The following is a 56,108-nucleotide window of genomic DNA, read 5'->3' as shown; positions in this document are numbered from 1 at the left end:
CGGTAAACAGAAAGAGTTTACGAAAGAAGGCAGTGCGCATCGCTTCAACCAGCGTTTTGGTCATTTCTTCAAAAAATAAGGAGGCAGTATGCAGGTATTGAGTTCGCTGGCTTCAGCCAAAAAACGTCATCAGGATTGCAAAGTTGTGCGTCGCCACGGCCGCGTTTTTGTTATCTGTAAAAGCAATCCGCGCTTTAAGGCCGTACAGGGCAGGAAGAAAAAGCGCTAAACAACAAGGGCCGCATTATGCGGCCCTTTTTGTTTTCCCCACGGTTAATGCTCAGTGTTATTTCATGCTGGTCAGCATCACGTTGACGTTATGCTTAAACGCTGCCTGGTAGGTATCCGCTTCGCCGCCCTTTTTCGTTAATGCTTCAGGATACAGTTCGCCGCCGGGCCGGGCACCCGTTGCATTAGCAATTTGTTTCACCAGCCGTGGGTCGGTCTGATTCTCAATAAAGTAGCGGCCAATATGCTCTTTTCTCAGCTGAGTAATTAAACCGGCCACATTTGCAGCGCTCGCTTCCGACTCGGTTGAAAAACCAACCGGCGACATAAAACTAACGCTATAGCGTTGGCCAAAATAGCCAAAAGCATCATGACTGGTCAGGACTTTACGTTTTGTCGCAGGGATTGCGGCGAAGCTGGCTGCTGCCCAGCCGTCCAGCTTTTGCAACTGATTAATGTATTCAGTACCACGCTGACGGAAGTCGCTGGCATCCTGCGGATCGGCCGCAATCAGCGCGTTCATAACGTTAGTCGCGTAAATCACCCCATTTTTCATGCTGTTCCAGGCGTGTGGATCGGTAATGGTTTTTCCTTCCTCTTCCAGAGTGCGGGTTGCAACGCCTTGAGAAGCGACAATCACCTTGCCCTTATAGTCTGAAGCGGAAATCAGACGATCCATCCATCCTTCCAGCCCCAGTCCGCTGACAAATACCACATCAGCCTTCGCCAGCGCCTGGCTATCCTGTGGCGTCGGCTCAAAGCTGTGAGGATCGCCATTCGGCCCTACCAGGCTTTTAACCTGCACATGTTCCCCCCCCACCTGAGTCACGATATCCGCTAAAACTGAAAAACTGGCGACTGCGTCCACCGTTTTTGCCATCGCCAGCGGCGCAATAAACATCGCAGCGACGGCCAGCGCAACAGGTAACTTCTTCATACTTTCTCCTTACCAATAATAAAAAGGCGCATGCGTAAAATGCCCCCGCATGGCCCGAGCAAAATCGAAATAAAAAAGAGTATTGCGGCGCTGAGTACCACGGCAGGGCCGGCGGGCAGCGCAAGATAAAATGAAGCGGTCAGGCCGATAAAGCTGGCAAGTAAAGCGAGGATCATCGCACAAACCATCATGCCCGGAAGTTCCTGCCGCCAGAATCGCGCGGCGGCGGCAGGCAACATCATTAGCCCCACACACATCAGCGTACCGAGCACCTGAAAACCCGCTACCAAATTAGTCACCACCAGAATCAGGAAAATACCGTGAACCCGTGGTGCGGCCCAACGGCTTTGCGCACGTAAAAAAGTAGGATCGAAAGCATCGATTACCAGCGGACGATAAATCAGGGCCAGCGTCAGTAACGAAACAGCGGCAATCGTACTGACCAACAGGATTGAGGGATTATCTACCGCGAGCAGTGAACCAAATAGCACATGCAGCAGATCTACGCTGGAACCGCGCAGTGATACCAGCGTCACGCCTAGCGCCAGCGAGCCGAGATAAAATCCCGCGAAACTGGCATCTTCACGTAAGGGCGTATAGCGGCTGACTGCACCTGAGAGCAGCGCAACCGACAGCCCGGCAATGACGCCGCCAACGCCCATGGCAACCAGCGACAAACCAGATATCAGATAGCCGATAGCCGCTCCCGGCAATACCGCATGAGAAAGCGCATCCCCGACCAGGCTCATTCTGCGTAACAGCAAAAAGAGACCTAACGGCGTGGCGCTAAGCGAAAGCGCAACACAAGCAACCAGCGCACGGCGCATAAAGCCAAACTCAATAAAAGGATGGATAAGCGAGAGGATCATCATGCCTGCTTCTCATAGCCGAAACTGGCGGACATTACCTCAGCAGGCGCGCTGCTCCATTCGGCCCGATCTGTCAGCAATTGCAATGTTTGTGGAAAGTATTTTCCAACCAGGGCCCTGTCATGCAGCACCACAATCAGGGTACAGCCTGCCCGGTGTCTTTCTGCCAGTAATGCCAGCAGCAGCTCAATTGTCTGGCTGTCGATTCCGGTAAAAGGCTCATCAAGCAGCAGCAACCGTGCCTCCTGGACCAGGAGTCGGGCAAAGAGTACCCGTTGCAGCTGGCCGCCGGAGAGTGTCGCAGGTTGAGCGGTCGCAAAATCACGCATGCCCACTTTTTCCAGAGCCGTCATGATTTTTTGCCGCATGCTGCGATCGATTGCCCCAAACCAGCCACACTGTTTCCAACATCCCATCGCCACCAGGTCAACGACGCTGATGGGGAAACTTTTCTCGATTTCTGATTGCTGAGGCAGCCATGCCATGTTGCATCTCTGAGGTAACTCGAAATGTCCGCTAACGGCGGGAAGCAATCCCGCCAGCGTTTTCAGCAGGGTTGATTTACCTGCCCCATTCGCTCCGGTCAGTGCAGTCATTGTGCCAGGCAGAAAGGTGCCGTTGATGTTGGGCGTGACACGCTTTCCCTGATACCCCACCACAAGATTGGTCATGTTAATCATCAGAAGATTGCCCAGCAGGTGATGGCTACCAATGAGCCTGCAAGAAAGGCAGCGAGCGCGAATCGCACCCATGCCGGTTGAGTTAAAAGCGTGCCGCACAGAACAAATGGCCTTGATAAATACATAACCGCCATACCTGTATGTTATAACATAACAATACCATACACTGAGAGCATCTTGTTTTGCTGGCGCAAAGTGTATCTAATTATTTCCAGAAAATTATTGAATACCCGTCAGGGTTATATAAAAAAATCTATAACTTCTTTCGTTTTTCTATCGCAGAAAGCCGTTTTACCGACTAAAATAATTAACAGTCAAATCATCATGATAGTTAATATTTTTTTATACGACCTTGATTATTCCGCCATTGAGAACAATTATCTGTATTAGCATTTATTAACTCTGTGGAGAAAAAATGCGCAAACGTATTCCTTTCAGCGACGGGTTCCGTGAAGTAAATGCGGCTGAACTACAACAATTTATTCAGCGGATTATTCCCAAAATAGAAGATGAGCTGACCGGATCATTGCAGTGGTATTCACAAAATGCGCAATATGTTCCCGACAGCACAAAAATTATTTCTATAGAATATGTAGAACATTCGCGTTATAAGATGAATTACAGCTTTTGCTGGCGGGTGTTTAACCCTTGTCTTGATATTGATAGTGAACAGTTAACAATCCAAACGGTAAATTTTGAATGGCAGCCCGATGCACTTGTTTTTGATTTTATCGATACGGAACCCGCTTCCGTTGCCGATGAATTGTAATTTTGGGTAATAGCCTCCAAAATAGAGTTAACCAGGTTATATTTATTTAGATTACGAGTAAGATATCCAAAATCGCTTCCTGGCAAATCGCTCGCTAAAGCCTGCGTTAACGGCATTTTTCACTCGCTATGGAGGGGAAAAAGATGGACGAATACTCACCAAAAAGGCATGATATCGCCCAGCTTAAATTTTTGTGTGAAAACCTGTATGATGAAAGTCTTGCCACCTTGGGTGACAGCCATCACGGTTGGGTTAACGATCCTACTTCAGCAATAAATTTGCAGCTTAACGACTTGATTGAGCATATTGCTGCTTTTACCATGAATTACAAAATCAAGCATATCGAAGATAGCGATCTGATTAGCCAGATAGATGAATATCTTGACGATACGTTTATGCTTTTCAGTAATTACGGCATTAATGTTCAAGATCTCAAACGATGGCAAAAATCAGCGAAGCGGCTGTTCAACATTTTTGTAGAGGAATGCGCTTTCGTCACTGCTCAGGCGAGCCATTCGTTTTAGTAACCCTTTATATTTTCAACGGCTTAACAATGACAGATAAACTCCTGACTAAAACTGATTATCTGATGCGTTTAAGACGGTGTCGGTCTATCGACACCCTCGAACGTGTAATCGAGAAAAATAAATACGAATTATCCGATAATGAACTGGCAGTGTTCTATTCCGCTGCTGACCATCGTCTTGCTGAACTGACGATGAATAAGCTTTACGACAAAGTACCGGTTGCCGTTTGGAAATTTGTTCGCTAATCGGGAAATAAGGCAGAGTAAGCAGTACAGTAATAAGGATGAGAAAGGTAGGGTTTTCCGAAGGGAAATTGGGTGGGGGCCCTGCCAGCTACATCCCGGCACACGCGTCACCTGCTGCGGCTGCTTCCTTCCGGATCTGACCGAGTTCACAAGTTAGCGTTGCGGGAGAACCAACCGGGCCCCCATTGACGGCTCCATGTTATGGAGCGAGGGCATTATCAATGAAGCCCCCGGCAATTGCAACCCCACCTCTGGCAACCGTTGATTTCTTGTTCGATCCCGTCGATTTCAGCGCACTCCGCCCACATTTTATGCTTTTTACCGGTCTGAAAATTACCTGTCAGCCCTTCCGCTCTGGACAGTATTTTCTGTTGCCGGAAGTAGTGAAGGAGAATTGATAATGGAAAATGATACTTTTCAGCAGCGTATTTATCACATTGTTGCAGCAATCCCCTTTGGTAAAGTCACCACTTATGGCGAAATCGCCCGGCTGGCAGGTTCGCCTCGTGCCGCACGCCAGGTAGGAGGGGTATTAAAACGCCTGCCTGAAGGGAGCAGGCTTCCATGGTATCGCGTCATCAACCGTCTGGGCGAAATTTCGTTAACGGGCACCGATCTCGATCGTCAGCGCCAGGCCTTGCTGGCTGAGGGAATTGAAGTCAGTCCTGAGGGGAAAATTGCTTTAGCCCGTTATCGCTGGGTGCAATAAACCGCCCCAACCGGGGCGGCTATCTTTACCGAAGCAGTTTTTACAGAGACGTTGGCGCAGGCACAGAGGATGAAGGGCTTACCTGAGTCGGTGACGTTGACGGCAGCGTGGTTGCCGGCTTAGCCTGCGTTGGCAGCGCTCTGGAGGGAACGGGTACCAGGGTCAGATCCTGTTTGGTCCCGCCGCTGTTGATGACCGTTTTAACATTGTCAGTAATAAGGACAACTTTATGGTCTACGATAACTGCCGCGCTAAGCAGAATTCTGGCATTCGGCTGAATATCCGCCGGATTGAAAGGCAGAATAAATTTAAATGGCGCCTGTTTACCATCGGTCAGCACCACCCGTTGTGAAAGCACTTTCGATGGCGCATCTGAAACTGAAGCATCAGACAGGGTCACGGTCAGAGATGAATCCGGCGGCAAAGAGACATTCTGTCGAATATAAATCGAACCACTGACGTTAGGCTGTCGGATTGTCGACTGTTGTCCCGCCACCTGCGAAGCCAGCGTTGCCGTTGGCACATACCCTCCCTTGTCAGCACATCCAGAGAGTGTCACCGCCAGAGCGGCACCGGTCAGTACAGGCCAGAGTTTCATTGATTTATTCTCCTTATGATCAATGCAAAAAGTCATTTTTACCAAACCATAAGAGACAGAGTTTCCCTGTCCCACAGGCCTTAATTCTGGCACAGGTTACTGATATTTGCCTGGAAGCTGGGCAATCCTTTAAAGAAACCCGCTTCGCCCGTTGACGGCAACCGGTTGTATTCGCAAACTGAATGTGAACCGACTATTGAGGATGCCGTAATGAGCCAGGCACTGCATGACCTGTTAACGCTGTTGAATCTGGAAAAGCTGGAAGAAGGCCTGTTTCGCGGCCAAAGTGAAGATTTGGGCCTGCGTCAGGTTTTTGGTGGTCAGGTAGTAGGACAGGCGCTCTATGCTGCGAAGCAGATGGTACCGGCTGAACGCATTATCCACTCATTCCACAGCTACTTTTTGCGCCCTGGCGATAGCCAGAAAGCGATTATTTATGATGTGGAAACGCTACGTGATGGACAAAGCTTCAGCGCCCGTCGCGTCAGTGCCATCCAGAACGGACAGCCTATTTTTTATATGACCGCCTCTTTTCAGGCACCGGAAACGGGCTTCGAACATCAAAAACCGATGCCGCAGGTCGCCGGGCCGGACAATCTCCCCGCAGAAGGCGAAATCGCCAAACAGCTTTCCCATTTCATTCCTGAAAAAGCGCGGGAAAAGTTTTTGTCGGAAAAGCCTTTCGATATTCGTCCGGTGAAATTTCATAATCCTCTGAAAGGACATGTTGATGAGCCTGTACGTCATGTCTGGCTGCGGGCGAATGGCCCGCTGCCTGACGATAAAAGGATCCATCAATATCTGCTGGGCTACGCTTCCGATTTCAATTTTCTGCCTGTTGCGCTGCAACCTCATGGCAAAGGTTTTCTTGAGCCGGGTATGCAGGTGGCCACTATCGATCATTCAATGTGGTTCCATCGCGCTTTTAATCTGAATGACTGGCTATTGTATAGCGTTGAGAGCACCTCAGCCTCGGGTGCCAGAGGGTTTGTCCGCGGAGAATTTTATACGCAGGATGGGATCCTGGTTGCGTCTACAGTGCAGGAAGGCGTAATGCGCGTGCGGTAAAATTGGCTGTGTAACGAAAAACGGCTCCCGAGGGAGCCGTTTTTATCCGTTAATTTAGTGACGGATTACTGGTTGTAAGCATTTTCGCCATGGCTGTTAACATCAAGACCTTCACGCTCCTGGTCTTCAGGAACACGCAGTCCGACAGTCATATCCGCTACCTTGAAGGCGATAAAGGCTACCACGCCGGTCCAGACAATGGTCACGCCGACGCTCAGCAACTGAACCCATACCTGATGTCCCATAGAGACACCCTCGGCATAACCCACCCCGCCCAGGGAAGGCGAGGCAAAAACGCCAGTCAGGATACAGCCAACGATACCGCATACGCCGTGCACGCCGAATACGTCACAAGGATCGTCAACACGCAGCCATTTTTTCAGCGTCGTTACGCCCCAAAGACCGGCCAAACCACCAACGATACCGATGATTAATGCCCCACCCACGCCAACATAACCACAGGCTGGGGTGATAGCGACCAGACCGGCAATCACGCCGGAACAGACGCCCAGCAGAGACGGTTTACCGCGCAGTGCCCATTCACCGAAGGTCCAGCTGAGCATGGCTCCTGCGGTAGCCATAACGGTGTTAATAAAGGCCAGGCCTGCAATTTCATTTGCCGCGCTGGCAGAACCCGCATTAAAGCCGAACCAGCCAACGTAAAGGATTGCGGTGCCGGTAAAGACCATCGGCAGGTTATGAGGTTTAAAGGCTTCTTTACCAAAACCGGCACGTTTGCCAACCAGGTAAGCACCAACCAGCCCCGCGACGGCCGCATTGATATGAACTACCGTGCCACCCGCAAAGTCCAGTGCACCGTCCTGAGCAAGCAGGCCGCCTGACCACACCATATGAGCAATAGGCAGATAAGAGAACGTCAGCCAGATTGCGACAAAGATCAGCACCGCAGAAAAACGGATACGTTCAGCGATCGCACCAACAATCAGGCCAACGGTAATACAGGCAAAAGAGGCCTGGAACGCGACGTGAATATACTGATAGAACGAGCCGACCAGCGCCGTAAGCTGAATATTTTTTAGCATCACCATGCTAAAGCCGCCAAAGAAAGCGTTACCTTCGCTAAACGCCAGTGAATAGCCGTACACCATCCATAATACGCAAACCAGCGCGAAGGTGACGGAAACCTGAGTCATCAGAGAAAGCACGTTTTTAGCGCGGATTAATCCGCCGTAGAATAAGGCAATGCCGGGTAGTGTCATAAACAGCACCAGCGCGGTGCAAATCATCATAAAAGCGTTGTCCGCTTTATCTGCCACTGCTGGCGCTGCCGCCATCGCCAGTGAAGGTAACAGTGCCAGGCCCGCGAGACCGAACGTAGCTAATTTTTTATTCATTTTATTCCATCCCATCACAGTTCTTAGCCCTGAGATTACAGCGCTGCTTCGTCAGTTTCGCCGGTGCGAATACGGATAACCCGTTGCAGTTCTGCAACAAAAATTTTCCCGTCACCAATTTTGCCGGTGTAGGCGGCTTTACTGATCACATCGACCACTTCATCCAGCTGGTCGTCTGCAATCGCAATGTCTATTTTTACCTTCGGCAGGAAGTTCACGCTGTATTCAGCCCCGCGATAAAGTTCTGCATGCCCTTTCTGGCGACCAAAACCTTTAACTTCGGTTACGGTCAATCCCTGAATGCCGATTGAAGACAGTGCTTCACGCACGTCTTCTAATTTGAACGGTTTGATTACCACAGTAACCAGCTTCATACGATCCCCTCCAGGTAACGAAAACGGTTGTTTCACCCCACACGGACTGATCAAAGCAAAGGCTGTGCCACAAATAAAAAAAGAAGATATTCAGAAGATGAGAGGGGTGGATATTGCGTACGCACGGGCCGGGCTGTGTTTAGCGTAACGAAGCCGCTAAAGCCAATCTGAGGAAAGTGCACCATTCAGGTGCACTCTGCGTCAGAAGTGTGCATTTCGCCACGTAAGGTGAATTTATCGCCTGATCGTGGTGCAGCGAAACGGCTACATTGTTACGCTTTCAGGCGCTTCAAGCTCCTCTCCAGCCAGCTGTAACTGGTACATTTGCCAGTAGCGGCCTTGTTTTTCCAGCAGCTCGCGATGATGCCCTTGCTCAACGGCCTGCCCCCGATGCAGCACCAGAATGGTGTCGGCCTCGGTAATTGTAGACAGTCTGTGTGCGATCACCACCAGCGTGGTTTTTTTGCGAACGGCCTGTAGCGCTTTCTGAATCGCCTGTTCCGTACCGGAATCGATGTTCGCCGTTGCTTCATCCAGGATGAGGATCTGAGGTGAGGCAACCAGTACCCTGGCCATTGCCAGAAGCTGCTTCTGTCCGACCGAAAGGTTATTCCCCTGCTCGCCCAGCCGGGTATAGATCCCATCGGATAAACTGCGCGCCAGCCCGGCAAGCTGTACCGTTTCCAGAGCCTGCCATACCGCCTCTTCGCTGATATCGCGGCCTAAGGTAATGTTGGCAAAAAAGGTATCGGCCAGTACCACCGGATCCTGCTGCACCATCGCCACACCCTGCCTTAACACGCCGTGACTGAGCGAAGAGAGCGGCCGGCCATCCAGACGAATTTCGCCTTGATTGATCGGATAGTAACCCATCATCAGATTGGCCAGCGTACTTTTCCCGCTGCCGGTATGTCCAACCAGCGCCACGAAGCTGCGGGAAGGCACGTGCAGATTGATATCGCTAAGCACATTGCGATCGTCGCGATAGGCAAAGCTCAAATTTTCAATCTCAATCTGCCCGGACGCCAGCGGCTTATTGTCGCGACCGTAGTGCTGACGAGGCGCATCCATGAGCTCAAAAATACGCTCACCTGCTACAACGGCCTGCTGTAACATCGACTGCTGCGTGGTTAATTCGATCAGCGGCTCATTCAGGCGGCCAAGATAATTAATAAATGCGTAGAGCACGCCAACTTCAAAGCTTCCGTTCGCGGAAAAGCCAAACAGCATCATTAATCCACAAAGGATCATTGCCGAAAACAGGCTGAGCAGCGGCCGCAATAAAAAGCCATCCAGCCGCAGCGTTTCCATTCGCGCCAGGTAGTGCGAACGGCTCGCCTCCCCCATTCGCTCCCCAAAGCGCGCCTGCTGGCGGAACTGTTGGATCACGCTCATGCCGTTAATCACTTCATTAAAACCGTTGTTGATGTCGGCCAGGTAGCCCCGGACGCGACGCACAATCGGCGTGCTGTAACGCTGATAGATCAGCATTACGGTTAAGACGGCAGGGAAAATAGTGATTGCGACCAGCGCCATACGCCAGTCCAGGCTAAACATGGCCACCAGCATGGCCCCAACAAGTGCGGCGCTGCGTAAAACCGTCGCCACGACGGTCACATAGAGATCGCGAACAACTTCCGTATCGTTAGTCACGCGCGAGATGATTTGGCCTACCGGCTGAGTATCGAAGGCGCTAAGAGGCTGGCGTAACGCGGCATCCATCACATCCGTACGCAAGCGCTGGACGACGCCTACCGCGGCCTCGTTAAACAGGAGTGCCTGCCAGTAGTGCAACCCGGCAGCCAGAATCTGTAACAGGATAAAGCTCACGGCCAGACCGGTAACCAGCCCAATCGGCATCGTGTGTTTCGCGACCATGTTATCAATAAAATAGCTGACCAACACCGGCCCCAGAACTTCAGCGGCCGCCGCAATCCACAGCAGCAATACCGCCAGACCCAGCGATTTCCGCCAGGGTGAGCCATAGCTCAGCAAACGTTTCAGCGTTGGCCAGAGTTGATTAAGATTCGCCATGAGGGACACCTTTCTCGATTTCGTCCTCGTCCAGCGCGGCTTCAAGCTGCTGATAACGATACATATCCTGATACCAGCCGCTTTGCCCGGCCAGGAGAGTATGTTGCCCACGCTGGGCGACGGTGCCGCTTTGCATCACAAGGATTTCACTGGCTTCCGTCAACGCCGACAGCCGGTGAGCGCTAATAATAATCGTTCTGCCCGCTCCCCATTTGCGTAAGTTATGCAGGATTTGATGTTCGGTGCGCCCATCGACCGCAGAAAGCGCATCATCAAGGATCAGAATTTCAGCATTGAGCAACAGCGCCCGGGCAATAGAGATACGCTGTTTTTGCCCACCAGAAAGCATGACGCCGCGTTCTCCCACTTCGGTGTCATAGCCTTGCGGCAGGCGCAAAATATCGTCATGGACGTTCGCCAGTTTGGCCGCCTGCTCAATATCCTGTTGCGAGGCCGTCGGTCTTCCAAGCGCGATATTATTGGCGATGGTGTCAGAGAATAAAAACGGTGTCTGGCTGACCACGGCCAGTCGGCTACGCCAGCTGTCAAGCCGCAGCTGAGGAAGAGGAATGCCGTGATAGCGTATATCCCCCTGCGCGATATCAAAATGACGCTGGATCAGACTGAGCAAGGTACTTTTCCCCGAGCCTGTCGGACCACACAGTCCCAGCATCTGCCCGGGCTTAAGGTTAACATTGACATGGTGAAGCGAAGGCTGCTGCGCGCCTGGATAGCAAAACTCACGGATCGCGATTTGTAACTGCCCACGATCTTCCGGCAGCGTTTTCGTGCCGTCTGCCACAGCGGGTGACTCCGACAGCAGCGAGCGGATACGACTCCATGCCGCGCTGCCTCGTTCGACAATATTAAACATCCATGCCAGCGCAAGCATTGGCCAAATCATCAGTCCTAAATACATGACGAAGCTGGTCAACTGACCCAGCGTCATCTCATTGTGCCAGACCAGCCAGCTTCCACCGCCAATCGCCAGCAGATTCGACATGCCGATAGCGATATAAATCGTGGGGTCGAAGCGCGCGTCCACCCGCGCGACGCGGAGATTTTTCTGGCCGGTTTCACGAGCGATACCCGCAAACTGACTGGACTGATGATCCTCTAATCCAAAAGCCTTAATCATCCTGATGCTGGTCAGGCTTTCCTGAGTTTGATCGTTCAGGGAGGAAAAAGCCGCCTGAGCATGCTTGAAGCGATCGTGCAGCTGATCGCCATAGCGTTTAATCACTATGGCCATTACCGGCATCGGCACCAGCGCCAGCAGCGTGAGTTGCCAGCTTATTTGTGTACTCATCACAATCAGAACAGCCAGCCCCATTACCAGCGAATCGACCAGGGTCAGTACGCCTTCCCCCGCGGCAAAAACGACGCGATCCACGTCATTGGTGGCACGGGCGATCAGATCCCCCGTCCGGTGACGCAAATAAAATTCCGGATGCTGGCGGCTTAGCTGACGGTAAAAATCCTGACGAAGCTCAACGGCCAGCTGGTAAGATGCGCCAAAAAGCAGCACTCGCCAGACGTAGCGCAGCAGATAGACCACCACCGCAGTGATCAGCATAACGCCAACCCACATCAGCAGCCGCGAGGCACTCATATGCTGGTGAGAAATCCCATCGACAATAGTGCCGACGATTTTGGGCGGTAACAGCTGCAAAAGCGCGATGACCACCAGCAGGAAAACGGCCCCAAGATAGCGCCGCCATTCACGCAGAAAAAACCAGCTTAATTGACTAAACAGTCGCACAGTAAAACGTCCTGGTTAAGATTGAGCGAGGTTGACACAAACAGGCTCTATAACGGCAGCGCCGTTGTGTATTTTATCTCTTCCATAGCAAAGCTCGACGTAACGTCCAGTAAACCTGGAATGGCATTCACTAAACGCTTAGAGAAGGCGTCGTAGCTTTTCATATCGGCAACCCCGATCCGCAGAAGATAATCATATTCTCCGACCATGCGATAACATCCCATAACTTCTGGCATTGCATGAACGATCGCAACAAACAGCTGATACCCGCTGCTGTTATGTTGCTGGGCCTTGATTAGCATAAACGCAGTTAGCGGCAACGCCAGTTTTTCCGCGTCCAGTAACGCATCACGGGCGCGAATATAGCCTTCCTCTTCCCGTCTTTTCAAGCGTTTCCAGCACGGCGTGGTGGTTAAATGAACGGCATCCGCCAGTGCCTGAAGAGACAACGTACAGTCCAGTTGCAAAAGAGCCAGCAGCTTAGGTCAGTTTTATCTGTCACAGGGCTCTTCAGGAGAATGATTCTCTCTTAAGGTGCGATTTTACAGGTAAATGAGCAAACCTTTTTTCCTGTTTATGCCTTACCATTTTCAAATATTTAATGGAAGGAAACATGAGCCGCTGCTGGGATTGCCGTTTATTGCTGTTATGCCTTTTCGACTGCCAGACGAAAGAGCGAGCAGCTCGCTTTTCAGGGTGGCCTCGGTCATTTTGTTGAGGATGGCTCTCTGGCAAAGTGGGTGTCTCAACCGGTAGCGCTATCCCGACACTTATTATCATCGCGCCTGAGTTACAGAAAATATTGACGATCTGGCGTGCTGGCAGAAAATATTGGTCTAACCTCTGTCAGGGTTTATATCCGCCGTTCCAACAGCTGGGCTACCCTTCTTGCCCGGCAGGCAGTACCATACGGCGCAACAGTCAAATAAGGTATAAAGAATGAAACGTGCAGTAGTCGTTTTCAGCGGCGGCCAGGATTCAACAACCTGCCTGATTCAGGCATTAAAGCAGTATGACGAGGTGCATTGCATCACGTTTGATTACGGCCAGCGTCACCGCGCGGAAATTGATATTGCCGAACAGCTGTCGCGCTCTTTGGGTGCCCGTGCGCATAAAGTTCTGGATGTTACGTTGCTCAACGAGCTGGCCGTTAGCAGCCTGACGCGCGACAGCATCCCCGTTCCGGCTTACGATCCTGAAGCCAGCGGCCTCCCAAGTACTTTTGTGCCGGGACGCAATATTTTATTTCTAACCCTCGCTTCAATTTATGCCTACCAGGTCGACGCTGAAGCAGTGATTACCGGTGTTTGCGAAACCGACTTTTCGGGCTACCCGGACTGCCGCGACGAATTCGTAAAGGCACTCAATCATGCCATCGAACTGGGCACTGCTCGTCCGGTACGCTTTGAAACACCGCTGATGTGGCTGAACAAGGCCGAAACCTGGGCGCTCGCCGACTACTGGCAGCAGCTATCATTAGTACGTAACGACACGCTGACCTGCTACAACGGCATCAAGGGCGACGGCTGTGGCGAGTGCGCCGCCTGTCATCTGCGAGCGAATGGCCTGCGTGATTACCAGATAAATAGCGCTGCCGTTATGCAAGAAATGCAGCGTAAAACCGGCTTACGCTGACAGCATCTCCTCCATTCGCTGTTTTAGCTCTCCTGTCATCGGCTGCGCTTTTTGCGTGCGCAGATCGATGCAGACAAAGGTTAGCGTGGCGTCGGCAACCGCATCTCCGCCGGGAGCCAGCGTCACCGTTTGTCCAATCACCCCGCTCTTCTCTCCCAGTTCAAGCAGCTGACTGTGAATTTGCAGCAGATCGCCCATCCGTGCCGCGCGACGATAGTTGATGTTGATGTTGACCACCACAAAAGCGAGCTGATTCTCATTCAGCCACTGAAAGGACTCCAGCCTTTCAAGCCATGCCCAGCGGGCTTCTTCAAGAAATTCCAGATAGCGTGCATTGTTGACATGCTGATAGACATCAAGATGATAGCCGCGGACTTTGATCATGGTTTGCATCACGCACTCCTCTGAAAAAAAGAGGCCACACCAACTGGTATGACCTCTATCACCTTAGCAGCCGTCCCGCCTATCCGGCAGCGTGCAGCGTGTTAGTCGCGAGAAAGATCACAATTTAAGCCGTGAGACATTACGCTCTACCAACGCATTTCCCATGCCGGGAACCTCTTTCAGCTGATCCAACTGGGTAAAAGGCCCGTACTGTTCACGGTAGTTGATAATAGCCTGCGCTTTTTTCAGCCCAACGCCGTTCATCACTGCACTCAGTTGTTCCGCCGTTGCCTGATTGATACTGACAAGTTCATCCGCTGATGTCGGCTGTTCAGTGGCCTTTTGTCCGGTCACGCTGGTTGCTGGCTCGGTAGCCGTAACGGATTGCGCAGTAACTGACGGCACCATTGCCCCGGTGAGTAGCGTAAAGCATAGCGCGGTGAGTAACCTGTTTTGCATGCTGCTTTCCTCCATGTGTTTGACAGCACGGTCAGCCTACCCCCACCGCGGCATCGGGACAAACAGCAGAAACCAGAAATGGAAAAGGCCGCATAAGCGGCCTTTGTTATTGCAAAACGTTGCAGTTTTTTTGCGAGGCTTATTGGGCCTGTGCCGCTGCACCGTATTTGATTTTGCCTTCTTTACGCAGATTACTGAGCAAGGCTTCAAAGGCAATCTGCGCATTATTCTGCGTGATACCCTGAATCATGGCTTTCTTCTGCGCTTCCGGCATGGTGCCGCTACGAACCTGCTCAAGCGCCAGCACGACCACATTGCCCTGACCGTCTTCACTGACACCGTAAGACGGTTTGTCTTTCGCTGGCAGCGCCATGGTGAAGGCAGACTGCGTCAGTGCGTCCTGGCCATTGCGGGTCAGCGTTTTAGCATCGCTGAAGCTCAGCCCCGCCGCTTTCATCGCCTCTGCACCTTTGCCTGCTTTCAAATCGACCAGCAGTTTTTCTGCCTGAGCTTTTGCGGCGCTCTGCGCTTTTTCGGTCTTCAGCGACGCTTCGATCTGCGCTTTGACTTCAGCCAGTGGTTTCACCGCTTCAGGTTTATGACCGCTAATGCGCAGCACAAAGGCACGATCGCCATCTACGGTAATAATGTCTGAGTTACTGCCCGGCGCGCCGTCTTCACCGACCAGACCGCCATTGAAGATCGCCTGTTCAACCGGCTTGTAATTCAGCTCGGCTGGGGGCGTATCATGGCTGAACCAGCCTGTCTCCACGGCTTTGACGCCAGCCACTTCTTCGGCCGTAGCGAGTGACTCATTGTCATTGCTTGCCGCATCACTGACTTTTTGCTGCAGCTTATAATAAGCATCCAGCGCCTGCTCCTGCTTAACCTTCGCGGCAATGTCGTCATGCACCGCAGACAGCGGCTTAACCTGCTGAGCCTGAACGTCATCAAGTCGGGCAACAATGAAGCCAACGGAAGAAGGGATCACGCCAGAAAGTTCGCCTTTCTGTTTCAGGTTGGCGTTTTTCAGCTCATCCGGCGTGGTCGCCGGCTCAAGCCAGCCCATATCACCCCCGTTACGGGCAGAGATTGGATCGGTTGATTTCTCTTTTGCCAGCGCGGCAAAGTCACCGCCTTTTTTCAGCGCATCCAGTACCGACTGCGCATCGGCTTCGGTTTTCGTTTGAATGATGCTGAAGCGGCTACGCTGTGGCTGAGTGTAATCAGCCTGATGCTGATCGTACCAACTTTGAATATCGCTCTCGCTGGCGCTTTTTTGCATTGCCGCCGCATCCAGCTTGATATAGCTGACGCGGAACTGCTCCGGTGCCATAAAGTTGTTTTTATTCTGCTCGTAGTAGTTTTTAACGTCTTCGTCGCTAACGGTCTGTTTTGCTGCCAACGCCGCAACGTTGATCGTCGCTTCACGTACCAGACGTTCCTGCGACACCAGCGCGGCCAGCGACTCTGTCTCACCCGGCAGCATATAATCGGTGCCGGTAACGGCAGCAATTAGCTGTTGCGTGGTCAGCTGTTTACGCAGCGCCTGCGCATACTGCTCGGCAGAAAGGCCCATGTTATTGATAATGGCCAGATATCTGGCGTTATCAAACTTGCCGTTAGTCTGGAATGCAGGCTGGTTAAAAATTGCCTGTTTGATCTGGTCATCACTGATAGCCAGCTTCAACTCTTTTGCATACTGATCCAGAAGCTGCTCATCAACCAGCTGAGACAGCGCCTGCTGACGGATCTGCTGCATATAAGCAGGATTGCTGGCTAATTGAGAAAACTGTTCGCCCAGCATCTGCTGCTGGCGTGAACGTTCATTACTGAAAGCTCTTTCAAGCTGTGCGCGACTGATTTCCTGCCCGTTTACTTTAGCGGCGTAATCACCGTTGCCGCCGATCAGGTAGTTGCCCACCCCGGTCAAAATAAAGGACAGGATGATCAGACCCAGTATAATTTTGAGCACGACATGGTTCGACGCCGCGCGTAAATTGTCCATCATGGTGTGACAACACTCCGCTGTAGTATGAATGTAAACCCTTGCGCGTTCGTCCCAACTTCCTGGGGACGCTCCACGCTGCTGCGTATCAGGCCGCTCGTGTTAATTGGTGCATAAAAAAAGGCACATCGTAATTCAGATGTGCCCGTATGGTACATGAGAACGTCAGGACAGTCCTCACTCCACCGAAGAAAATGCTGTGATCGCCCTTAATTAACGGCGTCTTTCAGCGCTTTACCGGCACGGAAGCCTGGTACTTTCCCCGCTGGAATCGTAATTTCTTTCCCGGTTTGTGGATTACGACCGGTACGCTCAGAACGTTCACGTACTGAGAAGGTGCCAAAACCAACCAGTGCTACTTCATCACCTGCTTTCAGTGAGTCAGAAACGGAGTCCATGAAAGCGTCTAACACACGTCCCGCTGCTGCTTTAGAAATATCAGCGTTAGCAGCGATTTTGTCGATCAACTGTGACTTATTCACTCAATCATCCCCTCATTATTATTTACTTCGCATCCGGGCTGGTGGCCCCTCTACGAGCACGCATCCGCTAGTTTAGCTTCTGCTGGTTAAGCCGAAGTCTCATTCAGCTTGTTCTGACCATCACTGGCTTAACAGCACCCTAAATTAGCGGGACAAAAAAAAGCTGGCAAGTGCGAATTTGCCTGCCAGCTCTGGATTTAGGGTGTTTTTGTCTTACATCACTATTTTGCGGTGGCAACCTGCATGCCGTATGGGGCATTTTGCAGAGCCAGCGTCAGCACTTCCTCGATGCGTTTCACCGGATGAATATCCAGATCGGCGATCACGTTGTCCGGAATTTCCTCCAGATCGCGCTTGTTTTCATCCGGGATCAGTACCGTTTTGATGCCACCACGGTGTGCCGCCAGCAGTTTTTCTTTCAGGCCACCGATTGGCAGAACCTGACCGCGCAGCGTAATTTCACCCGTCATCGCTACATCTGCACGAACCGGATTGCCCGTCAGGCACGAAACCAGCGCGGTACACATCGCAATACCTGCACTCGGGCCATCCTTCGGCGTAGCGCCTTCCGGCACGTGAACGTGGATGTCGCGTTTTTCGTAGAAGTCGCCGTTAATACCCAGCTTCTCTGCACGTGCGCGCACCACGGTCAACGCGGCCTGGATAGATTCCTGCATCACCTCACCGAGTGAGCCGGTGTAGGTTAGTTTACCTTTACCCGGCACGCAGGCGGTTTCGATAGTCAGCAGGTCACCGCCAACTTCGGTCCATGCCAGACCCGTTACCTGGCCTACACGGTTTTCACTTTCAGCACGGCCGTAGTCATAACGCTGTACGCCCAGGAAATCTTTCAGGTTGTCTGCGTTAATTTCAATGTGCTTAATGCTCTTGTCCATCAGCAGCATTTTAACCGCTTTACGGCAGAGTTTTGACAGTTCACGTTCAAGGCTACGTACACCGGCTTCGCGGGTGTAGTAACGAATGATGCTAACAATAGCGCTGTCATCAACCGTCAACTCGCTTTCTTTCAGGGCATTACGCTCAATTTGTTTAGACAGCAGATGCTGTTTAGCAATATTGAGTTTTTCATCTTCGGTATAGCCTGACAGACGAATCACTTCCATACGGTCCAGTAACGGTGCCGGGATGTTCATCGAGTTAGACGTTGCCACGAACATCACGTCGGAAAGATCGTAATCCACTTCCAGATAGTGATCGTTAAAGGCAATGTTCTGTTCCGGATCCAGCACTTCAAGCAGCGCCGAGGCCGGATCGCCGCGCATATCCGAAGACATTTTGTCGATTTCATCCAGCAGGAACAGCGGGTTTTTGACCCCCACCTTTGCCATTTTCTGAATCAACTTGCCCGGCATGGAACCGATGTAAGTACGACGGTGACCGCGGATTTCCGCTTCATCACGTACGCCACCCAGCGCCATACGGACATATTTGCGTCCGGTAGCTTTAGCAATAGACTGGCCCAGCGAGGTTTTACCTACGCCTGGAGGCCCGACCAGGCACAGGATCGGCCCCTTGATTTTGCTCACGCGGCTCTGTACGGCTAAATATTCCAGAATGCGATCTTTGACGCGCTCAAGCCCGAAGTGATCGGTATCCAGCGTTTCCTGCGCCTTCACCAGGTCTTTCTTCACTTTGCTGCGGGCATTCCACGGAACCTGCACCATCCAGTCGATGTAGCCACGCACCACGGTTGCTTCCGCTGACATCGGCGACATCATTTTCAGTTTTTGCAGTTCGGCTTCGGTTTTTTCGCGCGCTTCTTTCGGCATTTTTGCCGCGTCGATTTTACGCTTCAGCGCTTCGTTTTCATCAGGCGCATCGTCCATTTCGCCCAATTCTTTCTGAATCGCCTTCATCTGCTCGTTCAGATAATATTCGCGCTGGCTTTTTTCCATCTGTTTTTTAACGCGATTGCGAATGCGTTTCTCAACCTGCAACAGGTCAATTTCCGATTCCATCATCGCCATCAGATATTCCAGACGCTCGTTAACGTCTGACATTTCCAACACGGACTGCTTATCTGCCAGTTTCAACGGCATATGCGCAGCCACGGTATCCGCCAGGCGCGCCGCATCCTCAATGCTGTTAAGTGACGTCAGCACCTCAGGCGGGATTTTTTTGTTCAGTTTGATATAGCCTTCAAACTGATTAATCGCCGTACGCACCAGCACTTCCTGCTCGCGCTCGTCAATTTCCGGCGAAGCCAGATATTCGGCCTGGGCGGTAAAATGATCGCCATTATCCGCAAGCGTAGTGATATGTGCACGTTGCAGACCTTCTACCAGCACTTTTACCGTGCCGTCAGGCAGTTTAAGCATTTGCAGAATCGAGGCTACGGTCCCTACAGAGAAGAGATCGTTAATGCCAGGTTCATCCGTTGAAGCTTCTTTCTGAGCGACCAACATGATTTTTTTATCATGATCCATGGCGGCTTCAAGGCAGCGAATCGATTTCTCACGACCTACAAACAACGGAATTACCATGTGCGGATAAACCACTACGTCACGCAACGGCAACACAGGGATTTCAATGCGTTCAGAACGCTCAGGATTCATAGAGCTCTCTCTTAGTTTAATTTCCGCCAGGGTGATGGGAACCACAACAGTCAACTAAAGTGCAGTTTTACCCACAGGTAGTTGAGTATATGGGGATGAATACGGGACATTCAACGCTATGTGAGCGAGAAATGCAAAAGGGGGAAAAATTTCCCCCTTCAGGCGCTAAACAGTTGGAATGGTATGGTTATTTATTCACCAGACGCCTGCTGAGCCTCAGGCCTGAGAAAGACCAGCTCGGGTTCGGAATGCCCAGCAATAACCGCATCATTAACGATCACTTTTTCCACTTCGTCCATGGAAGGCAGATCGTACATGGTGTTCAGCAGGGCGGCCTCCACGATTGAGCGCAGACCGCGCGCGCCGGTGTTGCGGGACATCGCTTTTTTGGCGATCGCCTTCAGCGCTTCTTCGCGGAACTCCAGCTCCACGCCTTCGAGGTTAAACAGCGCCTGATACTGTTTGGTCAGCGCGTTTTTCGGCTCTCTCAGGATCTGGATCAGCGCGTCTTCGCTCAGCTCGGTCAGCGTGGCAACCACCGGCAGACGGCCGATAAATTCCGGGATCAGACCAAACTTGATCAGATCGAACGGCTCAACCTGCGCCAGCAGCTCGCCTTCAGTCGCTTTTTCCGCTTTGCCTTTTACCGTGGCGCCAAAGCCAATCCCGCTGCCGGAATCAACGCGCTGCGAAATGACCTTATCCAGACCGGCAAACGCACCGCCGCAGATAAAGAGAATTTTTGAGGTATCAACCTGCAAAAACTCCTGCTGCGGATGCTTACGCCCGCCCTGCGGCGGAACGGCGGCAACCGTGCCCTCAATCAGCTTCAGCAGCGCCTGCTGCACGCCCTCGCCCGACACGTCACGGGTGATAGACGGGTTATCTGACTTGCGGGAAATCTTGTCGATTTCATCAATATAGACAATGCCGCGCTGCGCTTTCTGCACGTCATAATCACATTTTTGCAGCAGCTTCTGAATGATGTTTTCGACATCTTCACCCACGTAACCGGCTTCGGTCAGCGTGGTGGCATCGGCCATGGTAAACGGCACATCCAGCAGGCGGGCCAGCGTTTCTGCCAGCAGGGTCTTACCGCTACCGGTCGGACCGATCAGCAGGATGTTACTTTTGCCCAGCTCCACGCCGTTGCTGTTATCGCCGTTACGCAGGCGTTTGTAGTGGTTATAAACCGCCACCGAGAGCACTTTTTTGGCTCTTTCCTGCCCGATAACATAATCGTCAAGATGCTCGCGGATTTCATGCGGCGTCGGCAGCGAACTGCGCTCACGATGCGGCATCACTTCTTTGATCTCTTCGCGGATGATGTCGTTACATAAATCAACGCACTCATCGCAGATGTACACTGACGGGCCGGCAATCAGCTTACGCACTTCATGCTGGCTTTTGCCGCAAAAAGAGCAGTACAGCAGCTTCCCTGAACCGTCTTTGCGCTTGTCTGTCATCAGTTAACCTCATGCCTTTTCTACGGCCTTTACAGGCTGACTTAATTTAAGTGAACAGATTCTAATATAGCCCATTTTGACACTATTTTGTCAGTCGGAAAGGACAGTGTTCTGACCGCCAGCGCACGGTGGCCGGGCATCCTCAGCCAAAAGCGATAAAACGGCAGCGGAGCGATTGCGGCCTCTTGTTTGACTAACACGCTGTTTTGGATGCAAAACCGCTTTCCGAATCGGTGTTGATTTAGCTGTTGAATGGATTATGCTAAACTTCATTACTTATACAGCCCGTATCCGATGGAGTCTAAAGATGTCTCAGGAGCCAAAGAAAGAAAACGGCCAGGATGAGAAAAGCTCACTAGCCCTTAATAAACTGCTGCAAGCCCGCTCAGTCATTATCTCAGGTGAGATCGACCAGGCGCTGGCGGAAAAAGTCACGGCTCAGCTGCTGATTTTGCAGGAGATGGGTGACGAGCCGATCAAGCTGTTTATCAACAGTCAGGGCGGTCACGTCGAAGCAGGCGATACCATCCACGACATGATTAAATTCGTGAAGCCAAGAGTGCAGGTTATCGGTACTGGTTGGGTCGCAAGCGCCGGTATTACTATCTTCCTCGCGGCTGACAAAGAAGATCGTTACGCGCTGCCAAATACACGCTTTATGATCCACCAGCCGCTGGGCGGCGTCCGCGGTAAAGTTTCAGATATTGAAATTGAAGCGAACGAGCTGCTTCGTGCTCGCGACCGCATCAATAAGCTGATCAGCAAAGCAACCGGCCAGCCGCTGGAAAAGGTTGAGCAGGATACCGACAGCAACTACTGGATGAGCCCGCAGCAGGCTATTGAGTATGGCATCGCCAGCCACCTGATTACTCACTGGGATGAGCTGAAAGGCTAAGCAGCCCTTTCACTGCTTCCTTAAAAGGTCCGCTTATGCGGGCCTTTTTTATTGTCGGTCTACTTTACGCCGGGCAAAAAAAAGAGAGCCATTTGGCTCTCTTTTCGTTCAACGATAAATTTATTCGCCGGAGGCCTGCTGCGCTTCACCTTTGCCATAAATCATCATCGGCTCAGATTCGCCCGCGATAACAGAATCATCAATAACGACTTTTTCCACATCATCCATGGAAGGCAGATCGTACATGGTGTTCAACAGGGCAGCCTCCACAATTGAGCGCAGACCGCGCGCGCCGGTGTTGCGGGACATCGCTTTTTTGGCGATCGCCTTCAGCGCTTCCTCACGGAACTCCAGCTCCACGCCTTCGAGGTTAAACAGCGCCTGATACTGTTTGGTCAGCGCGTTTTTCGGCTCTCTCAGGATCTGGATCAGCGCGTCTTCGCTCAGCTCGGTCAGCGTGGCAACTACCGGCAGACGGCCGATAAATTCCGGGATCAGACCAAACTTGATCAAATCTTCCGGCTCAACCTGCGCCAGCAGCTCGCCTTCAGTCGCTTTTTCCGCCTTGCCTTTTACCGTTGCGCCAAAGCCAATCCCGCTGCCGGAATCAACGCGCTGCGAAATGACCTTATCCAGGCCGGCAAACGCCCCGCCGCAGATAAAGAGGATTTTTGAGGTATCAACCTGCAAAAACTCCTGCTGCGGATGCTTACGCCCGCCCTGCGGCGGAACGGCGGCAACCGTGCCCTCAATCAGCTTCAGCAGCGCCTGCTGCACGCCCTCGCCCGACACGTCACGGGTGATAGACGGGTTGTCTGACTTGCGGGAAATCTTGTCGATTTCATCAATATAGACAATGCCGCGCTGCGCTTTCTGCACGTCATAATCACATTTTTGCAGCAGCTTCTGAATGATGTTTTCGACATCTTCACCCACGTAACCGGCTTCGGTCAGCGTGGTGGCATCGGCCATGGTAAACGGCACGTCCAGCAGGCGGGCCAGCGTTTCTGCCAGCAGGGTCTTACCGCTACCGGTCGGACCGATCAACAGGATGTTACTTTTGCCCAGCTCCACGCCGTTGCTGGTATCGCCGTTACGCAGGCGCTTGTAGTGGTTATAAACCGCTACAGCCAGCACTTTTTTGGCTCTTTCCTGCCCGATAACGTAATCGTCAAGGTGCTCGCGGATTTCATGTGGCGTCGGCAGCGCGCTGCGCTCACGGTGTGGCGCAACTTCTTTGATCTCTTCGCGAATGATGTCGTTACATAAATCGACACACTCATCGCAGACATATACTGACGGGCCGGCAATCAGCTTACGAACTTCATGCTGGCTTTTGCCGCAAAAAGAACAGTACAGCAGTTTTCCTGAACCGTCTTTGCGCTTATCTGTCATTAACTTGCCCCTCTTATGCACTAACGCGCGTGCGGCGCGTCTGCCTGAATCTTATCGGCAGCAGTATTCGTCATTACGGCCTGTCAGCCGCGCTGGCTCAGCACGGAATCGACTAAACCATATTCCACTGCTTCACTGGCAGACATGAAACGATCTCGCTGAGTATCACGCTCAATGGTTTCAACGGTCTGACCGGTGTGTTTAGCCATCAGGTCGTTCATCAAATGTTTGGTTTTGATAATTTCACGCGCGTGAATATCAATGTCAGATGCCTGGCCCTGGAAACCGCCCAGCGGCTGGTGGATCATCACGCGTGAATGCGGCAAGCAGTAACGCTTACCTTTGGCGCCCGCGGTCAACAGGAATGAGCCCATTGAACAAGCCTGGCCCATACAAATGGTGCTGACATCGGGTTTGATAAATTGCATGGTATCGTAAATCGACATACCAGCGGTAATCACGCCACCAGGAGAGTTGATATACAGGTGAATATCTTTTTCCGGGTTCTCGGCTTCCAGAAACAGCATCTGCGCGACGATCAGGTTCGCCATGTGGTCCTCAACCTGGCCGGTCAGGAAGATGATGCGTTCCTTCAGCAGGCGGGAAAAAATGTCGTAAGAACGCTCTCCGCGAGAGGTTTGTTCGACCACCATCGGCACTAAAGCCATGTGAGGTGCTGTTTGTTCACGTTCGCCACTGTATGACATTACCGTCTCCTGGATAAATTTCATTTGGCAACACTCTGTACCAATTCTACTTGAGAGCGTCCCGGAACACTATGTTCCCCACATTGTTCCCCCGAAATCCTTCGGGAGTCATCAAGTCTCACTATTACAATCATGTCTATCTGGGGATTCAGCCCCGCTAATTCAAGCATAACAACGTTTTTCGGCCGCTGCTAACCAGGAAAAACAGCTTAGTCGATAATTTGCCGTTTTAATGAGCGAATAAGCGCCATATTGCTGTTCAGGACGACAGATAAAATAAAAAAGCCCGCAGTCATGACGACCGCGGGCTTTTATTTATCCAGTAAAATCAGACGATCAGGCCGTTTGGGTCTGGTTCATCAGTTCCTGGAAGTTCGTTTCTTTTTCGGTAACTTTGGCTTTTTCCAGAACGGCTTCAACAGCCTGTTCTTCCAGAGCAACGTTACGCATGTTGTTCATCAGCTCGTTGTTCTTGCTGTAGAACTCGATCACTTCAGACGGATCTTCGTAGGCAGAAGCCATTTCTTCGATCAGTGCTTTAACGCGATCTTCATCTGCTTTCAGTTCGTGAGTGCGGATAACTTCACCCAGCAGCAGACCAACAACAACGCGGCGCTTAGCCTGCTCTTCGAACAGCTCACGTGGCAGTTCCAGAGCCTGCTGCTCATTGCCGCCAAAACGCTGTGCTGCCTGACGCTTCAGCACATCGATTTCGCCGTCAATCAGCGCAGCGGGCACGTCGATTTCATTCGCGCTCACCAGACCGTCGATAGCCTGAGTCTTCACACGGTTACGCACGGCGCCTTTCAGCTCGCGCTCCATGTTTTTACGCACTTCGGTACGCAGACCCGCTACAGAGCCATCTTCCACGCCGAAACGCTTGATGAACTCTTCAGTGAACTCTGGCAGCTCGCGCTCTTCAACTTTCTTCAGCACGATTTCAAACTTCGCCGCTTTCCCTTTCAGGTTTTCAGCGTGGTAATCTTCCGGGAAGTTGACGTCAATAGTGAAGGTTTCGCCCGCTTTGTGGCCAACAACGCCTTCTTCAAAGCCTGGGATCATACGACCCTGGCCCATCGCCAGTACGAAGTCAGAAGCTTTGCCGCCTTCAAACTCTTCACCGTCTACAGAACCGTTGAAGTCGATAGTTGCGCGGTCTTCCGCTTCCGCTGCACGATCGGTTTCTTTCCAGGTGGCCTGCTGCTTACGCAGCGTGTCCAGCATGGCGTCAACGTCTTCGTCAGTCACGGTTACAACCGGTTTTTCAACTTCGATTGCGTCCAGACCTTTCAGCTCAACTTCCGGGTACACTTCAAACTCAACGGAGTAAGTGAAGTCTTCACCGGTTTTGTATTCGCCTGGCACGTAGTCTGGTGCGCCAGCCGGATTGATTTTCTCTTTGATGATCGCGTCAACAAAGTTGCGCTGCATCAGTTCGCCCAGCACGTCCTGGCGAACAGACGCACCGTAACGCTGTGCAACGACAGTCATCGGCACTTTCCCTTTGCGGAAACCGTCGATACGCACCTTTTTAGATACGTTGACCAGCTCTTTCTTCACCGCGTTTTCGATCACATCTTTATCAACGGTAATCGTAACGCGACGGCCCAGGCCCTGAGTTGTTTCTACTGAAACTTGCATCTTATTACCTCAAAAAATCACGTGCTCGGTCAACTTCAGCCCCAGCCTGCTTTATAAAAAAACAGGGCTGGGACTAAGAACCGGGACGGCTTCTGATGTCAGAACCGCGATCCCTGTTGCCAGAAGCGTCCCGAAGACATTCCGGAAAAAATAGACGCAGCATTATAGCGGCAACGGCAAAGCGAGTCGAGGCTACACCGCCCCACCATTTCGTTAACTTTGTTCAATTTGTGGCCTGAGCGAGGTAAAAATTGCAGGCAGTGCGTTTTTTTCAATCAAAAACAACAAAGCGGCCCGCGGGCCGCCTTGTACTAAATTGTCAATTCAGGCTAGCGTACCGGCACCGCGACAGTTTGGTGAGGCTGGCACCGTGTCCTGCAACCCCGCCCATTCTTTTTCGGTGTAAGTATGCAATGCCAGCGCGTGGACACTTCCAGCCAGTTCGTCGGTCAGTTCGCTATAAATAGCGCGATGACGCTGCAAAAAACGCTGATTAAGGAAGCTGTCGCTGACGATCACCACTTTAAAGTGGCTTTCCGCCCCCGCAGGAACATTATGACGGTAACTTTCGTCATGAACCTCCAGATGCATGGGTGTAAACGCCGTTCTTAACTTTTCTTCTATTTGTTCGCGGATCATCACTCCACTCCTCTACGATCGAGAGCTGCGCCCCATCCCTTTAAATATTAGCCGGATTTTTCTCCTTTCCGACCAGCCTGACTAAAAATATCTGCCGTTCAGGCGCGCTACTGTGCATTTTCCTGAACACCCCTGCAACCTGGGGGCAATAAAAAGGTCAAATCACGGGGAAACGAAACGCGTTAAGAAATCGCAAGGCGATGAATTTACGCGCTATCAGGGCTTCCTCCCGGCACTGACGATGTTATGATGACGGCAGTCATGTCTGCGCTACTTCCTTTGTTATCGAGAAACTAAGCATGTTAAAAAAAATAATTTTTCCTCTGCTGGCCATTTTCATGCTGGCTGGCTGTGCAAGTAACAGCAATACACTTAACGTCTCACCTGCCATCAAGTTACCGCAGCAGGATCCGGGACTCACCGGTATTACCATCAGCATTAATGGTGCCGATCAGCGTACCGATCAGGCTCTGGCAAAAGTAAACCGCGATGGACAACTGGTCACGCTAACCCCTTCCCGTGATTTACGTTTTCTGTTGCAGGAAGTGCTTGAGAAGCAGATGGGTGCTCGTGGCTACATGATTGGGCCTAACGGTGCTGTTGATTTGCAGATCGTCGTGAATAATCTTTACGCTGATGTGACTCAGGGCAACGTGCGTTACAGCATCACGACGAAAGCCGATATCTCGATCATCGCGACGGCCAAAAACGGCAGCAAGCAGGTTAAGAACTATCGCCAGACTTACAGTGTTGAAGGTGCATTCAATGCCACCAACGCCAAAATCACCAATGCCGTTAACTCAACGCTTAGCGACGTGATTTCGGATATGGCGCAGGACACCAGCGTGCACGAGTTTATCAAGCAAAACGCCCGTTAATCTGACTTTGCCCGCTGCTGGCGGGCAATGTTTTAAGGTTTGTATGCCCAGTCACTATCTGCAAATTTTCACCCAACGTAATGCCGCCCTCCTGCTCGTTCTCGGCTTTGCTTCCGGCCTGCCTCTTGCTCTGACGTCCGGTACGTTACAAGCCTGGATGGCCGTTGAGAACGTCGATATCAAGACCATTGGTTTTTTCTCGCTGGTTGGCCAGGCCTACGTCTTTAAATTTCTCTGGTCGCCGCTGATGGACCGCTATACGCCGCCTTTTTTAGGACGTCGCCGCGGCTGGCTGCTGGTGACTCAACTGCTGTTGATCGTTGGCATCGCGCTAATGGGGTTTATGCAGCCCTCACGCGATTTAACGCTGCTCGCTTCCCTGGCGGTGCTGATCGCCTTCTGTTCCGCTTCACAGGATATCGTTTTTGATGCGTGGAAGACCGACATTCTTGCGCCTGAAGAACGCGGCAGCGGCGCGGCAATCAGCGTGCTGGGCTATCGACTGGCAATGCTGGTGTCCGGTGGACTCGCGCTGTGGCTGGCCGATCGCTACGTCGGCTGGCAGGCGATCTGGTGGGTAATGGCGGCGATGATGGTGCCTGCTGTTCTGGCAACGCTGATGGCAAAAGAACCCGTCGATGCGGTAGTGCAGCCGCGAACGCTGGAAGAAGCGGTGATTGCGCCCTTAAAAGACTTTTTTACCCGCAACAACGCCTGGCTAATCCTTTCTCTTATCGTTCTTTATAAACTCGGTGATGCCTTTGCCGCCAGCCTGACGACGATCTTTTTGATTCGTGGCGTAGGTTTTGATGCCGGCGATGTCGGTCTGGTGAATAAAACGCTGGGCTTGCTGGCAACGATTGTCGGTGCGCTTTATGGCGGCATACTGATGCAGCGCCTGAGCCTGTACCGGGCGCTGATGCTGTTTGGTATTTTGCAGGGCGCATCGAATATCGCCTACTGGCTGCTGTCGGTGACCGATAAGCATTTATACAGCATGGCAGCTGCCGTCTTCGTCGAAAACCTGTGTGGTGGCATGGGCACGGCAGCGTTTGTTGCGTTACTGATGACGCTATGCAACAAATCGTTCTCGGCCACGCAGTTTGCTCTCCTCTCTGCGTTGTCGGCGGTAGGCCGTGTTTATGTCGGGCCGGTAGCCGGATGGTTTGTGGAGAGCTGGGGCTGGCCGACCTTTTACGCCTTTTCAGTCGTGGCGGCGCTGCCGGGGCTGGTTTTGCTGGCAGGATGCAAAACAACGCTGGAGCGAGCGCAAAGTGGCGCAGAGTTTTCTGTACGCAGTCGTTTTACCTCGGGCTACCGGTGGGCCTTGAGAACATTGAAAACAGGTGCGCTACTTGTCGCCATCGGCCTAATCCTGTTGGCGGTAAGAGCAACCGGCCTGCTTGATACGGGAAGCGCTATTACGCTGTTGCTACAAAGCGGCACGATGCTGGCCGTAGCAGGCATTGTTTGCGGCAGTCTGCTGGACTTCATGGCGATGCGTAAACCTCATTTGTCGTAACTTTCATGCTGGCATCCTTTAACCTGTGCGATGCCAGCATCCCCTCCTCAAGCGTTGCAGCCTAATCATTAGCATGCCAACTATAACTGAATGAATAGTGTGACAAAGCTCACATAAAAGCCCTTTTGCGTACATTAAATATGCAAAGATGGGGGGTGATAACTTTTACGTTGCAGCGGCAAATCACAGGGTGGCATTGCGTAAAAATTCAGCGCTAATCATTAGCAATGTTGCTAACCAGGAGCGAAATCACACTGTCCGAACAGTCCTGCCAGAAAAAACCACTAACAGTAACGCAACAATAACGCTTCTTTTTCGACTTAAAACGGCCCGCGGGCGCGCGTTAAATCGCCGTTTCTTAACAATTCCATTTGCCAGTTATTTGCCTTAATCCGTTATTTCTTAAAAGAGCGCCGTCTTTACATTTACAATTTGGGCATGATAAATAAATCATCACTCATGTAATTTGTCTGTTTTACATATCTCAAATGATGCAAATATGTTAAATATTTGAGTACCAATCTGGCTGTTTATAGCGCCCACGATTTTTACAGGGGTTTTACCATCTGTTTTTGTTATATTGCCACCAAAGCCTTGCTACCATTCATATTTTGTCACCCCCTGCAACATACGGCGCAATGTTTGCAAAAGGTGTCAACAGCCCGCTGACACAAGCTGTTGCTGGTTTACAGTACTGAAACCTTCCCGTAAAATGCCGCCACACTTAAACGACAATAGAGCCCTTGTCATTGAGGTCGTTAAATGAGACTCAGGAAATACAATAAAAGTTTGGGGATTTTGTCATTAATCGCAGGCACTGTATTGTTAAGTGGCTGTGATAGTGCATTGTTAAATCCCAAAGGACAGATTGCACTGGAGCAACGTTCGCTGATACTGACAGCCTTTGGCTTGATGATGATCGTCGTTATCCCGGCAGTCTTGATGGCAGTGATATTCGCCTGGAAATATCGGGCATCGAATACCAATGCAAAATACAGCCCTAACTGGTCACACTCGAACAAAGTGGAAGCCGTTGTCTGGACTGTACCCATCTTGATTATCATCTTCCTTGGCGTACTGACGTGGAAATCAACCCACGCGCTGGAACCAAGTAAACCGATCGCGTCTACCGAGAAACCGGTAGTTATCGATGTGGTTGCACTGGACTGGAAATGGCTGTTTATCTACCCGGAACAGGGTATTGCAACGGTTAACCAGATCGCGTTCCCTGCGAACCGACCTGTCAGTTTCCATATCACCTCTAATTCCGTTATGAACTCCTTCTTCATTCCTACCCTCGGTAGCCAGATTTACGCTATGGCGGGCATGCAGACCAAACTGCATCTGATTGCGAATGAACCAGGCACCTTTGACGGTATCTCCTCTAACTTCAGTGGTCGCGGCTTCTCCGGTATGAAGTTCAAAGCGATTGCCACCCCCGATCAGGCATCATTCGATCAGTGGGTAGCAAAAGCGAAAGAGTCTTCTAATACGCTGATGACGATGGATGATTTCGATAAACTGGCTGCGCCAAGCGAAAACCATCCCGTTGAGTTCTTCTCAACCGCTAATCCTGATTTGTTCAAGCAAGTTATTGGCAAATTCAAGATGAACCACGGGAACATGAACATGCCTGAACACGAAGGTATGGACATGAGCGAAGCCTCTCACGCGGGAGCCGAGGAATAATACGATGTTGGGAAAATTAACCCTTGATGCTGTTCCGTACCACGAGCCGATTATCGTGGTTACGGTTGCCGCCATCATTCTTGGTGGTCTGGCTGTTGCTGGAGCAATCACTTACTTCGGTAAGTGGCAATATCTGTGGTCTGAATGGCTGACGTCAGTCGATCACAAAAAACTGGGTATCATGTATATCATCGTGGCTTTCGTCATGTTACTGCGCGGCTTTGCTGATGCGGTGATGATGCGTAGCCAACAGGTGCTGGCTTCGGCCGGTGAAGCCGGGTTCCTGCCGCCCCATCACTACGACCAGATCTTCACCGCTCACGGCGTGATCATGATCTTCTTCGTAGCGATGCCGTTTGTTATCGGTCTGATGAACATTGCTGTTCCGTTGCAGATCGGTGCACGCGACGTGGCCTTCCCGTTCCTGAACAACCTGAGCTTCTGGTTCACGGCTGTCGGTGTGGTACTGGTTAACCTGTCACTGGGTGTGGGCGAATTCGCACAGACCGGCTGGCTGGCTTACCCACCACTTTCCGGCGCGGAATACAGTCCGGGGGTCGGCGTTGACTACTGGATATGGAGTCTGCAGCTGTCGGGGATTGGTACGACATTAACAGGTATTAACTTCTTCGTTACTATCCTGAGAATGCGTGCGCCAGGCATGACCATGTTCAAAATGCCGGTGTTCACCTGGGCTTCTCTCTGTACTAACGTACTGATTATTGTCTCATTCCCGGTTCTTACCGTTACGCTTGCGTTGCTGACCCTCGATCGTTATCTGGGCTTCCATTTCTTTACTAACGATATGGGCGGCAACATGATGATGTACGTGAACCTGATTTGGGTTTGGGGACATCCGGAAGTGTACATTCTGGTTCTGCCGGTCTTCGGGGTCTTCTCCGAAGTGGTCGCGACCTTCTCGAAAAAACGCCTGTTCGGTTATACCTCACTGGTTTGGGCAACGGTGGTCATTACCATCCTGTCCTTTATCGTGTGGCTGCACCACTTCTTCACCATGGGCGCAGGTGCGAACGTTAACGCCTTCTTCGGTATCATGACGATGATTATCGCCATCCCGACCGGTGTTAAGATCTTCAACTGGCTGTTCACCATGTATCAGGGTCGCATTCAGATGCACTCTGCCATGCTGTGGACCGTAGGCTTCCTGGTCACCTTCTCTGTGGGTGGTATGACCGGTGTTCTGCTGGCGGTGCCGGGTGCGGACTTCGTTCTGCACAACAGTCTGTTCCTGATCGCTCACTTCCATAACGTTATTATCGGTGGTGTGGTGTTCGGTTGCTTTGCTGGCGTGACCTACTGGTTCCCGAAAGCGTTCGGCTTCTGCCTGAACGAAAAATGGGGTATCCGTGCATTCTGGTTCTGGATTATTGGCTTCTTCGTTGCCTTTATGCCGCTGTATGCGCTGGGCTTCATGGGAATGACCCGTCGTCTGAGCCAGAACATCGATCCACAGTTCCACCCTCTGCTGGTTGTTGCGGCATTCGGTGCTGCGCTGATCGCTTGTGGCGTACTGTGCCAGCTTACTCAGTTCTGGGTATCTGTCCGTGACCGTGAGCAGCTGCGCGACGTAACTGGCGATCCATGGGGCGGCCGTACGCTGGAGTGGGCAACTTCTTCACCACCACCGTTCTACAACTTTGCTGAAGTGCCTGTTATCCACGAGCGTGATGCGTTCTGGGAAATGAAGGAAAAAGGCGAAGCGTATAAGCGCCCTGCTCGCTATGAAGAGATCCACATGCCGAAAAACAGCGGCGCGGGTCTGATCATCGGTGCATTCAGCATGGTGTTTGGTTTCGCAGCTATCTGGCACATCTGGTGGCTGGCTGGTCTGTCGTTCCTCGGTATGATCCTTACCTGGATCATCAAGAGCTTTGACGAAGACGTTGATTATTACGTTCCCGTTGCCGAGATCGAAAAAATCGAGAATCAGCACTTTGACGAAATTAGCAAAGCAGGTCTGAAAAATGTCAACTGAAACTCTGACTAAACACCACGACGACGCCCATGCGGAGCATGGGCATCACGATGCAGGAGCCAATAAACTCTTTGGCTTCTGGATCTACCTGATGAGCGACTGCATTATCTTCGCAACGCTGTTTGCGACCTATGCAGTAATGGTCAACAGCACCGCTGGTGGCCCGGCAGGGAAAGACATCTTTGAGTTACCGTTTGTTCTGGTTGAGACAGCGCTGCTGTTATTCAGCTCTATCACTTACGGTTTCGCTGTTATCAGCATGGAAAAAGGCAGCAAGTCCGCAGTACTGGGCTGGCTGGCACTGACTTTCCTGTTCGGTCTCGGCTTTATCGGGATGGAAATCTATGAATTCCACCATCTGATTACAGAAGGCTTCGGTCCTCAGCGCAGCGGTTTCCTGTCAGCATTCTTCACGCTGGTTGGTACCCACGGCCTGCACGTAACTTCTGGTTTGATCTGGATGCTGGTGCTGATGTATCAGGTTGCTACTAAAGGCCTGACCGCGACCAACCATACTCGCGTACTGTGCCTGAGCATGTTCTGGCACTTCCTGGACGTGGTTTGGATCTGCGTGTTCACTATCGTTTACCTGCTGGGGGCCATGTAATGAGTAAGACATTAAGCGATCATGGTACCTCTCACGGTAACGTGAAGACTTATATGACCGGCTTTATTCTGTCGATCATACTGACTGCGATTCCTTTCTGGATGGTCATGAGCGGCAGTGCGTCTAAGTCGACCATTCTGGGTGTGGTTGTGGTGACGGCGGTCATTCAGGTGCTGGTGCATCTGTATTACTTCCTGCACCTCAGCACCTCTACCGATCAACGTTGGAACCTGGTGGCAATTGTGTTCTCTGCAGTTGTCATACTGATTGTTGTTGTAGGCTCTATATGGATTATGTGGAATCTCAATTACAACATGATGGTCCATTAAAGAGTCGCCTGTGATGATTAAGCAATACCTGCAAGTAACGAAACCAGGAATTATTTTCGGGAATTTAATTTCTGTCATCGGGGGATTTCTGCTGGCTTCGAAAGGCAGCATCGACTATTCCCTGTTTCTCACCACCTTAGTCGGTGTTTCACTGGTGGTCGCATCGGGTTGTGTTTATAACAACTTTATCGACCGCGACATCGACGTGAAAATGGAGAGAACCAGAAATCGGGTGCTGGTTAAAGGCCTCATTTCTCCGACAGTCTCTCTGGTTTATGCAACCGTTCTGGGTATTGCTGGATTCGCGTTGCTGTATCTCGGAGCAAACCCGCTGGCCATGTGGCTGGCGGTAATGGGCTTTGTGGTTTATGTCGGCATTTACAGCCTGTACATGAAGCGCAAGTCCGTTTACGGCACGCTGATTGGTAGCCTGTCTGGCGCTGCACCGCCGGTGATTGGCTACTGTGCAGTAAGCAACCAGTTTGATGCTGGCGCCTTAATCCTGCTGGCTATCTTTAGCCTGTGGCAGATGCCGCACTCCTATGCGATTGCGATCTTCCGCTTTAAAGATTACCAGGCAGCGAATATCCCGGTTCTGCCGGTGGTAAAAGGCATCTCGGTGGCGAAGAATCATATTACGCTCTACATTCTGGCGTTTATGATTGCCACGTTGATGCTGACGCTGGTGGGTTATGCCGGCTACAAATATCTGGTTGTGGCGGCTGCGGTTAGCGTCTGGTGGCTGGGAATGGCGCTTTCAGGGTATAAGACGCAGAACGATCGCGTCTGGGCCCGTAAGCTGTTTGTTTTCTCCATCGTGGCGATTACGGCTCTGAGCGTCATGATGTCGGTTGATTTTATGACCCCGGCGTCAAAGGACCTGCTCACCCTGGTCCGGTAACTCGAACCTCATCCCAAGGGCGCGATTTTCGCGCCCTTTCTTTTTGTTACCACTTCTTATTAAGAATTATTTTACCCGCCCTCCCCTGCCCCTTAAAATACGTGCACCAGATAAACTGAGGTAGTAATGAACGATAATAAAATGACTCCGGTCGAGCTGCGTGCGACATGGGGTTTGGGTACCGTATTCTCCCTGCGCATGTTGGGGATGTTTATGGTGTTGCCCGTCCTGACAACGTATGGCATGGCATTACAGGGAGCGAGTGAAGCATTAATCGGACTTGCCATTGGTATTTACGGTTTAGCGCAGGCCGTATTTCAAATCCCCTTCGGATTGCTCTCTGACCGTATTGGTCGCAAACCGCTAATCGTAGGTGGGTTGCTCATCTTTGTTCTTGGCAGCGTAATCGCCGCCTGTACCACCTCCATTTGGGGCGTGATACTGGGCCGCGCGCTACAAGGCTCGGGCGCAATTGCCGCTGCGGTGATGGCCCTGCTGTCCGATCTGACCCGCGAACAGAACCGTACGAAGGCGATGGCATTTATTGGTATCAGCTTTGGTATCACCTTCGCTATCGCCATGGTGCTGGGGCCGATTATTACTCACGCTTTCGGGCTTCATGCGCTGTTCTGGATGATTGCGGTACTGGCGGCCAGCGGGATTGTCATTACGCTGCTGGTAGTGCCGAACGCCCCGAATCACGTGCTTAACCGTGAGTCGGGCATGGTGAAAGGCAGCATTAAAAAGGTGCTGGCCAACAGCCGCCTGGTTAAGCTTAATGTCGGCATTATGTGTCTGCATATTCTGCTGATGTCGAGCTTTGTCGCCCTGCCTGGTGAATTTGAAAATGCCGGTTTTCCGGCGGAACAGCACTGGAAGATTTATCTGATCACCATGCTGATCGCTTTCTGTGGCGTGATCCCTTTTATCATCTATGCCGAAGTAAAACGCCAGATGAAACGCGTGTTCGTCTGCTGCGTGGCGCTGATGCTGATTGCAGAAATTGTCTTGTGGGGCGCGGGAAACCATTTCTGGACGCTGGTGATTGGCGTACAGCTATTCTTTATCGGCTTCAATCTGATGGAGGCGATTCTGCCTTCGCTGGTCAGTAAAGAGTCGCCGCCGGGTTATAAAGGCACGGCAATGGGCCTTTACTCCACCAGCCAGTTTATCGGCGTGGCGATTGGCGGCAGCATGGGCGGCTGGGTGTATGGCCATTTTGACGCATCGACGGTATTTGTCGTTGGCGCGGTAATCGCCGCTGTCTGGCTGCTGGTGAGCTGCACAATGCAGGAACCCCCTTACGTCAGCAGCCTGCGTATTCTTCTGAAAGATGAAACTGTTGATTATCCCGCGCTGGAAAAACGCCTGAAAGCTCAACCTGGCGTTGCCGCGGTCTTTATCGTACCGGAAGAAAAAAGCGCTTACGTCAAAATCGACAGCAAAGTGACTAACCGTCTTGAGCTGGAAGCGCTGGTCGGCAGCGGCTGAATACGAGGTTGATAAAATAAAAGGGCGAAATATTTCGCCCTTTTACCTAGTCGCGGAAGTTTTTGAACTGGAACGGCTGCTCCAGCTTACCGCCACGAACCAGCGCCATTGCGCTCTGCAAGTCGTCGCGAGACTTGCCGGTTACACGCACTTCTTCACCCTGAATTTGCGTCTGCACCTTCAGCTTGCTGTCTTTAATCAGCTTAACCAGTTTCTTAGCCACGTCTGAAGAAATGCCTTTTTTCAGTTTGGCTTCAACAGTCCAGGATTTTCCACTGTGTTCGATCTCTTCCGGGATCTCCAGCGCACCGCCTTCAATGCTGCGCTTCAACAGCTTCTCACGCAGAATATCAACCAGCTGTTTGACCTGGAAATCTGATTCGCTCAATACCTTGATAGATTCGTTTTTCTCATTCAGCTCATAGCTGGCCGTGACGTTACGGAAATCAAAACGGGTTGAAACTTCGCGGTTGGCATTTTCAACGGCGTTACGTACTTCCTGCATGTCAATTTCTGAAACGATATCGAAAGATGGCATGATCTCTTCTCCTGATTCTAAAGTGACATGCATAATACCCACTTAGCAGGCTTAAAAAAACTGTCGGTACGGAAAGCTATAATAAGAAAGTCTCAGTCGGCGCGGCCCAGCACGGGAAAAGCCGTAAGCAAGACTTAATACAACCCGCAGGCGGGGAGGATGAATGAAAATTACCGTATTGGGATGCGGTGCATTAGGGCAGATCTGGCTTGCTGCTCTCGATGCCCGGGGCAATGAGGTCCAGGGCTGGCTGCGGGTGCCGCAACCTTACTGCTCCGTTAACGTTACGGGTCTGGATGGCGCAACGGTCAATAAAACCTATATTGCCAACGATCCCCACTTTTTAGCGCAGAGCGATTTACTGCTGGTGACGCTGAAAGCCTGGCAGGTCTCCGAAGCCGTAAAAAACCTGCAGTTTATTTTGCGTGAGGACTGCCCCATTTTATTGCTGCATAACGGTATGGGGACGCTGGATGAGCTGAAATCGCTTCAACAGCCTCTGCTGCGCGGAATTACCACGCACGCAGCGAAACGTGACGGCACGGTGATTGTGCACGTCGCCGCCGGGATCACGCATATAGGCCCCACCTCGCCCGCCAGTGCCGAACTGAGTGAACTGGCCGAGGTGCTACAGCAGGCGTTACCGGACGTTGCCTGGCACAATAACGTGGCCTCTGCGGCCTGGCAAAAGCTGGCGGTTAACTGCGTCATCAACCCGCTGACGGTGCAGTATGACTGTACGAACGGCGAGCTGCTCAATCATGACGATGAGGTCGCCGTGCTTTGTGATGAAGTGGCGATGGTGATGGAGCGTGAAGGTCAGCATACTTCCCGCGACGCACTGTTAGACTACGTGCATGAAGTGATTAGCGCGACCGCAGCCAACACCTCGTCGATGCTACAGGATATTCGCGCCCAACGGCGTACGGAAATTGATTACATTACAGGCTATGTCATCCGGCGCGCGCGGGCACAAGGGTTGTCCACGCCGGAAAACAGCCGACTTTATGAAATGATTAAGCGTAAGGAACAAGATTATGAGCGTGAACCCATCGGTACTGGTTTGCCTGGCACATGGCAGTGAGGAAACGGAAGCCGTTACCACAATCGATCTGTTGGTGCGCGGTGGCCTGAGCGTCACAACAGCCAGCGTCACCGATGACGGCAGCAAAGAGATTGTCTGCTCGCGAGGCGTCAGGCTGCTGGCAGATGCGCCGCTGGTCGATGTCGCGGACAATGACTTTGCCGCCATCGTTCTGCCGGGAGGGCTGAAAGGCGCAGAAGCGTTTCGTGACAGCCCGCTGCTGGTAGAAACGGTACGTCAGTTCCATCTTTCCGGCCGCATTGTCGCTGCGATTTGCGCGGCGGCGGGTACGGTTCTCGTACCACATAATCTGTTTCCGGTAGGCAATATGACAGGCTTCCCGGGTCTGAAAGAAACCATTCCCGAAAACAAGTGGATGGATAAACGTGTGGTATGGGATCCGCGCGTTAACCTGCTAACCAGCCAGGCACCGGGGACGGCTATCGATTTTGCCCTGAAGCTGATCGACCTGCTGGTCGGTAAAGAAAAGGCGCATGAAGTGGCGAAGCAGCTGGTGCTGGCTGCCGGCATCTTTGACTATCGCGAATGGGTTGAGTAACACGAAAAAACGGGGGCGATCGTTCGCCCCCGTTTAATTACGGACGGTAAATCTTCACGTTCGAAAAGCCCTGTTCGTGCAGATAGAGCGCCTGTAAACGGCTCATCACGCCGCGATCGCAGTACAGGAGCCAGGTTTTGCTCTGGTCGAGATCGCCGAAGTGGGTGCTGAGCTTGTAGAACGGCATACCTTTCACTTCCACACCATTCAGCTCAAGAGGACGATCGTCCTGTTCGTCCGGCGAGCGGATATCCAGCACCACATCGTTTTCGCTAAAGGAAACAACGGTTTCCACTTCCACCACTTCCTGTTCGGTTTCTTCCGCAATCTGACGGATATCAACGTTCGTGGCTTCTTCCACCGCGTTATCCAGAATCGCAAAATCGAAGTTCTGCTCTTCCGCTTCAATCTTCGCCTTCACCGCTTTGACCGTTGGGCTTTTTGAAATGACGCCGCAGTATTCCGGCATGGTGCGGGCGAAATCTTCCGTACCAATCTCGCGGGCAATATTGATGATGTGCTCTTTATCATGAGAAATCAGTGGACGCAGGATCAGCGTATCTGACGCATTATCAATCAGACGCAGGTTGGTCAGCGTCTGGCTGGAAACCTGGCCCAGCGCTTCACCGGTCACCAGCGCCTGGACGCCGTAACGTTCGGCAATTTTCGATGCCGCGCGAACCATCATTCGCTTCAGCACGACGCCCATCTGGCCGTCTTCCACTTTCTCAAGGATTTCGCCCACTACCGGCTCAAAGTTAATCGTGACAAAACGCACTTTGTGCGAGCGACCAAAACGGTGCCAAAGGTAATGCGCCACCTGACGGACGCCGATTTCATGAGCGGCACCGCCAAGGTTAAAGAAGCAGTAATGCACGCGGCTGCCGCGACGCATCAGCATATAGCTGGAAACGCCCGAGTCAAAGCCGCCGGAAATCAGGGAAAGCACTTCCTCCTGGCTGCCGACAGGGAAACCGCCAATCCCGGCGTAACGGCCGGTAATAAGCAGCAGACGATCGTTTTCAATCTCCAGATTGACCGTAACCTGCGGATGATTAAGCTTCACCTGCGCAGTTTCAACGTGCTGGTTCAGCCCGCCGCCGACATAGCGCTCAACGTCCTGAGAGCTGAACTCATGCTTACCACGGCGCTTAACGCGTACAGCAAAGGTCTTTCCTTCAATTCGCTCGCGATTCAGCTCCAGCGTCTGCTCAAAAATGTTATGCATATCCGTGTATGGGCGATCTTCGACTTCCAGCACGTGGTGAATACCGGGAATGCGCGACAGCTCGTCGATGATCATCGCTCGCTCGGCTTCGTTTTTCGAGCGAACTTCAATATGGTCCCAGTGACGTACAATGGCCAGCGTGTCATCGCAAAGCTTCAGCACGTTACGGATATTGGTGGTCAGCATTTTAATAAAACGCAGGCGTACAGACTGGCTCTTAATCGTAATTTCAGGAAACAGCTTAATGATAAACTTCATGGCGACACGGGCTCAACGGGCAAGATAAGTGCTGAAAACAGAGGGCACTTAGCGGGTAAAATCATAGTATTGCAAAGTAGCTTGCGCCCTTTACATCCGGGGGGCGTGATTGTATCACATCCGTACGACGACTGCTTCTTCATCTGTTATGGGCATCATTATTTTGCTAATCATTTCGAGTCGGCTACCATGGACAACTTCACAGAAAAAAAACATAACTGAGCCGATAACGATTATGCCGAAAAAAGCCGAACAGCCAGCCAGCTTTGAAACCTCACTGGCCCAGCTGGAGCAGATTGTTTCCCGTCTTGAGAGCGGTGAACTGCCGCTGGAAGAGGCGCTCAATGAATTTGAACGCGGCGTACAGCTGGCGCGTCAGGGCCAACAAAAATTGCAGCAGGCGGAACAACGCGTGCAGATTTTGTTGAGTGATGATAAAAATGCCGACCTGCAGCCTTTTACGCCGGAAAATGACTGATGGATTTTACTGCCCTCCTTACCGCGCACTACGCACGCGTTAATCAGGCTTTACAACGTTTTATCGCACCCTTGCCGTTTCAGAGTTCTCCTCTGGTCCAGGCAATGGAATATGGTGCATTATTAGGCGGCAAGCGTCTGCGTCCGTTCCTGGTGTATGCTACCGGTGAAATGCTGCATGCCGACAGCGCCGCGCTTGACGCACCTGCCGCCGCGGTGGAATGTATTCATGCCTATTCCCTGATTCATGACGATCTGCCAGCAATGGATGACGACAGCCTGCGCCGTGGTCAGCCTACCTGCCATATTAAATTTGGCGAAGATACGGCTATATTAGCGGGGGATGCGTTGCAAACCCTGGCTTTCACTATACTTGCCGATACGCCGATGCCCGGCGTGACTGCCGAAGATCGTATTGCTATGATTTCTGAACTGGCCCAGGCCAGCGGCGTAGCAGGCATGTGCGGCGGTCAGGCGCTGGATCTGGCGGCGGAAGGCCAACAAATCGATCTGAGTGCGCTCGAACAAATTCATCGACATAAAACCGGCGCGCTAATCCGCTCTGCGGTTCGTTTGGGGGCGCTGGCCGCCGGTGAACGCGGCCGTAGCGCATTACCGGAACTGAATCGATACGCCAACGCAATAGGCCTGGCGTTCCAGGTGCAGGACGATATTCTTGATGTAGTGGGTGATACCGCCATCATCGGCAAACGGCAGGGAGCCGATCAGCACCTTGGAAAAAGTACTTACCCGGCCTTGATGGGACTCGAAAGCGCCCGGGAAAAAGCGTGGGACCTCTACCAGGAGTCACTCAGCGCACTGAAATCCCTTGCCGCGCAAGGCTTTGATACAACATCATTACAGCTGCTTTCAAGTTACATCATTGAACGCAATAAATAACTTCCACAATGAGTCTCTGATGAGTTTTGATACTGCAAAATATCCGACGCTGGCGCTGGCCAGTTCGGTTCAGGAATTACGTTCGCTGCCTAAAGAGAGCCTGCCAAAACTCTGTGATGAGCTTCGCCAGTATTTACTCGACAGCGTCAGCCGCTCCAGCGGACATTTTGCTTCGGGTCTGGGCGTAGTGGAACTGACCGTTGCGCTGCATTATGTCTACAACACGCCGTTTGATCATCTGATCTGGGACGTCGGTCATCAGGCTTATCCGCATAAAATTTTGACCGGACGCCGCGATCGCATCGGTACTATCCGTCAGAAAAACGGCCTGCATCCTTTCCCGTGGCGTGATGAAAGTGAGTTCGATGTACTGAACGTTGGGCACTCCTCCACCTCAATCAGCGCGGGCCTGGGGATGGCCGTAGCCGCTGAAAAAGAGGGTAAAGGCCGTCGGACAGCTTGTGTGATTGGCGATGGTGCCATCACGGCGGGTATGGCATTTGAAGCCATGAACCACGCGGGTGATATCAAATCTGATTTGCTGGTGGTGCTGAACGACAATGAAATGTCAATTTCAGAAAACGTTGGCGCGCTGAATAATCGTCTGGCGCAGATCCTCTCGGGCAAAACCTATTCACGCCTGCGTGAAGGCGGAAAGAAAGTCCTGACCGGACTGCCGCCGATCAAAGAGCTGGTCAAACGCACCGAAGAGCACCTGAAAGGCATGGTTGTTCCCGGCACGCTGTTCGAAGAACTGGGCTTTAACTACATTGGCCCGGTCGACGGTCACGACGTACTGACGCTGGTGCAAACCCTGAAAAATATGCGCGATCTGAAAGGCCCGCAGTTTTTGCACATAATGACCAAAAAAGGCAAAGGCTACGCACCGGCAGAGAAAGATCCGATTAGCTGGCATGCGGTGCCTAAGTTCGATCCGGCCAGCGGTCTGCTGCCCAAAGCAGCGGAAGGTTTGCCGAGCTATTCCAAAATCTTCGGCCAGTGGCTGAGCGAAACCGCGGCTGACGATAACAAGCTGATGGCCGTGACGCCTGCAATGCGCGAAGGCTCGGGCATGGTGAGCTTCTCACGGGAATATCCGGCACAGTATTTTGACGTGGCCATTGCCGAGCAGCATGCGGTGACGTTCGCCGCTGGCCTGGCGATTGGCGGCTATAAGCCGGTTGTGGCGATTTACTCCACTTTCTTACAACGTGCCTATGACCAGCTGATCCACGATGTGGCCATTCAGAAACTGCCGGTGCTGTTTGCCATCGACCGCGGCGGTATTGTCGGCGCAGACGGTCAGACGCATCAGGGTGCTTTCGATATCTCTTTCCTGCGCTGCATTCCGAATATGGTGATCATGACGCCAAGTGATGAGAACGAATGTCGCCAGATGCTATATACCGGCTATCACTATTTTCAGGGGCCAAGCGCCGTACGCTATCCTCGAGGCACCGGCACGGGGGCAGAGTTACAGCCTCTCGCTTCGCTGCCGTTAGGTAAAGGCGTGACGAAACGCGAAGGCGAAAAGCTGGCGATCCTCAACTTCGGTACGCTGCTACCGGAAGCCGAAGCCGTTGCTGAATCCCTGAACGCCACGCTGGTCGATATGCGCTTTGTGAAGCCGCTGGATGAGTCGCTGATTCTGGAACTGGCCGCCAGTCATGAAGCGCTAATCACGCTGGAAGAAGGCGCAATTAAAGGCGGTGCAGGCAGCGGCGTGATTGAGCTGCTGATGGCGAAACGCGTGCTGGTTCCCGTGCTGAATATCGGTCTGCCTGATGAGTTTATTCCTCAGGGGACGCAGGACGAAATCCGCCATGATTATCAGTTAGATGCTGAGGGTATTGAACAGCAGATTACCGGCTGGCTCGCACTTTAAGCCGAAAGCGGCGCGTTCGCATTCGGGCGCGCCGTTCCTGCTATGCTTACTGAGCTCGGGCTGGTAAGCCCTTCATCAATAGCAGGAGCAAGCATGAAAACCCTTCAGTTTGGCAACACCGACCTCATCGTTTCCCGTTTATGCCTGGGTTGTATGACCTGGGGCGAACCTGACCGTGGCCGCCATTCGTGGACGTTACCCGAAGAGAGCAGCAGGCCGCTCATTAAGCAGGCGCTGGAGGCCGGGATCAATTTTTTTGATACCGCTAACAGCTACTCTGACGGCAGCAGCGAAGAGATTGTCGGACGCGCGCTGAAAGACTATGCACGTCGCGATGAGATCGTCCTTGCTACCAAAGTTTACTTCCCAATGAGCAATCTGTCCGGTGGGCTTTCGCGGGCCAATATTATGCAGTCCATTGATGACAGCTTACGGCGCCTCGGCACCGATTATGTCGACCTGTTTCAGATCCATCGCTGGGACTACAACACCCCGCTCGAAGAGACGCTCGAAGCGCTGCACGACGTGGTGAAAGCCGGTAAGGCTCGCTATATCGGGGCTTCGTCAATGTACGCGTGGCAATTTGCCAGGGCGCTTTACACTGCCGATCGCTATAACTGGACACGATTTGTCAGCATGCAGGACCAGTACAACCTGATCCAGCGTGAAGAAGAGCGGGAAATGTATCCGCTGTGCCAGGCCGAAAATATTGCTGTTCTGCCATGGAGTCCGCTGGCGCGTGGTCGTCTGACCCGCCCGTGGGGAGAAACGACCGCGCGTTCCGTATCCGATGAATACGGCAGCACGCTGTATCAAAATAGCGAAGCCAATGACGCCGCTATAGCTCAATGCGTGGCGGCTATTGCAGAAGATAAGGGCGTCAGTCGGGCGCAGATTGCGCTGGCGTGGCTGTTGGCAAAACCGGTTGTCACTGCACCCATTATCGGTGCATCCCGTCAGGAGCAACTGGCTGATTTGGTCAAAGCGGTCGATGTTGAGTTAACGAAAGAAGAGATAATTGAGCTGGAAAGCGTTTATCAGCCACACCCTGTGGTGGGTTTTGAATAAGGGCTGACGTCGCTGAGGAGGAAACTATGTCAGAAAAAAGATCCGCTCAGTGTCATTGCGGTGCGGTCGCTTTTACGGTCGAACTGGTTGATGGCTTTAATACTGTCCGGCGCTGCAATTGTTCATTCTGCCGTATGCGTGGTGCCGTGGTTGCTTTTGCGTCCAGCGTTGCCATCAGTAAGGGAGAAGAGACGCTCACGGAATATCGCTTTCACTCAAAGGAAGTTGGCCACTATTTCTGTTCCGTTTGCGGCATCTATACCTTTCATCAGAGCCGATCTCATCCTGAACAGTATGGCGTCAACGTGGCTTGCATCGACGGGGTGTCACCCTTTGATTTTCCTGCCGTAAAAGTCACCGATGGCAATAACCACCCGAAAGATGGCGGCCCGGGCGGTGTAGCGGGCTGGATCTTGTATCAGCCTGAATAGTGTCGACCAACAGCGTAACGCCTTCAGGTAAACGCCTGGAGGCGTTACGCTCAACGCTTACAGCGCCAGATGGTGCCCGGCATAGTAAAGTATGCCCGCAGAGATAATACCGGCGATGATATCGTCAACCATAATCCCCGTCCCGCCGTGCACGTTGCGGTCGAACCAGCGGATTGGCCATGGCTTCCACATATCCAGAATGCGGAAAATCACAAAACCCGCCAGTACCCACCGCCAGTTATTAACCGGGATTGCCATCAGCGTGATCCACATCCCGATAAATTCATCCCAGACAATACTGCCGTGATCGTGCACGCCCATGTCCTTCGCGGTGCGATGACAGAGATACACGCCGATGCAGATGCCGAACATCACCACCAGCGAGTAAATATCTGACGGTAGCAAGGTCATAAGGCACCAGAAAGGAATGGCCGCCAGCGACCCCATCGTTCCGGGCACATACGGACTTAAGCCGCTACCAAAACCGGTTGCCAGCAAATGCCAGGGATTACTCATCCTCAGGCGGCTTTTCGCTACGTCTTTATCTCGCGTCAAAATGGTCAAATCCTTTCAGGTTAATCTCTACCGGTTTGCCATCCTGCAACAGCACTATCCCCTCAGACTGAGGCGCCAACTGGCCCACGCAGGTAAAAGGCACGCCATAATGGCCCAAAGCAACATCCAGCGCACCGCGATTAATTTCCGGGACGGTAAAGCACAGCTCGTAATCTTCTCCGCCGCTTAGTGCCCAGCGAATTGCCTGCTCAGGGTCGAAATGCTTTTTCATCACTTCTGAGAGCGGTAACGCTTCAAGGTTGAGCCGCGCGCCACAGCCGCTGGCTTTCAAAATATGGCCTAAGTCAGAAATCAGCCCGTCTGAGATATCGATAGCGGCACTGGCTAAATCACGCAGCGCCTGTCCCTGGAGAATTCGCGGCATAGGTCGGAGGTGACGCTTGATCAGCGCTTCATGCACCGCAGGATCGTTAATCCTGATCCGATGCTGGAGCAAGGCCAGACCTGCGGCACTGTCACCCAGCGTCCCGGTAACGTAAACCCAGTCGCCCGGACGCGCGCCGGAACGTTTCAGCGCCCTACCCTGCGGCACCAGGCCATGAATACCCAGCGTCAGGCTTAACGGCCCGCGCGTGGTATCACCGCCGATCAGCTGCATATTGTAGTAGTCCAGCAGCTCAAACAGGCTGTCGCTGAAATCTTTCAGCCAGGCTTCATTGACTTCCGGGAGCGTCAGCGCCAGCGTCAGCCAGGCCGGATCGGCTCCCATAGCGGCCAAATCACTCAGGTTCACCGCCAGCGCTTTGTAGCCCAGATCCGCAGGATGAATATCGCGCAGAAAATGGACGCCTTCTACCAGTGTATCGGTGCTGATCGCCAGAGTCTGTTTGTCAGGGAGATTGAGGAGTGCGCAGTCGTCGCCGATGCCTTTCTCTACGTCGCGACGGGAGCTTGTTACGCGATCAAAATAGCGCGTGATCAGTTCAAATTCGCCACATGCCATGGTGCGTTCCAGATATAAAATGAGAAGGCCGGATAAAACCGGCCTGGGAGGATTACTTCTTGTTGGGGCGGATATGCGGAGCGGCTTTATCCAGCACGCCGTTGACGAATTTATGACTGTCTTCGGCGCCAAATACTTTGGCCAGCTCGATGCCCTCATTGATTGCCACTTTGTAGGGAACATCGGCACGCTTGCTCAGCTCGTACAGCGAGATGCGCAGAATCGCCTTCTCGACCTGGCCCAGCTCTTCGAGCTGGCGCGACAGGTAAGGCTTCATCAGGCCGTCAAGGTACGCGCTGTTGGTTGCAACGCCGCCCAGCAGCTCGCGGAAATAGCTGATATCAACGTCTTTGACGTCTTGCTCCGCCAGAAACTGGTATTCGACATCAGCGATGTCGTTTTTGGACAACTGCCAGGAGTAAAGCGCCTGGACAGCACATTCACGGGCGCGGCGACGAGCAGCAGGTTTCACGAAATTCCCCTTAAAATCAGGCTTTGATGGCTTTCAATACGTTAATCATTTCAAGTGCGGTCAGCGCAGCTTCTGCACCTTTGTTACCCGCTTTGGTCCCGGCGCGCTCAATGGCCTGCTCGATGTTTTCCGTCGTCAGGACCCCAAAGGCAACCGGAATGTCGCTGTTCATAGCGACGCTAGCCAGGCCAGAGCTGGCTTCACCAGCGACATATTCGAAGTGGGCAGTGCCACCACGAATCACGGTACCCAGCGCAACGACAGCATCATGTTTACCGGCATTCGCCAGCGCACGTGCGGTCATTGGCATTTCATAGGCGCCGGGAACCCACACAACGGTGATGTTTTCATCTTTTACCTGGCCGATACGTTTCAACGCATCAAGGGCACCGCTCAGCAGGCTGTCGTTGATAAAGTTATTGAAACGCGCAATGACAATGGCAACGCGCGCATCAGGAGTAGCAACAGCAGCTTCAATAACGTTCATAATCTTCCTTTCAGGGTTTTGTTATGGCCCCGCAGGGGGGCGGATTCTATCACACTCTTTTCGGGTCTGCTTCCGCTTTTGTACAGTCTTGCCTGCCATCCTGCAAGATGAAGGCTTTACGCCGGCTTCATCGAACGGCATGTTCAGGGAGCAGCGTGAGTCTTAAATCGGGTCCTACCTGACGAATATCGCTGAAGGTGAACGCGGGCGCGTCAGCAAGTTGTGCTATTTCAGGTAAATGGCACAGACCGCGTGCATCATCGCCAAGCAGTTTAGGGGCCAGATAGACAATCAGTTCATCGACCACACCCGCTGTTAGTAAAGCGCCAGCCAGTTTCGCGCCGGCTTCAACCCAAACGCTGTTAATCTGACGACGCCCCAGCAGCATCATCAGGGAAACTAAGTCCAGCTGCTGATTATGCAGCGGAACGGTAAATTGCTCGACATTCTCCGGCCAGCTAAGCGTATCGACCTGCTGACGGGCCAGCCAGGTTTGGCCTGGTTGGCTAATCAAACGATGCGCTGGCGTCACCCGATTATGACTGTCGATGACCACCCTCACCGGCTGACGAAGATCTTCCTCAGCATACAGCGCTTTATCCATGCCTAATTCATTCCAGCGTACGGTCATTGCCGGATCGTCAGCAAGCACGGTCGCGCTGGTGGTAAGAATGGCGGAACTTTGCGCGCGTAAGCGCTGTACGTCTCGTCGCGCTTCAGGAGAGGTGATCCACTGGCTTTCGCCACTCGCCATTGCCGTACGGCCGTCCAGTGAGGCACCCATTTTCAGCTGCACCCACGGGAAACCGGTGCGCATGCGTTTAAGAAAACCGCGGTTCAGCGCTTCCGCTTCCTGCATCATCAGCCCGTGGCTGACGTCAATCCCAGCCTGCTTCAGGCGATATAAGCCCCGGCCCGCCACTTCTGGGTTGGGATCCTGCATTGCGGCGACAACGCGGCTTACGCCGGCAGCAATCAGTGCATCACAACAAGGCGGCGTACGTCCGTGATGGCTGCACGGTTCGAGCGTAACGTAGGCCGTCGCGCCCTGCGCTTTTTCGCCAGCCATCCGCAGTGCATGCACTTCTGCATGCGGTTCACCTGCACGAAAATGGTAGCCTTCACCGACGATGTCGCCATCGCGAACGATGACGCAACCGACGTTAGGATTTGGCGTCGTGGTAAATCGACCACGCCTGGCCAGCTCAAGCGCCCTCGCCATCCAGATTTCATCTTGCATGGTTTAGTCCTGTAAACGGGCGATCTCTTCGCCGAACTCACGGATGTCCTCAAAACTGCGGTACACCGACGCAAAGCGTATATAGGCAACTTTATCCAGCTTCTTCAGCTCGTCCATCACCAACGCGCCGATCATTTTACTCGGCACTTCACGCTCACCGGTGGAACGCAGCTTGCTTTTGATATGACTGACGGCGTTTTCCACATCGTCAGAATTGACCGGGCGTTTCTCCAGCGCCTTCATCATGCCGCTGCACAGCTTGTCTTCATTGAAAGGCTCGCGGATATCGTTACTTTTCACTACCCGCGGCATAACCAACTCGGCCACTTCAAAGGTGGTGAAACGTTCATGACACACCAGACACTGACGACGACGGCGCACCGAGGTGCCTTCCCCCACCAGGCGGGAATCGATCACTTTGGTATCCACAGCAGAACAGAACGGGCAATGCATGATGCTTCCTGATAATTCTGGAAATTGAGTCACAGTGTAGCGCGAAGTGACGATCAACTAAATAACGCACTGGTCTTTTGCCTTGCTTTCAGTGCCTTTCCATCCCTTCCTGGCGCTCCGCCAGGAAAGAGTTGGTTTTGTCCGCTATAATAGCCAAACGCTTAAGCGTAACTTTTGTCTTAAAAACAGGGATTAGCCGGAGGATATATGGGTTTATTAAACTTTGTAAAAGAAGCTGGCGAGAAATTGTGGGATTCGGTCAGTGGAGCTGGCGAAGATCAAAGTAAAAAGCTGCAGGATTATATTCACAAGCTTGGCCTGCCGGGCAGCGATAAGGTTGATGTGAAAGTCGATGGTGATAAAGCCAGCATGAGCGGTGACAGCATCTCGCAGGAGCTGAAAGAAAAAATCCTGGTGGCGGTCGGGAACGTGGCGGGTATCACCTCCGTGGAGGATAACGTAAACGTTGCTGAGAACGCGACCGCAGCGAAATTCTATACGGTAAAAAGCGGCGATACGTTAAGCGGTATTTCTAAAGCAGTGTACGGTGACGCTAACCAGTACAACAAAATTTTTGAGGCGAATAAGCCAATGCTGACGCATCCGGATAAAATTTATCCGGGACAAACACTGCGTATTCCTCAGTAAACCGGACGAAGCGATGGCTGCAATAATGAAAAAGTCGGTTCTGTTAGGGTTAAGCGTATTGCTGGCAAGCTGTGCTTCCCCGCAACAACAGCCTGAAATTAACAAGCTTAATAATCAGGTGGGCAAGCTCAACACGGAAATGCAACAGCTGACCCAGCAGGCGACTGCACTGACTCAGCAAAATATGCTGAACAGTAATTCAACTCAGGGCGCATGGTTATTACCTGGCGCGAATACGGCTGTTGTGCTGAAAAGCCAGGCGGGTGATGTCCGTTTATCGCTAAGCCATATTGAAAGTGAAGCAAACGGTACCCGTGCAATCCTGCATATCCGTGCCGCGGCAGAAAACTCATTGCCAGCCTTTAACGCTACGGTTGAATGGGGCGAGGCCGACCCGGTGACGGGAAAACCGCTACAGCCCGGCAGTCAAAGCCAGTCGTTTAGCGTGGCTGAGTCTCTGCTGCCACGTAGCGAAGTGACGGTTCCGCTGCGGTTGAGTAATTTACAGCCGGAACAGCTGGGCTATGTTCGCGTGCATGATATTGTGGTCGCCCCTGTGCCGCAGGCGGCACCATAGACGCTGAACCGGTGTGACCGGAACGGTAGATAAAAAAAGGGCCGCATTAGCGGCCCTTCGTTTTATCAGGCAACCCTGAAATTAAGGCAGAATAGAAGGCTGATCTGCGCCCTCTTTTTCCACTTTTTGCTGTAGCAGATGCTCACGTTTCATCCCTAACTTCAGCGCCAGCGCGGACGCGACGTAGATAGAAGAGATGGTCCCGATTGAAACACCAATCAGCATGGTCAGGGAGAAGCCTTCCAGCAGCGCGCCGCCGAAGATAAACAGCATCAGCACCACCACCAGCGTTGTGGCGGAAGTCATGATGGTACGGCTCAGCGTCTGCGTCAGCGAGACGTTGAAGATTTCGTAAGGCGTGCCGCGACGGATCTTGCGGAAGTTCTCACGAATACGGTCCGATACCACGATACTGTCGTTCAGCGAGTAGCCGATAACCGACATCAGTGACGCGATAATGGTCAGATCAATCTCAATATGGAACAGTGAGAGAACGCCCATCGTGATGATCACGTCGTGCGCCAGTGCCAGTACGGCTCCCAGCGCCAGTCGCCACTCAAAGCGGAAACCCACATAGATCAGGATAGCAATCAGCGCTGCCAGCAGCGCCATGCCGCCCGTTTGCGCCAGATCGCTGCCCACGCTCGGCCCCACGAACTCAATACGCTTCACGGTGGCATTCTGCTGGCTTGCCTGGTTGATGGTGCTTACCACCTTGTTGCCCAGCTCCTGACCCGCATTGCCCTCATGAGGGGACAAGCGTACCAGCACGTCACGGCTGCTGCCGAAGTTCTGCACCTGTGGATCGGTAAAGCCAGATTTTTGCAGCGCACCGCGCAGCGTATCCAGTTCCGCCGGTTTCTCCAGGGTAATTTCAATAACCGTACCGCCGGTAAAATCCAGACCCCAGTTAAAGCCTTTCACGCCCATGATCACAAACGAGGCGATCAGCAGCAGGCCGGAAAGGGTAAAGGCCAGTTTATCCCAGCGCATAAAGTCATGAACTTTACGCCCGTAGTTTAGTTGTTCAACGCTATAGTCCTGTGCCACAACGCACTCCTCAGATAGACAGCTTGTTGATGCGTTTGCCGCCGTACAACAGGTTGACGATGGCACGGGTACCGACAATGGCGGTAAACATTGAAGTCACCACACCAATTGCCGTGGTAATGGCAAAGCCTTTAATCGAACCGGTGCCCACCGCGTACAGGATGATGGCGGTAATCAGCGTGGTTACGTTAGCGTCGATGATACTGGAGAATGCGCCGCTGTAGCCTTCGTGAATCGCCTGCTGAACGGAACGTCCGTTTTTCAGCTCTTCCTTGATACGCTCGTTAATCAGTACGTTGGCATCCACCGCCACCGCCAGCGTCAACACGATCCCGGCAATACCCGGCATGGTTAAGGTTGCGCCTGGCAGCAGGGACATAATCCCTACAATCAGCACCAGGTTGGCAACCAGCGCGGTGGTCGCGATCACGCCGAACTTACGGTAGTAAACCACCATAAAGACGATTGAGGCGATCAGGCCCCACAGGCAGGCTTCCAGACCCTGAGTGATATTCTGCGCACCCATGGTTGGACCGATAGTCCGTTCTTCAACAATCTGGATTGGCGCAATCAACGCACCAGCACGCAGCAGCAGCGACAGCTGACGCGCTTCGTTCGGGTTATTGATGCCGGTAATACGGAAGCTGTTACCCAGACGGGACTGGATATTAGCGACGTTAATCACCTCTTCCTGCTTCGCCAGAATCGCACGGCCGTTGGCATCTTTCTTACCGCTGTCTTTGTATTCAACAAACAGCGTAGCCATTGGCTTACCGATATTATCCTTGGTGAAGTTGGACATGATATTGCCGCCCGCGCTGTCCAGCGAGATGTTCACCTGTGCCTGGTTGTACTCATCCTGGCTCGACGTGGAGTCAGTGATGTGGTCACCGGTCAGGATCACACGCTTGTACAGCGTGACGGGCTGGCCTTCACGGCTGTTTTTCACTTCGGAATCGCCCGGTACACGGCCGCTGGCGGCAGCGCTCGGATCGACAGAAGTATTAACCAGACGGAATTCCAGCGTGGCGGTCGCGCCCAGAATCTCTTTCGCGCGCGCCGTATCCTGAATACCCGGCAGCTCAACTACGATGCGGTCAGCGCCCTGACGTTGTACCAGTGGTTCGGCCACGCCCAGTTGGTTAACACGGTTACGCAGGATAGTGATGTTCTGCTGCACCGCGTATTCACGGGCTTCACGCAGACGATCGTCGGACATCACCGCGCGCAGAGCATTGCTGCCGCTGGTGCCGATCACCAGGTCACGATGGCGGCCGGTCAGATAGCTGACAGCGTCGTCACGAGCCTGACCGTCACGGAAACGAATTTCCAGACCGTAGTTATCCGTTTTGCGAACGTTGGTATAAGGAATGCTTTTATCGCGCAGATCGCTTCTGAGGTTGTCGATATTCTGTTCCTGGAGTTTACCCAGAGCAGTATCCATATCGACTTCCATCAGGAAGTGTACGCCGCCACGCAGGTCAAGACCCAGTTTCATCGGCTCTGCGGCCAGCATGCTTAGCCAGGTTGGCGTTGCTGGAGCAAGGTTAAGCGCCACGACATAGTCATCGCCAAGCACTTTAATGATGGCGTCACGGGCGCGCAGCTGCACGTCACCGTTAGCAAAACGCGCCATAATGGCGCCGTTTTCCAGCGCGATAGATTTGCTCTGGATATTCTCTTGTTTTAAAGCGGTCTGGATCTGACCCAGCGTTTGCTCACTGGCGGCGCTTCCGCGCGCACCAGTGATCTGAACGGCCGGATCCTCACCATAAAGGTTGGGAAGCGCATACAGCAAACCGACGATTAATACGACGATAAGCATGATGTACTTCCACAAAGGATAACGGTTTAACACGGCAGTTCCCTTAGGGAAAACAAAAAATTAAAGCGCCTTCATCGTACCTTTCGGCAGAACGGCAGCCACGAAATCACGTTTGACCACAACTTCCGTCGTATCATTCAGTGCGATAGCCACATAGCCAGTTTCCGCTACTTTTGTTACGCGTCCAACCAGACCGCCGGTAGTCAGCACTTCGTCACCTTTGGAAATGGAATCCATCAGCTTCTTATGCTCTTTCGCACGCTTTTGCTGCGGGCGCAGGATCATGAAGAAGAAGATCAGACCGAACACCACCAGCATGATAATCAGTGAATACGGGCTACTCTGAGATGGCGCGGCAGCAGCTACTGCGTCAGACATGAACAAGCTCATTAATTTTCCCTCATTGTTTAAATATCAGACGTTTAACGGCGGAACCGCCTTGCCCGTCCGTGCATAGAATTCGGTAACAAAGTGCTCCAAATTACCCTCTTCAATGGCCTTGCGTAAACCCGCCATCAGGCGCTGGTAATAACGCAGGTTATGAATGGTATTCAGACGCGCACCCAGTATTTCGTTACAACGATCAAGATGATGCAAGTAGGCACGGCTATAATTGCGACACGTATAGCAATCACATTCCGCATCCAGTGTAGTCGTATCATCTTTATACTTCGCGTTACGGATTTTCACCACGCCGTCGGTGACGAACAGATGGCCGTTACGTGCATTTCGGGTCGGCATTACGCAGTCGAACATATCGATGCCGCGACGTACGCCTTCCACCAGATCTTCCGGTTTGCCCACGCCCATTAAATAGCGAGGTTTATCCTCGGGGATCTGAGGGCAAACATGCTCAAGAATACGATGCATGTCCTCTTTTGGCTCGCCGACCGCCAGGCCGCCCACAGCGTAACCATCAAAGCCGATCTCTACCAGCCCTTTTACCGACACATCTCGTAAATCTTCGTAAACACCGCCCTGAATAATACCAAACAGCGCATTTTTATTTTCAAGGGAATCAAAGCGATCGCGGCTACGCTGCGCCCAGCGGAGCGACATCTCCATCGAACGTTTCGCATAGTCCCAGTCGGCAGGATAAGGCGTACACTCATCGAAAATCATCACGATATCGGAGCCGAGATCGTACTGAATTTCCATCGATTTTTCCGGGTCGAGGAAGATTGCGTCACCGTTGATCGGGTTACGGAAATGCACGCCCGCTTCGGTAATCTTACGAATATCGCCCAGGCTGAAGACCTGGAAGCCGCCGGAATCGGTCAGGATTGGGCCTTTCCACTGCATAAAGTCGTGCAGATCGCCATGCAGCTTCATCACTTCCTGGCCCGGACGCAGCCATAAATGGAAGGTATTACCCAGGATGATCTGGGCGCCGGTGTCCTGCACTTCTTCCGGCGTCATACCTTTTACGGTGCCGTAAGTGCCGACTGGCATAAAGGCTGGGGTTTCCACCACGCCACGGTCAAAGACCAGGCGGCCACGGCGCGCACGCCCATCGGTAGTATCTAATTCGAACTTCACATTGCCTCCACCAGAGAAACAGTCTGATGTTTGAGAGTTAAAAAACCGTACACCAGGTACGATCGGGAGTGGCGTTGGGAGAGCGTCCCAACGCGTAATTATTTTCCAACCTGCTCGTCAACAGCCTGCGGATTGCGGGTGATAAACATCGCGTCGCCATAGCTGAAGAAGCGGTACTGCTCCGCCACGGCTTGCTGGTAGGCATGCATGGTATTGCGATAGCCGGCAAATGCTGAGACCAGCATAATCAGCGTAGATTCCGGCAGATGGAAGTTGGTGACCAGCGCATCAATAACCTGGTAGTGGTAGCCAGGGTAGATAAAGATTTTGGTGTCATCAAAGAAAGGCGCAATCAGGGCATCTTTTGCGGCCTGCGCCGCGCTTTCCAGTGAGCGAACCGAAGTAGTGCCAACAGCAACAACACGATTCCCGCGCGCCTTACAGGCCAGCACCGCGTCAACCACTTCCTGCGGCACTTCAGCGTATTCAGCGTGCATGATGTGATCTTCGATGCTGTCTACACGCACCGGCTGGAAAGTTCCTGCGCCGACATGCAGGGTGACAAACGCCGTTTCAATGCCCTTTTCACGCAGCGCTTCCAGCATCGGTTCATCAAAGTGCAGGCCCGCCGTCGGTGCCGCAACGGCTCCCGGACGCTGGCTGTAAACGGTCTGATACAGCTCGCGATCGGCTTCTTCGTCCGGGCGATCGATGTAAGGCGGTAATGGCATGTGGCCAACGGCGTTAAGAATATCCAGTACCGCACGCTCATCGTCAAAACGCAGTTCAAACAGCGCATCGTGGCGGGCAACCATGGTGGCTTTTACGCTCTCGTCATCGCCAAGCAGCAGTTCCGCGCCAGGCTTAGGGGCTTTAGAAGAGCGGACGTGCGCCAGCACGCGATGGTCATCCAGCATACGTTCGACCAGCACTTCAATTTTTCCGCCGCTGGCCTTGCGGCCAAAGACGCGCGCCGGGATCACACGTGTGTTGTTGAACACCAACAGGTCGCCGGGGTTAAGTTTATCCAGCAAATCGGTGAACACACCATGATTCAGCTCGCCATCAGGCCCGTTAAGGGAAAGCAGACGGCATCCGCTGCGCTGGGCTTGCGGGTAATGGGCAATCAAAGATTCGGGTAACTCAAAAGAAAAATCGGCAACGCGCATGATCATTTACAGTCCGGGAAATCAGGGCGCACATTCTAGCTGAAAACCAGCCATTTCTAAACTGCCGCCTTGCGCTCCCGGCAGATTTAGTTGTGGAACATCAATTTCGGACGCGCTAAACAATCCCGATGAGCTTACTCAGGTAAGTGATTCGGGTGAGCGAACGCCGCTAACGCCGCTGTGAAGTCAAGAGCGAAGGAGGTCCTCCAAAGCTATTGGCTTCAGAGCAAGGCAGCAAGAGAGAGAATCCCGATGAGCTTACTCAGGTAAGTGATTCGGGTGAGCGAACGCCGCTAACGCCGCTGTGAAGTCAAGAGCGAAGGAGGTATAGTGGGGCAATGAACTACCTTGCCCACCTCCACCTTGCTTCACTCGCTGACAGCTCCCTGCTCGGTAATCTGATGGCAGATTACATACGCGGCAACCCGCGTGGTATCTGGCCTGAAGAAGTTGCTGAGGGGATTTTGCTGCATCGCCGTATTGACGTAATGACCGATGCTTTACCTGAGGTCCGTACCGCACGCGAGTTCTTTCGTGCCGAGACCCGCCGCGTTTCGCCGATTACGCTGGACGTTATCTGGGATCATTTTCTGTCACGAAACTGGGATAAAATCGTTCCCGATCTGGCCCTGGCGAATTTTTTGCAGCAGGCGCGCCTGACAATTCGGCCTGCGCTGTCCACCACGCCGGAACGGTTTCAGAACCTGAACCGCTACTTGTGGACCGAACGCTGGATGGAGAAGTATGCGCAGGCACCTTATCTGCAAAATGTGCTGAGGGGGATGGCAAGCCAACGTCCTCGCCTGGCCGCACTGGCTGATTCCTATCACGATTTTGTGACGCACT

At 52.5% G+C, this 56,108-nt stretch carries 58 protein-coding genes, 1 other RNA gene and 1 pseudogene (2 of these 60 cut by a window edge); 27 read left to right on the top strand and 33 right to left on the bottom strand.

The genetic code is table 11. From position 1 onward, the window contains the following. On the top strand, window positions 1–79 hold the final stretch of the coding sequence (locus EHV07_RS05490; protein WP_147195841.1) for a type B 50S ribosomal protein L31. 173 nt of this gene lie to the left of the window's left edge; only the last 79 of its 252 coding nucleotides appear in the window; its start codon lies beyond the left edge, outside the window; its stop codon occupies window positions 77–79. 9 nt (window positions 80–88) lie between these two features. Continuing rightward, the gene (gene ykgO, locus EHV07_RS05485; RefSeq protein ID WP_147195839.1) at window positions 89–229 is read left to right on the top strand and encodes a type B 50S ribosomal protein L36; all 141 of its coding nucleotides are present in this window, start codon (window positions 89–91) and stop codon (window positions 227–229) included. A 57-nt stretch (window positions 230–286) separates the two neighbouring features. Here ykgO and EHV07_RS05480 read toward each other — a convergent pair whose 3' ends face one another. Genes EHV07_RS05480 through EHV07_RS05470 form a run of 3 tightly spaced genes read right to left on the bottom strand, consistent with a single transcriptional unit; the run spans window position 287 to window position 2,714 of the window. Beyond that, window positions 287–1,165 carry a metal ABC transporter solute-binding protein, Zn/Mn family gene (locus tag EHV07_RS05480; RefSeq protein WP_147195837.1) on the bottom strand — a complete coding sequence of 293 codons (879 nt, stop codon included), beginning with the start codon at window positions 1,163–1,165 and terminating at the stop codon, window positions 287–289. Then, window positions 1,162–2,037, bottom strand: coding sequence for a metal ABC transporter permease (locus tag EHV07_RS05475; protein WP_147195836.1), 876 nt, complete (start codon window positions 2,035–2,037; stop codon window positions 1,162–1,164). Before EHV07_RS05475 ends, EHV07_RS05480 begins: the two co-directional genes overlap by 4 nt. Further along, on the bottom strand, window positions 2,034–2,714 hold the full coding sequence (locus EHV07_RS05470; protein ID WP_147195835.1) for a metal ABC transporter ATP-binding protein: 681 nt from the start codon (window positions 2,712–2,714) through the stop codon (window positions 2,034–2,036). Before EHV07_RS05470 ends, EHV07_RS05475 begins: the two co-directional genes overlap by 4 nt. A 415-nt stretch (window positions 2,715–3,129) precedes the next feature. Here EHV07_RS05470 and EHV07_RS05465 point away from each other — a divergent pair, with 415 nt between their 5' ends. From EHV07_RS05465 to EHV07_RS05455, 3 genes are all read left to right on the top strand, one after another. Further along, complete coding sequence (locus EHV07_RS05465) at window positions 3,130–3,483, top strand: hypothetical protein (protein ID WP_147195834.1); 354 nt, start codon at window positions 3,130–3,132, stop codon at window positions 3,481–3,483. 143 nt (window positions 3,484–3,626) lie between these two features. Further along, entirely contained in the window at window positions 3,627–4,007 is a 381-nt protein-coding gene (tomB, locus tag EHV07_RS05460; protein ID WP_147195832.1) for an Hha toxicity modulator TomB, read from the top strand. A gap of 29 nt (window positions 4,008–4,036) precedes the next feature. Next, window positions 4,037–4,255, top strand: coding sequence for an HHA domain-containing protein (locus tag EHV07_RS05455; RefSeq protein WP_147195830.1), 219 nt, complete (start codon window positions 4,037–4,039; stop codon window positions 4,253–4,255). Window positions 4,256–4,334: 79 nt separating this feature from the next. Here the strand turns inward: EHV07_RS05455 and ffs are convergent. After that, window positions 4,335–4,431: signal recognition particle sRNA small type (gene ffs, locus EHV07_RS05450), an RNA gene on the bottom strand. Window positions 4,432–4,652: 221 nt separating this feature from the next. Between ffs and EHV07_RS05445 the strand changes: the two genes are divergently transcribed. Further along, window positions 4,653–4,964, top strand: coding sequence for an MGMT family protein (locus EHV07_RS05445; protein WP_168199671.1), 312 nt, complete (start codon window positions 4,653–4,655; stop codon window positions 4,962–4,964). A gap of 40 nt (window positions 4,965–5,004) precedes the next feature. Here the strand turns inward: EHV07_RS05445 and EHV07_RS05440 are convergent, their stop codons facing one another. Next, window positions 5,005–5,562, bottom strand: coding sequence for a YbaY family lipoprotein (locus EHV07_RS05440; protein ID WP_147195826.1), 558 nt, complete (start codon window positions 5,560–5,562; stop codon window positions 5,005–5,007). 210 nt (window positions 5,563–5,772) lie between these two features. Between EHV07_RS05440 and tesB the strand changes: the two genes are divergently transcribed. Next, window positions 5,773–6,630 carry an acyl-CoA thioesterase II gene (gene tesB, locus EHV07_RS05435; protein ID WP_147195825.1) on the top strand — a complete coding sequence of 286 codons (858 nt, stop codon included), beginning with the start codon at window positions 5,773–5,775 and terminating at the stop codon, window positions 6,628–6,630. Between the two features lie 65 nt (window positions 6,631–6,695). Here tesB and amtB read toward each other — a convergent pair whose 3' ends face one another. The 5 genes and pseudogenes from amtB to EHV07_RS05410 all read right to left on the bottom strand — a co-directional run bounded on the left by amtB (window position 6,696) and on the right by EHV07_RS05410 (window position 12,657). Then, window positions 6,696–7,985 (bottom strand): ammonium transporter AmtB, encoded by a 1,290-nt coding sequence (gene amtB / locus EHV07_RS05430; RefSeq protein ID WP_147195823.1) that lies wholly within the window; start codon window positions 7,983–7,985, stop codon window positions 6,696–6,698. Between the two features lie 35 nt (window positions 7,986–8,020). Beyond that, the gene (gene glnK / locus EHV07_RS05425; RefSeq protein ID WP_007886947.1) at window positions 8,021–8,359 is read right to left on the bottom strand and encodes a P-II family nitrogen regulator; all 339 of its coding nucleotides are present in this window, start codon (window positions 8,357–8,359) and stop codon (window positions 8,021–8,023) included. A 264-nt stretch (window positions 8,360–8,623) separates the two neighbouring features. Beyond that, window positions 8,624–10,393, bottom strand: a complete 1,770-nt coding sequence (locus EHV07_RS05420) for a SmdB family multidrug efflux ABC transporter permease/ATP-binding protein (protein WP_147195820.1) — start codon at window positions 10,391–10,393, stop codon at window positions 8,624–8,626. Then, on the bottom strand, window positions 10,380–12,155 hold the full coding sequence (locus tag EHV07_RS05415) for a SmdA family multidrug ABC transporter permease/ATP-binding protein (RefSeq protein ID WP_147195818.1): 1,776 nt from the start codon (window positions 12,153–12,155) through the stop codon (window positions 10,380–10,382). The genes EHV07_RS05420 and EHV07_RS05415 overlap by 14 nt, the downstream gene beginning before the upstream one ends. Before the next feature lie 47 nt (window positions 12,156–12,202). Beyond that, window positions 12,203–12,657 (bottom strand): annotated as a pseudogene (locus tag EHV07_RS05410) (Lrp/AsnC family transcriptional regulator). Window positions 12,658–13,094: 437 nt separating this feature from the next. Between EHV07_RS05410 and queC the strand changes: the two are divergent. Beyond that, window positions 13,095–13,790, top strand: coding sequence for a 7-cyano-7-deazaguanine synthase QueC (gene queC, locus EHV07_RS05405; RefSeq protein WP_147195812.1), 696 nt, complete (start codon window positions 13,095–13,097; stop codon window positions 13,788–13,790). Here queC and EHV07_RS05400 read toward each other — a convergent pair. The 6 genes from EHV07_RS05400 to clpX (EHV07_RS05375) all read right to left on the bottom strand — a co-directional run bounded on the left by EHV07_RS05400 (window position 13,782) and on the right by clpX (EHV07_RS05375) (window position 21,165). Then, on the bottom strand, window positions 13,782–14,183 hold the full coding sequence (locus EHV07_RS05400; protein WP_147195810.1) for a thioesterase family protein: 402 nt from the start codon (window positions 14,181–14,183) through the stop codon (window positions 13,782–13,784). The genes queC and EHV07_RS05400 overlap by 9 nt on opposite strands. Before the next feature lie 108 nt (window positions 14,184–14,291). Then, window positions 14,292–14,633: a helix-hairpin-helix domain-containing protein gene (locus tag EHV07_RS05395; protein ID WP_254446310.1), complete on the bottom strand. Its 342-nt coding sequence runs from the start codon at window positions 14,631–14,633 to the stop codon at window positions 14,292–14,294. A 139-nt stretch (window positions 14,634–14,772) separates the two neighbouring features. Beyond that, a complete protein-coding gene (gene ppiD / locus EHV07_RS05390; protein WP_147195808.1) occupies window positions 14,773–16,644 on the bottom strand; it encodes a peptidylprolyl isomerase in 1,872 nt (623 codons plus the stop codon). A gap of 206 nt (window positions 16,645–16,850) precedes the next feature. Beyond that, the gene (gene hupB, locus EHV07_RS05385; protein ID WP_147195806.1) at window positions 16,851–17,123 is read right to left on the bottom strand and encodes a nucleoid-associated protein HU-beta; all 273 of its coding nucleotides are present in this window, start codon (window positions 17,121–17,123) and stop codon (window positions 16,851–16,853) included. 221 nt (window positions 17,124–17,344) lie between these two features. Beyond that, window positions 17,345–19,699, bottom strand: a complete 2,355-nt coding sequence (gene lon / locus EHV07_RS05380; protein ID WP_147195804.1) for an endopeptidase La — start codon at window positions 19,697–19,699, stop codon at window positions 17,345–17,347. A 191-nt stretch (window positions 19,700–19,890) separates the two neighbouring features. Beyond that, window positions 19,891–21,165: an ATP-dependent protease ATP-binding subunit ClpX gene (gene clpX / locus EHV07_RS05375; protein ID WP_147195801.1), complete on the bottom strand. Its 1,275-nt coding sequence runs from the start codon at window positions 21,163–21,165 to the stop codon at window positions 19,891–19,893. A gap of 307 nt (window positions 21,166–21,472) precedes the next feature. On the opposite strand from clpX (EHV07_RS05375), the gene EHV07_RS05370 reads away from it, so the two are divergent. Next, the gene (locus tag EHV07_RS05370) at window positions 21,473–22,060 is read left to right on the top strand and encodes an ATP-dependent Clp protease proteolytic subunit (protein WP_147195799.1); all 588 of its coding nucleotides are present in this window, start codon (window positions 21,473–21,475) and stop codon (window positions 22,058–22,060) included. Window positions 22,061–22,180: 120 nt separating this feature from the next. On the opposite strand, the gene clpX (EHV07_RS05365) is transcribed toward EHV07_RS05370, so the two are convergent. The 4 genes from clpX (EHV07_RS05365) to bolA form a co-directional block, all read right to left on the bottom strand. After that, on the bottom strand, window positions 22,181–23,455 hold the full coding sequence (gene clpX / locus EHV07_RS05365) for an ATP-dependent protease ATP-binding subunit ClpX (RefSeq protein ID WP_147195797.1): 1,275 nt from the start codon (window positions 23,453–23,455) through the stop codon (window positions 22,181–22,183). 83 nt (window positions 23,456–23,538) lie between these two features. Beyond that, window positions 23,539–24,162, bottom strand: a complete 624-nt coding sequence (clpP, locus tag EHV07_RS05360) for an ATP-dependent Clp endopeptidase proteolytic subunit ClpP (protein ID WP_147195795.1) — start codon at window positions 24,160–24,162, stop codon at window positions 23,539–23,541. A gap of 336 nt (window positions 24,163–24,498) precedes the next feature. Next, on the bottom strand, window positions 24,499–25,803 hold the full coding sequence (gene tig / locus EHV07_RS05355; protein WP_147195793.1) for a trigger factor: 1,305 nt from the start codon (window positions 25,801–25,803) through the stop codon (window positions 24,499–24,501). Window positions 25,804–26,127: 324 nt separating this feature from the next. After that, window positions 26,128–26,442 carry a transcriptional regulator BolA gene (gene bolA, locus EHV07_RS05350; protein WP_147195791.1) on the bottom strand — a complete coding sequence of 105 codons (315 nt, stop codon included), beginning with the start codon at window positions 26,440–26,442 and terminating at the stop codon, window positions 26,128–26,130. A 299-nt stretch (window positions 26,443–26,741) separates the two neighbouring features. Here bolA and EHV07_RS05345 point away from each other — a divergent pair, with 299 nt between their 5' ends. From EHV07_RS05345 to EHV07_RS05310, 8 genes are all read left to right on the top strand, one after another. Then, complete coding sequence (locus tag EHV07_RS05345; protein ID WP_147195789.1) at window positions 26,742–27,320, top strand: lipoprotein; 579 nt, start codon at window positions 26,742–26,744, stop codon at window positions 27,318–27,320. 43 nt (window positions 27,321–27,363) lie between these two features. Continuing rightward, complete coding sequence (gene ampG / locus EHV07_RS05340) at window positions 27,364–28,842, top strand: muropeptide MFS transporter AmpG (protein ID WP_147195787.1); 1,479 nt, start codon at window positions 27,364–27,366, stop codon at window positions 28,840–28,842. Window positions 28,843–29,604: 762 nt separating this feature from the next. Further along, on the top strand, window positions 29,605–30,531 hold the full coding sequence (cyoA, locus tag EHV07_RS05335; protein ID WP_147195785.1) for a cytochrome o ubiquinol oxidase subunit II: 927 nt from the start codon (window positions 29,605–29,607) through the stop codon (window positions 30,529–30,531). A 4-nt stretch (window positions 30,532–30,535) separates the two neighbouring features. Further along, a complete protein-coding gene (gene cyoB, locus EHV07_RS05330; protein ID WP_147195783.1) occupies window positions 30,536–32,527 on the top strand; it encodes a cytochrome o ubiquinol oxidase subunit I in 1,992 nt (663 codons plus the stop codon). Further along, a complete protein-coding gene (locus EHV07_RS05325; RefSeq protein ID WP_147195781.1) occupies window positions 32,517–33,134 on the top strand; it encodes a cytochrome o ubiquinol oxidase subunit III in 618 nt (205 codons plus the stop codon). The genes cyoB and EHV07_RS05325 overlap by 11 nt, the downstream gene beginning before the upstream one ends. Beyond that, window positions 33,134–33,463: a cytochrome o ubiquinol oxidase subunit IV gene (locus EHV07_RS05320; protein WP_147195779.1), complete on the top strand. Its 330-nt coding sequence runs from the start codon at window positions 33,134–33,136 to the stop codon at window positions 33,461–33,463. Before EHV07_RS05325 ends, EHV07_RS05320 begins: the two co-directional genes overlap by 1 nt. Window positions 33,464–33,476: 13 nt before the next feature. Further along, on the top strand, window positions 33,477–34,364 hold the full coding sequence (gene cyoE / locus EHV07_RS05315; protein WP_147200534.1) for a heme o synthase: 888 nt from the start codon (window positions 33,477–33,479) through the stop codon (window positions 34,362–34,364). Window positions 34,365–34,490: 126 nt separating this feature from the next. Next, on the top strand, window positions 34,491–35,855 hold the full coding sequence (locus EHV07_RS05310) for an MFS transporter (protein ID WP_147195777.1): 1,365 nt from the start codon (window positions 34,491–34,493) through the stop codon (window positions 35,853–35,855). 46 nt (window positions 35,856–35,901) lie between these two features. Here EHV07_RS05310 and EHV07_RS05305 read toward each other — a convergent pair whose 3' ends face one another. After that, window positions 35,902–36,393 (bottom strand): YajQ family cyclic di-GMP-binding protein, encoded by a 492-nt coding sequence (locus EHV07_RS05305; RefSeq protein ID WP_147195775.1) that lies wholly within the window; start codon window positions 36,391–36,393, stop codon window positions 35,902–35,904. 163 nt (window positions 36,394–36,556) lie between these two features. On the opposite strand from EHV07_RS05305, the gene panE reads away from it, so the two are divergent. Together panE and yajL are read left to right on the top strand one after the other, a co-directional pair. Continuing rightward, window positions 36,557–37,477 carry a 2-dehydropantoate 2-reductase gene (gene panE, locus EHV07_RS05300; protein WP_147195773.1) on the top strand — a complete coding sequence of 307 codons (921 nt, stop codon included), beginning with the start codon at window positions 36,557–36,559 and terminating at the stop codon, window positions 37,475–37,477. Then, window positions 37,431–38,036, top strand: coding sequence for a protein deglycase YajL (gene yajL / locus EHV07_RS05295; RefSeq protein ID WP_147195771.1), 606 nt, complete (start codon window positions 37,431–37,433; stop codon window positions 38,034–38,036). The genes panE and yajL overlap by 47 nt, the downstream gene beginning before the upstream one ends. 37 nt (window positions 38,037–38,073) lie before the next feature. On the opposite strand, the gene thiI is transcribed toward yajL, so the two are convergent. After that, entirely contained in the window at window positions 38,074–39,522 is a 1,449-nt protein-coding gene (gene thiI / locus EHV07_RS05290) for a tRNA uracil 4-sulfurtransferase ThiI (protein ID WP_147195769.1), read from the bottom strand. A 235-nt stretch (window positions 39,523–39,757) separates the two neighbouring features. Between thiI and xseB the strand changes: the two genes are divergently transcribed. From xseB to EHV07_RS05265, 5 genes are all read left to right on the top strand, one after another. Then, window positions 39,758–40,000, top strand: a complete 243-nt coding sequence (gene xseB, locus EHV07_RS05285; protein ID WP_147195767.1) for an exodeoxyribonuclease VII small subunit — start codon at window positions 39,758–39,760, stop codon at window positions 39,998–40,000. Further along, window positions 40,000–40,899 (top strand): (2E,6E)-farnesyl diphosphate synthase, encoded by a 900-nt coding sequence (gene ispA, locus EHV07_RS05280; RefSeq protein WP_147195765.1) that lies wholly within the window; start codon window positions 40,000–40,002, stop codon window positions 40,897–40,899. Before xseB ends, ispA begins: the two co-directional genes overlap by 1 nt. 19 nt (window positions 40,900–40,918) lie before the next feature. Continuing rightward, complete coding sequence (gene dxs / locus EHV07_RS05275) at window positions 40,919–42,784, top strand: 1-deoxy-D-xylulose-5-phosphate synthase (protein WP_147195763.1); 1,866 nt, start codon at window positions 40,919–40,921, stop codon at window positions 42,782–42,784. A 93-nt stretch (window positions 42,785–42,877) separates the two neighbouring features. Then, complete coding sequence (locus EHV07_RS05270) at window positions 42,878–43,852, top strand: aldo/keto reductase (RefSeq protein ID WP_147195761.1); 975 nt, start codon at window positions 42,878–42,880, stop codon at window positions 43,850–43,852. A gap of 26 nt (window positions 43,853–43,878) precedes the next feature. Continuing rightward, entirely contained in the window at window positions 43,879–44,283 is a 405-nt protein-coding gene (locus EHV07_RS05265) for a GFA family protein (protein WP_147195759.1), read from the top strand. 57 nt (window positions 44,284–44,340) lie between these two features. Here the strand turns inward: EHV07_RS05265 and pgpA are convergent, their stop codons facing one another. The 6 genes from pgpA to nrdR all read right to left on the bottom strand — a co-directional run bounded on the left by pgpA (window position 44,341) and on the right by nrdR (window position 48,454). Next, window positions 44,341–44,847: a phosphatidylglycerophosphatase A gene (gene pgpA, locus EHV07_RS05260; RefSeq protein WP_147195757.1), complete on the bottom strand. Its 507-nt coding sequence runs from the start codon at window positions 44,845–44,847 to the stop codon at window positions 44,341–44,343. Beyond that, complete coding sequence (gene thiL / locus EHV07_RS05255; protein ID WP_147195755.1) at window positions 44,825–45,802, bottom strand: thiamine-phosphate kinase; 978 nt, start codon at window positions 45,800–45,802, stop codon at window positions 44,825–44,827. The genes pgpA and thiL overlap by 23 nt, the downstream gene beginning before the upstream one ends. Before the next feature lie 52 nt (window positions 45,803–45,854). Continuing rightward, window positions 45,855–46,274 carry a transcription antitermination factor NusB gene (gene nusB, locus EHV07_RS05250; RefSeq protein ID WP_147195753.1) on the bottom strand — a complete coding sequence of 140 codons (420 nt, stop codon included), beginning with the start codon at window positions 46,272–46,274 and terminating at the stop codon, window positions 45,855–45,857. Between the two features lie 16 nt (window positions 46,275–46,290). Continuing rightward, complete coding sequence (gene ribE / locus EHV07_RS05245; RefSeq protein WP_067705215.1) at window positions 46,291–46,761, bottom strand: 6,7-dimethyl-8-ribityllumazine synthase; 471 nt, start codon at window positions 46,759–46,761, stop codon at window positions 46,291–46,293. A 127-nt stretch (window positions 46,762–46,888) separates the two neighbouring features. Further along, on the bottom strand, window positions 46,889–48,001 hold the full coding sequence (ribD, locus tag EHV07_RS05240; protein ID WP_147195751.1) for a bifunctional diaminohydroxyphosphoribosylaminopyrimidine deaminase/5-amino-6-(5-phosphoribosylamino)uracil reductase RibD: 1,113 nt from the start codon (window positions 47,999–48,001) through the stop codon (window positions 46,889–46,891). Window positions 48,002–48,004: 3 nt separating this feature from the next. Next, a complete protein-coding gene (gene nrdR, locus EHV07_RS05235) occupies window positions 48,005–48,454 on the bottom strand; it encodes a transcriptional regulator NrdR (protein WP_147195749.1) in 450 nt (149 codons plus the stop codon). A gap of 207 nt (window positions 48,455–48,661) precedes the next feature. On the opposite strand from nrdR, the gene lysM reads away from it, so the two are divergent. Continuing rightward, entirely contained in the window at window positions 48,662–49,102 is a 441-nt protein-coding gene (gene lysM / locus EHV07_RS05230; RefSeq protein WP_147195747.1) for a peptidoglycan-binding protein LysM, read from the top strand. A 25-nt stretch (window positions 49,103–49,127) separates the two neighbouring features. Beyond that, the gene (locus EHV07_RS05225) at window positions 49,128–49,679 is read left to right on the top strand and encodes a DUF3251 domain-containing protein (RefSeq protein ID WP_254446309.1); all 552 of its coding nucleotides are present in this window, start codon (window positions 49,128–49,130) and stop codon (window positions 49,677–49,679) included. Window positions 49,680–49,760: 81 nt separating this feature from the next. On the opposite strand, the gene secF is transcribed toward EHV07_RS05225, so the two are convergent. The 5 genes from secF to queA form a co-directional block, all read right to left on the bottom strand. Beyond that, the gene (gene secF / locus EHV07_RS05220; protein WP_147195742.1) at window positions 49,761–50,729 is read right to left on the bottom strand and encodes a protein translocase subunit SecF; all 969 of its coding nucleotides are present in this window, start codon (window positions 50,727–50,729) and stop codon (window positions 49,761–49,763) included. Between the two features lie 10 nt (window positions 50,730–50,739). Continuing rightward, window positions 50,740–52,587, bottom strand: a complete 1,848-nt coding sequence (gene secD / locus EHV07_RS05215) for a protein translocase subunit SecD (protein ID WP_147195740.1) — start codon at window positions 52,585–52,587, stop codon at window positions 50,740–50,742. A gap of 27 nt (window positions 52,588–52,614) precedes the next feature. Further along, window positions 52,615–52,944: a preprotein translocase subunit YajC gene (gene yajC, locus EHV07_RS05210; RefSeq protein ID WP_147195738.1), complete on the bottom strand. Its 330-nt coding sequence runs from the start codon at window positions 52,942–52,944 to the stop codon at window positions 52,615–52,617. A gap of 24 nt (window positions 52,945–52,968) precedes the next feature. Next, window positions 52,969–54,093, bottom strand: coding sequence for a tRNA guanosine(34) transglycosylase Tgt (tgt, locus tag EHV07_RS05205; protein WP_147195736.1), 1,125 nt, complete (start codon window positions 54,091–54,093; stop codon window positions 52,969–52,971). Between the two features lie 98 nt (window positions 54,094–54,191). After that, the gene (gene queA, locus EHV07_RS05200; RefSeq protein WP_147200533.1) at window positions 54,192–55,262 is read right to left on the bottom strand and encodes a tRNA preQ1(34) S-adenosylmethionine ribosyltransferase-isomerase QueA; all 1,071 of its coding nucleotides are present in this window, start codon (window positions 55,260–55,262) and stop codon (window positions 54,192–54,194) included. A gap of 338 nt (window positions 55,263–55,600) precedes the next feature. Between queA and EHV07_RS05195 the strand changes: the two genes are divergently transcribed. Further along, window positions 55,601–56,108, top strand: the 5' portion of a protein-coding gene (locus tag EHV07_RS05195) for an ACP phosphodiesterase (RefSeq protein ID WP_147195734.1). The gene runs 74 nt beyond the window's last position; 508 of the gene's 582 nt are visible here — the first part of the coding sequence; it begins with the start codon at window positions 55,601–55,603; its stop codon lies beyond the right edge, outside the window.

The organism is Pantoea sp. CCBC3-3-1 (genome assembly GCF_007981265.1).
Taxonomy (GTDB): Bacteria; Pseudomonadota; Gammaproteobacteria; order Enterobacterales; family Enterobacteriaceae; genus Erwinia.
Note: the sequence above shows the minus strand (reverse complement) of the source record. Positions and strands in the feature narration are given on the sequence as shown.

Bases quoted from the DNA above. Each gene is read 5' to 3' on its own strand.
- EHV07_RS05465 (WP_147195834.1), top strand. From the start codon at position 3,130: ATGCGCAAACGTATTCCTTTCAGCGACGGGTTCCGTGAAGTAAATGCG.
- EHV07_RS05345 (WP_147195789.1), top strand. From the start codon at position 26,742: ATGTTAAAAAAAATAATTTTTCCTCTGCTGGCCATTTTCATGCTGGCT.
- EHV07_RS05270 (WP_147195761.1), top strand. From the start codon at position 42,878: ATGAAAACCCTTCAGTTTGGCAACACCGACCTCATCGTTTCCCGTTTA.
- EHV07_RS05440 (WP_147195826.1), bottom strand. From the start codon at position 5,562: ATGAAACTCTGGCCTGTACTGACCGGTGCCGCTCTGGCGGTGACACTC.
- EHV07_RS05470 (WP_147195835.1), bottom strand. From the start codon at position 2,714: ATGATTAACATGACCAATCTTGTGGTGGGGTATCAGGGAAAGCGTGTC.
- ispA (WP_147195765.1), top strand. From the start codon at position 40,000: ATGGATTTTACTGCCCTCCTTACCGCGCACTACGCACGCGTTAATCAG.
- EHV07_RS05225 (WP_254446309.1), top strand. From the start codon at position 49,128: ATGAAAAAGTCGGTTCTGTTAGGGTTAAGCGTATTGCTGGCAAGCTGT.
- EHV07_RS05325 (WP_147195781.1), top strand. From the start codon at position 32,517: ATGTCAACTGAAACTCTGACTAAACACCACGACGACGCCCATGCGGAG.
- bolA (WP_147195791.1), bottom strand. From the start codon at position 26,442: ATGATCCGCGAACAAATAGAAGAAAAGTTAAGAACGGCGTTTACACCC.
- EHV07_RS05395 (WP_254446310.1), bottom strand. From the start codon at position 14,633: ATGCAAAACAGGTTACTCACCGCGCTATGCTTTACGCTACTCACCGGG.
- xseB (WP_147195767.1), top strand. From the start codon at position 39,758: ATGCCGAAAAAAGCCGAACAGCCAGCCAGCTTTGAAACCTCACTGGCC.
- EHV07_RS05475 (WP_147195836.1), bottom strand. From the start codon at position 2,037: ATGATGATCCTCTCGCTTATCCATCCTTTTATTGAGTTTGGCTTTATG.
- tesB (WP_147195825.1), top strand. From the start codon at position 5,773: ATGAGCCAGGCACTGCATGACCTGTTAACGCTGTTGAATCTGGAAAAG.
- cyoA (WP_147195785.1), top strand. From the start codon at position 29,605: ATGAGACTCAGGAAATACAATAAAAGTTTGGGGATTTTGTCATTAATC.
- tomB (WP_147195832.1), top strand. From the start codon at position 3,627: ATGGACGAATACTCACCAAAAAGGCATGATATCGCCCAGCTTAAATTT.
- glnK (WP_007886947.1), bottom strand. From the start codon at position 8,359: ATGAAGCTGGTTACTGTGGTAATCAAACCGTTCAAATTAGAAGACGTG.
- clpX (WP_147195801.1), bottom strand. From the start codon at position 21,165: ATGACAGACAAGCGCAAAGACGGTTCAGGGAAGCTGCTGTACTGCTCT.
- EHV07_RS05420 (WP_147195820.1), bottom strand. From the start codon at position 10,393: ATGGCGAATCTTAATCAACTCTGGCCAACGCTGAAACGTTTGCTGAGC.
- EHV07_RS05480 (WP_147195837.1), bottom strand. From the start codon at position 1,165: ATGAAGAAGTTACCTGTTGCGCTGGCCGTCGCTGCGATGTTTATTGCG.
- EHV07_RS05310 (WP_147195777.1), top strand. From the start codon at position 34,491: ATGAACGATAATAAAATGACTCCGGTCGAGCTGCGTGCGACATGGGGT.
- panE (WP_147195773.1), top strand. From the start codon at position 36,557: ATGAAAATTACCGTATTGGGATGCGGTGCATTAGGGCAGATCTGGCTT.
- amtB (WP_147195823.1), bottom strand. From the start codon at position 7,985: ATGAATAAAAAATTAGCTACGTTCGGTCTCGCGGGCCTGGCACTGTTA.
- lysM (WP_147195747.1), top strand. From the start codon at position 48,662: ATGGGTTTATTAAACTTTGTAAAAGAAGCTGGCGAGAAATTGTGGGAT.
- ribD (WP_147195751.1), bottom strand. From the start codon at position 48,001: ATGCAAGATGAAATCTGGATGGCGAGGGCGCTTGAGCTGGCCAGGCGT.
- dxs (WP_147195763.1), top strand. From the start codon at position 40,919: ATGAGTTTTGATACTGCAAAATATCCGACGCTGGCGCTGGCCAGTTCG.
- thiL (WP_147195755.1), bottom strand. From the start codon at position 45,802: ATGGCATGTGGCGAATTTGAACTGATCACGCGCTATTTTGATCGCGTA.
- thiI (WP_147195769.1), bottom strand. From the start codon at position 39,522: ATGAAGTTTATCATTAAGCTGTTTCCTGAAATTACGATTAAGAGCCAG.
- EHV07_RS05370 (WP_147195799.1), top strand. From the start codon at position 21,473: ATGTCTCAGGAGCCAAAGAAAGAAAACGGCCAGGATGAGAAAAGCTCA.
- cyoE (WP_147200534.1), top strand. From the start codon at position 33,477: ATGATTAAGCAATACCTGCAAGTAACGAAACCAGGAATTATTTTCGGG.
- EHV07_RS05400 (WP_147195810.1), bottom strand. From the start codon at position 14,183: ATGCAAACCATGATCAAAGTCCGCGGCTATCATCTTGATGTCTATCAG.
- EHV07_RS05265 (WP_147195759.1), top strand. From the start codon at position 43,879: ATGTCAGAAAAAAGATCCGCTCAGTGTCATTGCGGTGCGGTCGCTTTT.
- yajL (WP_147195771.1), top strand. From the start codon at position 37,431: ATGAGCGTGAACCCATCGGTACTGGTTTGCCTGGCACATGGCAGTGAG.
- clpP (WP_147195795.1), bottom strand. From the start codon at position 24,162: ATGTCATACAGTGGCGAACGTGAACAAACAGCACCTCACATGGCTTTA.
- ppiD (WP_147195808.1), bottom strand. From the start codon at position 16,644: ATGATGGACAATTTACGCGCGGCGTCGAACCATGTCGTGCTCAAAATT.
- clpX (WP_147195797.1), bottom strand. From the start codon at position 23,455: ATGACAGATAAGCGCAAAGACGGTTCAGGAAAACTGCTGTACTGTTCT.
- yajC (WP_147195738.1), bottom strand. From the start codon at position 52,944: ATGAGCTTGTTCATGTCTGACGCAGTAGCTGCTGCCGCGCCATCTCAG.
- lon (WP_147195804.1), bottom strand. From the start codon at position 19,699: ATGAATCCTGAGCGTTCTGAACGCATTGAAATCCCTGTGTTGCCGTTG.
- cyoB (WP_147195783.1), top strand. From the start codon at position 30,536: ATGTTGGGAAAATTAACCCTTGATGCTGTTCCGTACCACGAGCCGATT.
- ykgO (WP_147195839.1), top strand. From the start codon at position 89: ATGCAGGTATTGAGTTCGCTGGCTTCAGCCAAAAAACGTCATCAGGAT.
- queC (WP_147195812.1), top strand. From the start codon at position 13,095: ATGAAACGTGCAGTAGTCGTTTTCAGCGGCGGCCAGGATTCAACAACC.
- EHV07_RS05455 (WP_147195830.1), top strand. From the start codon at position 4,037: ATGACAGATAAACTCCTGACTAAAACTGATTATCTGATGCGTTTAAGA.
- ribE (WP_067705215.1), bottom strand. From the start codon at position 46,761: ATGAACGTTATTGAAGCTGCTGTTGCTACTCCTGATGCGCGCGTTGCC.
- nrdR (WP_147195749.1), bottom strand. From the start codon at position 48,454: ATGCATTGCCCGTTCTGTTCTGCTGTGGATACCAAAGTGATCGATTCC.
- queA (WP_147200533.1), bottom strand. From the start codon at position 55,262: ATGCGCGTTGCCGATTTTTCTTTTGAGTTACCCGAATCTTTGATTGCC.
- tig (WP_147195793.1), bottom strand. From the start codon at position 25,803: ATGCAAGTTTCAGTAGAAACAACTCAGGGCCTGGGCCGTCGCGTTACG.
- EHV07_RS05320 (WP_147195779.1), top strand. From the start codon at position 33,134: ATGAGTAAGACATTAAGCGATCATGGTACCTCTCACGGTAACGTGAAG.
- ampG (WP_147195787.1), top strand. From the start codon at position 27,364: ATGCCCAGTCACTATCTGCAAATTTTCACCCAACGTAATGCCGCCCTC.
- EHV07_RS05305 (WP_147195775.1), bottom strand. From the start codon at position 36,393: ATGCCATCTTTCGATATCGTTTCAGAAATTGACATGCAGGAAGTACGT.